The organism is Streptomyces sp. NPDC002328 (assembly GCF_042890065.1).
Classification (GTDB): Bacteria; Actinomycetota; Actinomycetes; order Streptomycetales; family Streptomycetaceae; genus Streptomyces.
Genome location: NZ_JBIARQ010000002.1, coordinates 479,582 through 534,702, shown reverse-complemented (window position 1 = coordinate 534,702; position 55,121 = coordinate 479,582). Strand labels below are relative to the sequence as shown.

The 55,121-nt window shown below is 69.9% G+C and carries 57 protein-coding genes and 4 tRNA genes (1 of these 61 cut by a window edge); 36 read left to right on the top strand and 25 right to left on the bottom strand.

Translation table 11 applies throughout. The annotated features are described in order from the left end of the window. Positions 1–667 carry the 5' portion of a sensor histidine kinase gene (locus ACFYX4_RS08840; RefSeq protein ID WP_389328658.1) on the bottom strand. Its footprint begins 497 nt before the window's first position, so the window shows 667 of its 1,164 coding nt (coding positions 1–667); the start codon lies at positions 665–667; its stop codon lies beyond the left edge, outside the window. Positions 668–936: 269 nt separating this feature from the next. On the opposite strand from ACFYX4_RS08840, the gene ACFYX4_RS08835 reads away from it, so the two are divergent. The 13 genes from ACFYX4_RS08835 (at position 937) to ACFYX4_RS08775 (ending at position 13,258) form a co-directional block, all read left to right on the top strand. Then, positions 937–1,356, top strand: a complete 420-nt coding sequence (locus ACFYX4_RS08835; protein ID WP_389328151.1) for an NADH-quinone oxidoreductase subunit A — start codon at positions 937–939, stop codon at positions 1,354–1,356. Further along, entirely contained in the window at positions 1,347–2,039 is a 693-nt protein-coding gene (locus ACFYX4_RS08830) for an NADH-quinone oxidoreductase subunit B (protein ID WP_389328148.1), read from the top strand. Before ACFYX4_RS08835 ends, ACFYX4_RS08830 begins: the two co-directional genes overlap by 10 nt. Next, entirely contained in the window at positions 2,036–3,628 is a 1,593-nt protein-coding gene (locus ACFYX4_RS08825) for an NADH-quinone oxidoreductase subunit C (RefSeq protein ID WP_389328145.1), read from the top strand. The genes ACFYX4_RS08830 and ACFYX4_RS08825 overlap by 4 nt, the downstream gene beginning before the upstream one ends. Further along, complete coding sequence (locus tag ACFYX4_RS08820) at positions 3,625–4,593, top strand: NADH-quinone oxidoreductase subunit H (protein WP_389328141.1); 969 nt, start codon at positions 3,625–3,627, stop codon at positions 4,591–4,593. Before ACFYX4_RS08825 ends, ACFYX4_RS08820 begins: the two co-directional genes overlap by 4 nt. 2 nt (positions 4,594–4,595) lie before the next feature. Then, complete coding sequence (locus ACFYX4_RS08815; RefSeq protein ID WP_389328138.1) at positions 4,596–5,183, top strand: NuoI/complex I 23 kDa subunit family protein; 588 nt, start codon at positions 4,596–4,598, stop codon at positions 5,181–5,183. Continuing rightward, a complete protein-coding gene (locus tag ACFYX4_RS08810; protein WP_389328135.1) occupies positions 5,180–5,863 on the top strand; it encodes an NADH-quinone oxidoreductase subunit J in 684 nt (227 codons plus the stop codon). The genes ACFYX4_RS08815 and ACFYX4_RS08810 overlap by 4 nt, the downstream gene beginning before the upstream one ends. Further along, positions 5,863–6,306 (top strand): NADH-quinone oxidoreductase subunit NuoK, encoded by a 444-nt coding sequence (gene nuoK, locus ACFYX4_RS08805; RefSeq protein WP_389328132.1) that lies wholly within the window; start codon positions 5,863–5,865, stop codon positions 6,304–6,306. Before ACFYX4_RS08810 ends, nuoK begins: the two co-directional genes overlap by 1 nt. Continuing rightward, positions 6,303–8,297 (top strand): NADH-quinone oxidoreductase subunit L, encoded by a 1,995-nt coding sequence (locus ACFYX4_RS08800; RefSeq protein ID WP_389328129.1) that lies wholly within the window; start codon positions 6,303–6,305, stop codon positions 8,295–8,297. Before nuoK ends, ACFYX4_RS08800 begins: the two co-directional genes overlap by 4 nt. A gap of 6 nt (positions 8,298–8,303) precedes the next feature. Continuing rightward, positions 8,304–9,878, top strand: coding sequence for an NADH-quinone oxidoreductase subunit M (locus tag ACFYX4_RS08795; protein WP_389328127.1), 1,575 nt, complete (start codon positions 8,304–8,306; stop codon positions 9,876–9,878). Further along, a complete protein-coding gene (locus ACFYX4_RS08790; RefSeq protein WP_389328124.1) occupies positions 9,875–11,389 on the top strand; it encodes an NADH-quinone oxidoreductase subunit N in 1,515 nt (504 codons plus the stop codon). The genes ACFYX4_RS08795 and ACFYX4_RS08790 overlap by 4 nt, the downstream gene beginning before the upstream one ends. Before the next feature lie 195 nt (positions 11,390–11,584). After that, a complete protein-coding gene (gene htpX, locus ACFYX4_RS08785; protein WP_389328121.1) occupies positions 11,585–12,448 on the top strand; it encodes a zinc metalloprotease HtpX in 864 nt (287 codons plus the stop codon). Beyond that, positions 12,445–12,837, top strand: a complete 393-nt coding sequence (locus ACFYX4_RS08780; protein ID WP_389328118.1) for a YccF domain-containing protein — start codon at positions 12,445–12,447, stop codon at positions 12,835–12,837. Before htpX ends, ACFYX4_RS08780 begins: the two co-directional genes overlap by 4 nt. Positions 12,838–12,991: 154 nt before the next feature. Further along, on the top strand, positions 12,992–13,258 hold the full coding sequence (locus ACFYX4_RS08775; RefSeq protein WP_389328115.1) for a GlsB/YeaQ/YmgE family stress response membrane protein: 267 nt from the start codon (positions 12,992–12,994) through the stop codon (positions 13,256–13,258). Positions 13,259–13,358: 100 nt separating this feature from the next. Here ACFYX4_RS08775 and ACFYX4_RS08770 read toward each other — a convergent pair whose 3' ends face one another. Further along, on the bottom strand, positions 13,359–13,847 hold the full coding sequence (locus tag ACFYX4_RS08770) for a YajQ family cyclic di-GMP-binding protein (protein ID WP_389328112.1): 489 nt from the start codon (positions 13,845–13,847) through the stop codon (positions 13,359–13,361). Positions 13,848–14,081: 234 nt separating this feature from the next. Between ACFYX4_RS08770 and ACFYX4_RS08765 the strand changes: the two genes are divergently transcribed. From ACFYX4_RS08765 to ACFYX4_RS08755, 3 genes are all read left to right on the top strand, one after another. Continuing rightward, positions 14,082–14,163: transfer RNA gene (locus tag ACFYX4_RS08765), tRNA-Tyr, on the top strand. A 194-nt stretch (positions 14,164–14,357) separates the two neighbouring features. Beyond that, positions 14,358–14,855, top strand: coding sequence for a DUF2975 domain-containing protein (locus tag ACFYX4_RS08760; RefSeq protein WP_389328109.1), 498 nt, complete (start codon positions 14,358–14,360; stop codon positions 14,853–14,855). Continuing rightward, on the top strand, positions 14,855–15,193 hold the full coding sequence (locus ACFYX4_RS08755) for a helix-turn-helix domain-containing protein (RefSeq protein WP_389328106.1): 339 nt from the start codon (positions 14,855–14,857) through the stop codon (positions 15,191–15,193). The genes ACFYX4_RS08760 and ACFYX4_RS08755 overlap by 1 nt, the downstream gene beginning before the upstream one ends. A 496-nt stretch (positions 15,194–15,689) precedes the next feature. On the opposite strand, the gene ACFYX4_RS08750 is transcribed toward ACFYX4_RS08755, so the two are convergent. Next, positions 15,690–15,980 carry a hypothetical protein gene (locus tag ACFYX4_RS08750; protein WP_389328102.1) on the bottom strand — a complete coding sequence of 97 codons (291 nt, stop codon included), beginning with the start codon at positions 15,978–15,980 and terminating at the stop codon, positions 15,690–15,692. 93 nt (positions 15,981–16,073) lie between these two features. Between ACFYX4_RS08750 and ACFYX4_RS08745 the strand changes: the two genes are divergently transcribed. Beyond that, positions 16,074–16,286 (top strand): hypothetical protein, encoded by a 213-nt coding sequence (locus tag ACFYX4_RS08745; protein WP_389328099.1) that lies wholly within the window; start codon positions 16,074–16,076, stop codon positions 16,284–16,286. Positions 16,287–16,313: 27 nt separating this feature from the next. On the opposite strand, the gene ACFYX4_RS08740 is transcribed toward ACFYX4_RS08745, so the two are convergent. Together ACFYX4_RS08740 and ACFYX4_RS08735 are read right to left on the bottom strand one after the other, a co-directional pair. Beyond that, positions 16,314–16,970, bottom strand: coding sequence for an NAD(P)H-binding protein (locus ACFYX4_RS08740; protein ID WP_389328096.1), 657 nt, complete (start codon positions 16,968–16,970; stop codon positions 16,314–16,316). A gap of 134 nt (positions 16,971–17,104) precedes the next feature. After that, positions 17,105–18,421: an amidohydrolase family protein gene (locus ACFYX4_RS08735; protein WP_389328093.1), complete on the bottom strand. Its 1,317-nt coding sequence runs from the start codon at positions 18,419–18,421 to the stop codon at positions 17,105–17,107. A gap of 250 nt (positions 18,422–18,671) precedes the next feature. On the opposite strand from ACFYX4_RS08735, the gene ACFYX4_RS08730 reads away from it, so the two are divergent. The 7 genes from ACFYX4_RS08730 (at position 18,672) to ACFYX4_RS08700 (ending at position 21,826) form a co-directional block, all read left to right on the top strand. Next, positions 18,672–18,744 (top strand) — tRNA-Thr (locus ACFYX4_RS08730). A 47-nt stretch (positions 18,745–18,791) separates the two neighbouring features. After that, positions 18,792–18,864: transfer RNA gene (locus ACFYX4_RS08725), tRNA-Met, on the top strand. Between the two features lie 90 nt (positions 18,865–18,954). After that, positions 18,955–19,119: a 50S ribosomal protein L33 gene (rpmG, locus tag ACFYX4_RS08720; RefSeq protein ID WP_003948671.1), complete on the top strand. Its 165-nt coding sequence runs from the start codon at positions 18,955–18,957 to the stop codon at positions 19,117–19,119. Positions 19,120–19,219: 100 nt separating this feature from the next. Next, on the top strand, positions 19,220–19,672 hold the full coding sequence (locus tag ACFYX4_RS08715; protein WP_389328090.1) for a MaoC family dehydratase N-terminal domain-containing protein: 453 nt from the start codon (positions 19,220–19,222) through the stop codon (positions 19,670–19,672). 1 nt (position 19,673) lies between these two features. After that, positions 19,674–20,102 carry a MaoC family dehydratase gene (locus ACFYX4_RS08710; protein ID WP_389328087.1) on the top strand — a complete coding sequence of 143 codons (429 nt, stop codon included), beginning with the start codon at positions 19,674–19,676 and terminating at the stop codon, positions 20,100–20,102. A gap of 102 nt (positions 20,103–20,204) precedes the next feature. Beyond that, entirely contained in the window at positions 20,205–21,260 is a 1,056-nt protein-coding gene (locus ACFYX4_RS08705; protein WP_389328084.1) for a UDP-N-acetylmuramate dehydrogenase, read from the top strand. Positions 21,261–21,397: 137 nt separating this feature from the next. Beyond that, the gene (locus ACFYX4_RS08700) at positions 21,398–21,826 is read left to right on the top strand and encodes a hypothetical protein (protein WP_389328081.1); all 429 of its coding nucleotides are present in this window, start codon (positions 21,398–21,400) and stop codon (positions 21,824–21,826) included. Here the strand turns inward: ACFYX4_RS08700 and ACFYX4_RS08695 are convergent. The 3 genes from ACFYX4_RS08695 to ACFYX4_RS08685 all read right to left on the bottom strand — a co-directional run bounded on the left by ACFYX4_RS08695 (position 21,823) and on the right by ACFYX4_RS08685 (position 25,718). Continuing rightward, positions 21,823–23,037: an IS110 family transposase gene (locus ACFYX4_RS08695; RefSeq protein ID WP_389328078.1), complete on the bottom strand. Its 1,215-nt coding sequence runs from the start codon at positions 23,035–23,037 to the stop codon at positions 21,823–21,825. The two genes, ACFYX4_RS08700 and ACFYX4_RS08695, sit on opposite strands and share 4 nt — an antisense overlap. A 284-nt stretch (positions 23,038–23,321) precedes the next feature. After that, positions 23,322–24,353: an adenosine deaminase gene (locus tag ACFYX4_RS08690; protein WP_389328075.1), complete on the bottom strand. Its 1,032-nt coding sequence runs from the start codon at positions 24,351–24,353 to the stop codon at positions 23,322–23,324. A gap of 138 nt (positions 24,354–24,491) precedes the next feature. Then, positions 24,492–25,718: a pyridoxal phosphate-dependent aminotransferase gene (locus tag ACFYX4_RS08685; protein ID WP_389328072.1), complete on the bottom strand. Its 1,227-nt coding sequence runs from the start codon at positions 25,716–25,718 to the stop codon at positions 24,492–24,494. A gap of 295 nt (positions 25,719–26,013) precedes the next feature. On the opposite strand from ACFYX4_RS08685, the gene ACFYX4_RS08680 reads away from it, so the two are divergent. The 11 genes from ACFYX4_RS08680 to ACFYX4_RS08630 all read left to right on the top strand — a co-directional run bounded on the left by ACFYX4_RS08680 (position 26,014) and on the right by ACFYX4_RS08630 (position 40,416). Then, positions 26,014–26,086: transfer RNA gene (locus tag ACFYX4_RS08680), tRNA-Trp, on the top strand. A gap of 106 nt (positions 26,087–26,192) precedes the next feature. Continuing rightward, entirely contained in the window at positions 26,193–26,480 is a 288-nt protein-coding gene (gene secE, locus ACFYX4_RS08675; RefSeq protein ID WP_389328069.1) for a preprotein translocase subunit SecE, read from the top strand. Positions 26,481–26,559: 79 nt separating this feature from the next. Beyond that, positions 26,560–27,456 (top strand): transcription termination/antitermination protein NusG, encoded by an 897-nt coding sequence (gene nusG, locus ACFYX4_RS08670; RefSeq protein WP_389328066.1) that lies wholly within the window; start codon positions 26,560–26,562, stop codon positions 27,454–27,456. A 163-nt stretch (positions 27,457–27,619) separates the two neighbouring features. Beyond that, positions 27,620–28,054 (top strand): 50S ribosomal protein L11, encoded by a 435-nt coding sequence (gene rplK, locus ACFYX4_RS08665; protein ID WP_003998857.1) that lies wholly within the window; start codon positions 27,620–27,622, stop codon positions 28,052–28,054. Positions 28,055–28,160: 106 nt separating this feature from the next. Beyond that, on the top strand, positions 28,161–28,886 hold the full coding sequence (gene rplA, locus ACFYX4_RS08660; protein WP_389328063.1) for a 50S ribosomal protein L1: 726 nt from the start codon (positions 28,161–28,163) through the stop codon (positions 28,884–28,886). Positions 28,887–29,038: 152 nt separating this feature from the next. Then, the gene (locus tag ACFYX4_RS08655; RefSeq protein WP_389328060.1) at positions 29,039–29,950 is read left to right on the top strand and encodes a hypothetical protein; all 912 of its coding nucleotides are present in this window, start codon (positions 29,039–29,041) and stop codon (positions 29,948–29,950) included. Positions 29,951–30,065: 115 nt separating this feature from the next. Next, a complete protein-coding gene (locus tag ACFYX4_RS08650) occupies positions 30,066–31,022 on the top strand; it encodes a hypothetical protein (protein ID WP_389328057.1) in 957 nt (318 codons plus the stop codon). Between the two features lie 298 nt (positions 31,023–31,320). Next, entirely contained in the window at positions 31,321–31,851 is a 531-nt protein-coding gene (rplJ, locus tag ACFYX4_RS08645) for a 50S ribosomal protein L10 (protein ID WP_389328054.1), read from the top strand. A 139-nt stretch (positions 31,852–31,990) separates the two neighbouring features. Further along, positions 31,991–32,374 carry a 50S ribosomal protein L7/L12 gene (gene rplL / locus ACFYX4_RS08640; RefSeq protein ID WP_389328051.1) on the top strand — a complete coding sequence of 128 codons (384 nt, stop codon included), beginning with the start codon at positions 31,991–31,993 and terminating at the stop codon, positions 32,372–32,374. A 541-nt stretch (positions 32,375–32,915) separates the two neighbouring features. After that, positions 32,916–36,401 carry a DNA-directed RNA polymerase subunit beta gene (rpoB, locus tag ACFYX4_RS08635; RefSeq protein ID WP_389328048.1) on the top strand — a complete coding sequence of 1,162 codons (3,486 nt, stop codon included), beginning with the start codon at positions 32,916–32,918 and terminating at the stop codon, positions 36,399–36,401. Between the two features lie 97 nt (positions 36,402–36,498). After that, on the top strand, positions 36,499–40,416 hold the full coding sequence (locus tag ACFYX4_RS08630; protein ID WP_389328045.1) for a DNA-directed RNA polymerase subunit beta': 3,918 nt from the start codon (positions 36,499–36,501) through the stop codon (positions 40,414–40,416). Between the two features lie 62 nt (positions 40,417–40,478). On the opposite strand, the gene ACFYX4_RS08625 is transcribed toward ACFYX4_RS08630, so the two are convergent. The 15 genes from ACFYX4_RS08625 to ACFYX4_RS08555 form a co-directional block, all read right to left on the bottom strand. Further along, positions 40,479–40,739 (bottom strand): hypothetical protein, encoded by a 261-nt coding sequence (locus ACFYX4_RS08625; protein WP_389328042.1) that lies wholly within the window; start codon positions 40,737–40,739, stop codon positions 40,479–40,481. Further along, on the bottom strand, positions 40,736–40,972 hold the full coding sequence (locus ACFYX4_RS08620; RefSeq protein WP_389328040.1) for a hypothetical protein: 237 nt from the start codon (positions 40,970–40,972) through the stop codon (positions 40,736–40,738). Before ACFYX4_RS08620 ends, ACFYX4_RS08625 begins: the two co-directional genes overlap by 4 nt. Before the next feature lie 34 nt (positions 40,973–41,006). Beyond that, positions 41,007–41,888, bottom strand: a complete 882-nt coding sequence (locus tag ACFYX4_RS08615; RefSeq protein WP_389328037.1) for a peptidoglycan-binding protein — start codon at positions 41,886–41,888, stop codon at positions 41,007–41,009. Positions 41,889–42,000: 112 nt separating this feature from the next. After that, entirely contained in the window at positions 42,001–42,435 is a 435-nt protein-coding gene (locus ACFYX4_RS08610; protein ID WP_389328034.1) for an ATP-binding protein, read from the bottom strand. Between the two features lie 23 nt (positions 42,436–42,458). Next, a complete protein-coding gene (locus ACFYX4_RS08605; protein WP_389328031.1) occupies positions 42,459–43,172 on the bottom strand; it encodes a hypothetical protein in 714 nt (237 codons plus the stop codon). After that, the gene (locus tag ACFYX4_RS08600) at positions 43,172–44,302 is read right to left on the bottom strand and encodes a hypothetical protein (RefSeq protein ID WP_389328028.1); all 1,131 of its coding nucleotides are present in this window, start codon (positions 44,300–44,302) and stop codon (positions 43,172–43,174) included. The genes ACFYX4_RS08605 and ACFYX4_RS08600 overlap by 1 nt, the downstream gene beginning before the upstream one ends. Then, a complete protein-coding gene (locus ACFYX4_RS08595) occupies positions 44,299–45,396 on the bottom strand; it encodes a hypothetical protein (protein ID WP_389328025.1) in 1,098 nt (365 codons plus the stop codon). Before ACFYX4_RS08595 ends, ACFYX4_RS08600 begins: the two co-directional genes overlap by 4 nt. A gap of 25 nt (positions 45,397–45,421) precedes the next feature. Next, the gene (locus ACFYX4_RS08590; RefSeq protein ID WP_389328022.1) at positions 45,422–46,612 is read right to left on the bottom strand and encodes a hypothetical protein; all 1,191 of its coding nucleotides are present in this window, start codon (positions 46,610–46,612) and stop codon (positions 45,422–45,424) included. Positions 46,613–46,636: 24 nt separating this feature from the next. After that, positions 46,637–47,851 (bottom strand): hypothetical protein, encoded by a 1,215-nt coding sequence (locus ACFYX4_RS08585; protein WP_389328020.1) that lies wholly within the window; start codon positions 47,849–47,851, stop codon positions 46,637–46,639. A gap of 58 nt (positions 47,852–47,909) precedes the next feature. Continuing rightward, entirely contained in the window at positions 47,910–48,827 is a 918-nt protein-coding gene (locus ACFYX4_RS08580) for a phage distal tail protein (protein ID WP_389328017.1), read from the bottom strand. 18 nt (positions 48,828–48,845) lie between these two features. Further along, a complete protein-coding gene (locus ACFYX4_RS08575; protein ID WP_389328014.1) occupies positions 48,846–50,129 on the bottom strand; it encodes a tape-measure protein in 1,284 nt (427 codons plus the stop codon). Further along, on the bottom strand, positions 50,126–51,322 hold the full coding sequence (locus ACFYX4_RS08570; RefSeq protein WP_389328011.1) for a phage tail protein: 1,197 nt from the start codon (positions 51,320–51,322) through the stop codon (positions 50,126–50,128). Before ACFYX4_RS08570 ends, ACFYX4_RS08575 begins: the two co-directional genes overlap by 4 nt. 87 nt (positions 51,323–51,409) lie before the next feature. Beyond that, entirely contained in the window at positions 51,410–52,126 is a 717-nt protein-coding gene (locus ACFYX4_RS08565; protein WP_389328008.1) for a hypothetical protein, read from the bottom strand. 72 nt (positions 52,127–52,198) lie between these two features. Beyond that, positions 52,199–52,627, bottom strand: a complete 429-nt coding sequence (locus tag ACFYX4_RS08560) for a DUF3592 domain-containing protein (protein WP_389328005.1) — start codon at positions 52,625–52,627, stop codon at positions 52,199–52,201. A gap of 125 nt (positions 52,628–52,752) precedes the next feature. Then, positions 52,753–52,965, bottom strand: a complete 213-nt coding sequence (locus tag ACFYX4_RS08555; RefSeq protein WP_389328002.1) for a hypothetical protein — start codon at positions 52,963–52,965, stop codon at positions 52,753–52,755. A 345-nt stretch (positions 52,966–53,310) separates the two neighbouring features. Between ACFYX4_RS08555 and ACFYX4_RS08550 the strand changes: the two genes are divergently transcribed. Beyond that, on the top strand, positions 53,311–54,147 hold the full coding sequence (locus ACFYX4_RS08550; protein ID WP_389327999.1) for a hypothetical protein: 837 nt from the start codon (positions 53,311–53,313) through the stop codon (positions 54,145–54,147). A 34-nt stretch (positions 54,148–54,181) separates the two neighbouring features. Here the strand turns inward: ACFYX4_RS08550 and ACFYX4_RS08545 are convergent, their stop codons facing one another. Then, a complete protein-coding gene (locus tag ACFYX4_RS08545; protein WP_389328655.1) occupies positions 54,182–54,583 on the bottom strand; it encodes a hypothetical protein in 402 nt (133 codons plus the stop codon). Positions 54,584–54,648: 65 nt separating this feature from the next. Beyond that, positions 54,649–54,939 (bottom strand): hypothetical protein, encoded by a 291-nt coding sequence (locus ACFYX4_RS08540; protein WP_389327996.1) that lies wholly within the window; start codon positions 54,937–54,939, stop codon positions 54,649–54,651. Positions 54,940–55,121: the final 182 nt, after the last annotated feature.

Genomic DNA, 55,121 nt, shown 5'->3' with positions numbered 1-55,121 from the left:
TCGCCAGACCGAGCCCCATCGCCAGGTTGACGAGCCGGGCCTGCGCACCGTCGTGCAGATCCCGCTCGATGCGCCGCAGATCGGCGGCGGCCGTGTCGACCACGACCCCCCGGTCCGACTCCAACTCGGCGATCCGCCGCTCCAGTTCGTCGGACGGCGACAGCAGCGCCCGCACCATCGCCCGGTCCGCGTTGGTCAACCCGCGCGCCACATACGGCAGCACCGGCCACAGCACGAACAACGACACCAGGACCACCGTGAACGTGGCGATGCCCCACGGCAGCCGGATGAAGTCGTACAGCAGCGTCCGCCAGGCCACCGGGTCCTTCAGCGTCAGCCACATGCCCTGGAAGAAGTTGCCCGACCGCCGCAGGGGCAGCGGGCTCGGCTCGTCGATCCGCAGCCCGAGCAGCAGCCGCGCCCGCCCCCGCTCGAACCGGCCGATCAGCCGCGCGCCCAGCAGCCCGAGCGCCAGCAACGGCATCCCCACCGCCGTCAGCGTCAACGCGGCGCCGACGAACAGCGCGGTGATCCCGTAGGTGAACCCGACGATCGACATCGGCAGGTTCGCCAGGAGATGCGCGATCTCCTTCCAGGTCTGCGCGTCATAGGCGAAACGGGGCGGCGGCAGACGGTCCTCGTTCCCCGCCGTCCCCCGGGAGGGCATGGTGCTCCGCCCGGTCACGGCGACGGCCACGGCAGGTCTGTACGCCGCCGCGGGGGCGGGCTTGGAGGCGGACTTGGATGCGGTCATACGGGTCAGCGTGCCGCGCGGCGCGCCGCCGCGCCATGGAGTTCGCCGCCTGAGCCACCTGGGGAAAACCCCACCCCCATTGCCCCGGGCGTGACGGGCTGCTTACCGTGCCTTTATCAGGCCCTAGACTCCCGTGCGTACAGATCGTCGAACAGGCCGAGACGGGGAGCGAGGGACGGACGGTGCCGCAGACGTCGCACGAAACGCTGACGGGTCCGACGGTCGTGATCGCGTCGGACTACTTCGACTCCTACGCGGTCGTCGGACTGCTCGCCGCCGTCGGCGTGCTGTTCGTCGCCGTCGCCTTCGGCGCGGGCCGCCTGCTGCGCCCGGTGGTCCCCACCCCCGAGAAGCTCCTGACGTACGAGTGCGGCGTCGACCCCGTCGGCGAGGGCTGGGCCCACACCCAGGTCCGCTACTACGTCTACGCCTTCCTCTACGTCATCTTCGCCGTCGACTCGATCTTCCTCTTCCCCTGGGCGACGGTCTTCGCCGCCCCCGGCTACGGCGCGACCACGCTCGTGGAGATGTTCCTCTTCCTCGGCTTCCTCGCCGTCGGCCTGCTGTACGCATACAAGAAGGGCGTCCTGGCATGGACGTGACCCCTGACGTGACCGCCGGCGCGACTCCCGACGCCACCCCCGACGCGCCCGCCCCGGAACCCGTACTGCTTCCGGAGCCGAAGCGCCTGGGCACCCTCGCCCGCCTCGCGCCCGAGCCGATGAAGGTGGTCCTGAACTGGGGCCGCCGCTACTCCCTCTGGGTGTTCAACTTCGGCCTCGCCTGCTGCGCGATCGAGTTCATCGCCGCGTCGATGGCCCGCCACGACTTCATCCGCCTGGGCGTGATCCCCTTCGCGCCCGGCCCGCGCCAGGCCGACCTGATGATCGTCTCCGGCACGGTCACCGACAAGATGGCCCCCGCCGTGAAGCGCCTCTACGAGCAGATGCCGGAGCCCAAGTACGTCATCTCCTTCGGCGCGTGCAGCAACTGCGGCGGCCCCTACTGGGACTCGTACTCCGTCACCAAGGGCGTCGACCAGATCATCCCCGTGGACGTCTACGTCCCCGGCTGCCCGCCCCGCCCCGAGGCGCTGCTCCAGGGGATCCTGAAGCTCCAGGAGAAGATCGCGCGCGAGTCGCTCAGCGAGCGGTACGCCCCCGACGCCTCCCGCCCGTCGCCGGCCGCGCTCCAGAGCGGCCTGGTACGACCGCCCGCTCCCGGGGCCGCCGGGACCGCCGGGACCGCCGGGGCCTCCGCGGCTCCCGAGGGGGACGCGCGATGACCGCCCCCGGCTGGCTGCCCGCCCCCGCCGAGGAACTCTTCGGCGACGGGGCCACGGCCGAGGAGTCCTACGACGTCCTCACCGTCGACGTCCCCCCGGCCGCCTGGCTCACCGCCCTGGAGACCGCCCGCGACCGCCTCGGCTGCACCTACTTCGACTGGCTCAGCGCCGTCGACGAACCCGGCGCCGGCTTCCACGTCTCGGCCCACGTCGTCGCGCTCTCCCCGGTCCGCCGGCTCCTCGTCCGCACCACCGTCCCGCACGAAGCCCCCGCCCTCCCCACCGCCGTCGGCGTCTACGCGGGCGCGGCCTGGCACGAACGCGAGACGCACGAGATGTTCGGCGTCCGCTTCGAGGACCACCCGGCCCTCGACCACCTCCTCCTGCCGGAGAACTTCGAAGGCCACCCCCTCCGCAAGGACTTCGTCCTCGCCGCCCGAGTCGCCAAGGCCTGGCCCGGCGCCAAGGAACCCGGCGAATCCGAACACGGCGGCCCCAAACGCCGCCAGATGCTCCCTCCCGGCGTCCCCGACCCCAACGACTGGGGCCCCCTCAAGGGCCAACTCCCCCCAGCCCCCACCCGCCCGACCCGCGCCCCAGCAGCCCGCACACCGGGCGACCGCCCGACCCGAACGGCGGGGGACCGCCCGGTACGAGCGGCGGGGGAGCGGGCCGCAGCCGCGGGGGAACGCCCGGTGCGAGCCGCGGGGGAGCAGGCCGCAGCCGCGGGGGACCGCCCGGTACGAGCCGCGGGCGAGCGTCCCGTGCGAGCCGCGGGGGAGCGTTCCGCAGCCTCGGCCGAGCGTCCGGTGCGAGCTGCCGGCGAGCACCCGGCGGGCCCGGCCGACGCACCCTCCGCCCAGGCGGCGGGGGAGCCCCCGGCACAGCCGGCAGCCGCCGAACGCCCCGCACGGCCGACGGGCGAACGCCCGGCACGCCGCATGCGCACGGCAGCCGAGGGCTCGGCCAGCCAGACCCCGAGCCAACCCCCGCCCACCACACCGGAGACGGCGACGCCCGCGGACACCCCGCCGACCGCACCGACGACACCCAGCACCCCCCGAAGCCCGACCGGCCCCCGCCGCTCCCGAAGCGCGTCCGGAGGCTCGGCCTCCCAACGAGCGGAAGACCCGACCACCCCGGGCACGTCACCAGAACAGAACGACGCTGCCGGGTCTGCGGAAGCTGCCGAACCCGCCGCACCCCAGCCCCAGGTCCAGCCTCCGGCCCCGACACGAGGCCCCCGCCGCGCACGCAGTGCCTCACAAGGCTCGGCCAGCCAACGGGAGGCAACCCCGGATGCCGCCGCCCCGGATGCCGCCGCCCCGGATGCCGCCGCCCCGGATGCCGTCGGTGAGACGGCCCGCCCAGCCCGGGCCCCCCGCAGCTCCGACGCCCCGTGGCACCACGCCCGACCGGCCTTCGACGACTCCGAGCCCCGGAGCAAGCGGACGGAACCCGACCGACCGGAGCCGGAACGCCCGCCGTCGCCGGCCGACGACACCCCCGCCGACACCGAAGCCGACCCCGCCACCGACGAGGAAGGCACCCCCGACAGGCCCGACACCCCCCGAGGAGGCCCGCAGTGAGTGACGTTCTCGATGTCGCTCTGCGGCTCCTGGTCGTCTTCGTCGTTTTTCTCACCTTCCCGTTGATCATCGGTCAGACCGAGCACAAGGTCATGGCCCATATGCAGGGCCGCCTGGGGCCGATGTACGCCGGCGGCTTCCACGGCTGGGCCCAGCTCATCGCGGACGGTGTGAAGTTCGCGCAGAAGGAGGACGTCGTTCCGGCGGGCGCGGACCGGCGGATCTTCCAGCTCGCCCCCGCCGTGGCCCTGCTGCCGTATCTCCTCGTTCTCCTCGCCATCCCCATCGGCCCGGGCGAGGGCGCGGTCGGCGAGGTCATCGACGCCGGCGTCTTCTTCGTGCTCGCGGTGATGGGCGTGGGCGTCCTCGGCTCGCTCATGGCCGGCTGGGCCTCCGCCAACAAGTTCTCCCTCCTCGGCGGTCTCCGCACCGCCGCACAGCTCCTCGCCTACGAACTCCCCATGCTCCTCACCGCCGCCTCGGTCGCGATGGCCGCCGGGACGGTCTCGCTCCCCGGCATCCTCGACGCCTTCGAGTGGTGGTGGCTGCCCTGGCAGATCGTCGGCGCGGTCGTCTTCTTCGTCGCCGGCCTCGCCGAACTCCAGCGGCCTCCCTTCGACATGCCCGTCGCCGACTCCGAGATCATCTTCGGCGCGTACACCGAGTACACCGGCCTCCGTTTCGCGTTGTTCCTCCTTGCCGAGTACGCCGGCATCGTCGTCCTGTGCGGCCTGACCACCGTCCTCTTCCTGGGCGGCTGGCACGGCCCCTGGGGCGCCGACGGCCTCGGCTGGGTCTGGACCCTGCTGAAGACCGCCGCCCTCGCCTTCATCGTGATCTGGCTCCGCGTCACCTACCCCCGGCTCCGCGAGGACCAGCTCCAGAAGCTCTCCTGGACCCTCCTCGTCCCCCTCTCCCTCGCTCAGATCGCTCTCACCGGCATCGTCAAGGTGGTGATCCAGTAACCATGGCCCCCATCCCCGGGAGCGGCCTCGCCAAGGGCCTGGCCGTCACCCTCCGCACGATGACGCGGAAGACCGTCACCGAGCAGTACCCGGACACCCAGCCCGATCTCCCGCCCCGCACCCGCGGAGTGATCGGCCTGTTCGAGGAGAACTGCACGGTCTGCATGCTCTGCGCCCGTGAGTGCCCCGACTGGTGCATCTACATCGACTCCCACAAGGAGACCGTCCCGGCGGCGGCCCCCGGCGGCCGCGAACGCAGCCGCAACGTCCTCGACCGCTTCGCCATCGACTTCTCCCTGTGCATGTACTGCGGTATCTGCATCGAGGTCTGTCCTTTCGACGCCCTGTTCTGGTCCCCGGCGTTCGAGTACGCCGAGACCGACATCCACGACCTCACCCACGAGCGGGACAAGCTCCGCGAGTGGATGTGGACGGTCCCGGCCCCGCCCGCCCTCGACCCCGGAGCGGAGGAGCCCAAGGAGATCGCCGCCGCCCGCAAGAGCGCCGAGAAGCTGGCAGCCGCCCGGGCCGCCGAAGAAGCGCAAGCCGCCCAGGACGGACCGGACAAGCCCCCGGAGGGAGAGGCATGACCCTCACTCAGGCCCCGCAGGGCTTCCTCTCCCCGACCGGCGTCGAGATCGCGTTCCTCCTCGTCGGTCTGGTCACCTTCGGCGCGGCCCTCATCACCGTCACCACCCGTCAACTGGTCCACGCCGCCCTGTGGCTGGTGGTCGCCCTCGGCGGCCTCGCCGTCGAATACCTCCTGCTCACCGCCGAGTTCATCGCCTGGGTGCAGGTCCTCATCTACGTCGGTTCCGTCGTCGTCCTCCTTCTGTTCGGTCTGATGCTCACGCGTGCTCCCATCGGCCGCTCACCGGACGCCGACTCCGGCAACCGGTGGGCCGCCCTCGCCGTCGCCGTCGTCGCCGCGGCGGCCCTCGTCTGGGTGGTCGTCGACGCCTTCCGCACCACCTGGATCGACCTCGACGGCCCGGCCGCCGGCTCCACCGCGGTCACCGGCGCGAGCCTCTTCCAGCACTGGGTCCTTCCCTTCGAGGCACTCTCCGTCCTTCTCCTCGCCGCACTGGTCGGCGCGATCGTCCTGTCCCGCAAGGCGAAGGCGGAGTCGAGCTCTCCCCCTGTGAACTCGCGAACGGTCACCGAGAGTTCCCGAAGCGTCACAGAAAGTTCTGGAAGTCGGTCCGGGCCGTCCAGGTCGTCCAAGCCGTCCGAGTCATCCGAGTCGTCCGAGCAGGAAGGCGTCCGCTGATGCACCTCGCCTATCCCGCCGTCCTCTCCGCCCTCCTCTTCTGCACGGGCCTGTACGGCGTACTCGCCCGCCGCAACGCGATCCTGGTCCTGATGTCGGTCGAGCTGATGCTCAACGCCGTCAACCTCAACCTCGTCGCCTTCGACGTCTGGCTCAGCAGGACCGCCGCGGAGACCCTGCACTCCGGCCAGGCCCTGACCCTGTTCACCATCGCCATCGCCGCCGCCGAGATCGGCATCGGCCTGGCCATCGTCCTCGCCGTCCACCGCAACCGCGGCACCGCGGACATCGACAAACTCCGCGACACCGCCGAGGGCCACGAGAGCCCCGGCCTCCACGACGGCACCGACGACGGCACCGACCACGGCATCGACGGCCCCGACAACGGCGCCCGCACGGCACGGCAGGCCGGCCGGGCCGGGAAGGCTGAGGCCTCCGCGTGACCACCACCACCCTCGCCGTCCTCGTCCCGCTCCTGCCGTTCCTCGGCGCGGCCGCCGGTCTGCTCCTGGGCCGCACCGCCCCCGGCTTCGTCCGCCCGCTCGCGGTCCTGCCGACCCTCACCTCCCTCGTCCTGGCCGTCGTGGTCGCCCTGCGCCAGGGCGGGGACGCGGCCGTCGACGCGGCCACCGAGCTCACCCCCACCGGCTCGGTCCCGATCGAACTCGCCCTGCACATCGACGGCTTCGCCGCGCTCGTCGCCCTCGTGGTCGGCCTCGTCGCCACCTGCGTGCAGATCTACTCGACCGGCTACCTGCGCGAGGACCCGCGCTACCCCTCCTACGCCGCCCTCGTCTCCCTGTTCACCTCCGCGATGTTCCTGGTCGTCTACTCCGGCGACCTGATCGTCCTGCTGGTCGGCTGGGAAGTCATGGGCATCTGCTCCTACTTCCTGGTCGGCCACTACTGGGAGACCCCCGAGGCCCGCGCCGCCTCCATCAAGGCCTTCCTCGTCACCAAACTCGGCGACGTTCCCTTCCTCCTCGGCCTGTTCGCCCTCGCCACCGACGCCGGCTCCTTCCGCATCACGAAGGTCCTCGGCGCCGTCGCCCACGACGGACTCGACCACCCGACGACCGTCGCCCTGCTCCTCCTCGCGGGCGTGGCCGGCAAGTCGGCGCAGTTCCCGCTGCACACCTGGCTCCCCGACGCGATGGCGGGCCCGACACCCGTCTCCGCGCTGATCCACGCCGCGACGATGGTCGCCGCCGGCGTCTACTTCGTCGCCCGCCTCCTCCCCGTCTTCGAGGCCTCCCAGGCCGCGATGGTCGTCCTCGCCGTCATGGCCGGCGTCACCATGGCCGGCTCGGGTCTCGCCGCACTCGCCCAGGACGACATCAAGCGCGTCCTCGCCTACTCGACGATCGGCCAGCTCGGCTACATGACCGGCGCCCTCGCCGTCGGCGACCGCGGCGCCGCCGTCTTCCACCTCCTCTCGCACGGCGCGTTCAAGGCGCTGCTGTTCCTCGCCGCCGGCGTGATCATCCACGCCGCCGGCACCAACTCAATGGCCGCCATGTCCCGCATGGGCCATCTGCGCGACCGCGTCCCCGACGCGTTCTGGACGATGACCGTGGCGCTCCTCGCGCTCGCCGCGATCCCGCCGTTCAGCGGCTTCTTCTCCAAGGAGTCCGTCCTCGGCGCCGCCGAGCACGTCTCCACCGGCCACACCGAGCACGCCCCCGCCGCCGCGGGCTGGATCGTCCTCGTCGCCGGACTGCTCACCGCCCTCCTCACCGCCGCCTACGCGGCCCGCCTGTGGCTGCTGACCTTCTGGGGCCGGGGCGCCGAGGCCCCCGACCACGGCCGGCAGCCCCTGTCGATGACGGTTGTGCTGTGGGTGCTCGCCGTCCCCTCCCTCGCCCTCGGCGGGCTCGCCTACCGCACGCTGCCCGACTGGTTCGACGGCGGCGACCTCGCCCCGACCCTCGCCACCTCCGTCCTCGGCACGGGGCTGGCGCTGATCGGGCTCCTGACCGTCTACGCCGCCTGGCGCCACACCACCGCCGTCGCCGCGCGCGTGCCCCTGGGTGCGGTCGCCGCCCACCCCGGGGGCGACGCCGCACAGGTCGAGGCCGAGGCCATCGCGAGCCACGCGCCCGCGTACGGCGACGTGGCCTCAGCTCCCGACCCGGCCGACCCGGGACGGCTCCTGCTCGGCCCGCTGCACCGCCACGCCGCCGTCGGCTTCCACCTGGACGCCGTCTACCGGGCCCTGTTCGTACGCCCGGTGCAGGCCGCGGCGAGCCTCGTGCGGTTCCTCGACCGCGAGGTCGTCGACACCTACGTACGCGGCGCGGGCACCCTGCCCCGCTGGCTCGGCGCCGCCGTACGGCGCGCCCAGACCGGCAACGTCCAGACCTATGTGAGCGCCCTGCTCGCCGGCACCGTCGTCCTGGCGGTCGCCGCCCTCCTCGTCGCGACGGGAGCGTGAGCAGGAGTGATCGATATCAGCGAGTCCGTGATGCAGTTCCTTCTGGCGTTGATCGTGGTCGGCCCGCTCCTCGGGGCGGCCGCCGCTCTCCTGCCCGCCCCGCCCGGACTGAAGGGGAAGTCACCCGAGCAGGCCGTCCTGCGGCACGGCGTCACCGTGACCGGCGCGATCCTCGCCGCCGCGATCGCCCTCGCGGTCGGCTTCGACCACGACCAGCCCTCGAAGATGCAGGCCACGACCGACATCAGCTGGATCCCCGCACTCGACGTGCGCATCCACCTCGGCATCGACGGCATCTCCCTCCCCCTCCTGGTCCTGACCGCGCTGCTGACCTTCCTCTGCGCGCTCTACTCGTACTTCAACCCGCCCAAGGGCCCCAGCCCGAAGGCCTTCGTCGCGCTCCTGCTCGTCCTGGAGGCCGGCACCCTCGCCACCTTCGCCGTCCTCGACCTGCTCCTGTTCTTCCTCGCCTTCGAGACGGTCCTGATCCCGATGTACTTCCTCATCGCCCGCTGGGGCGGCGAGGACCGGACCCGGGCGGCCTGGAAGTTCATCCTGTACACGCTGCTCGGATCCGTGGTCATGCTGCTCGGCCTGCTCCTGATCGGCGTCACGGCGGGCACATTCGACATGGTGGCACTCGCCACTGACAACGGCCGGTCGCTGACCACATCCGTGCAGGTCATCGCCGTTCTTTCGATCGGGATCGGGCTCGCGGTCAAGACCCCGATGTGGCCCCTGCACAGCTGGCTTCCGGACGCCCACACCGCCGCCCCGACCGTCGGCTCGGTCCTCCTCGCCGGCGTCCTGCTCAAGATGGGAACGTACGGGTTCGTCCGGATTCTCCTGCCGGTCGCGCCCGACGGCTTCCGCACCTTCGCGCCCTACCTCGCCGCCTTCGCCGTCGTCGGCATCATCTACGGCTCACTGGCCTGCCTCGCCCTCGCCAAACGGGGAGCGAAGGGCGACCTCAAGCGCCTCATCGCCTACTCCTCCGTCGGCCACATGGGCTTCGTCCTCCTCGGCATCGCCTCCACCACCCCGACCGGCGTGAACGGCGCCCTGTTCGCCAACATCGCCCACGGCCTCATCACCGGCCTGCTGTTCTTCCTGGTCGGCGCCCTGAAGGACCGCACCGGCACCAGCGACCTCGACACCCTCGCCCAGGAGACCGGCGCCGCGCTCTACGGGAAGGCCCCGCGCCTCGGCGGCCTCCTCGCCTTCGCCGCGGTCGCCTCCCTCGGCCTGCCCGGCCTGGCCGGGTTCTGGGGCGAGATGCTGGCCCTGTTCGGCGCGTTCGACCCCGCCGAGGGCCTCAGCCGCCCCGCCTTCCTCACCTTCACGGCGATCGCCGCGTTCGGCACCCTGCTGACCGCCGCCTACCTGCTCGTCGTCGTCCGCCGCGTCTGCATGGGCACGATCCCGCAGGACGCGCCGCGGCTCGCCGACGTCCGCACGTACGAGTTCGCCGCCTGGACCCCGCTCGTCGTCCTCACCGTCGTCGCGGGCCTGTGGCCCAAGGCACTCCTCGGCCTCACCGACCCGGCCGTGCAGCAGCTCCTCGCAGGAGGCACCCGATGAGCTCCTCGGCCGCGCCGTCCGTCGTCCAGTCCGTCGACTGGCTCGCGATCGCCCCGCCCACCCTGACGGCCGTCGTCGGACTCGTCGTCCTCGTCGCCGACCTGTTCGTCGCCGAGCACCGCAAACCTCTCCTCGGCCGGCTCTCCGTCGCCGGCCTCGCCGCCTCCACCGCCCTGCTCCTGCCCCTCCGGGACGGCGACCGCTCCACCTTCTGCCTCACCGGCGACACACGCGTGTGCAGCTACACGGCCGACCACTTCACCCTCGTCATCCAGTTCCTGGTGCTCGGGGGAGCGCTGCTCGCCGCCCTCCTGTCGGTCACCGCCCTGAAGGACGCGCGCGGGCGGCTCCCCGAGGGCGAGTTCTGGTTCCTGCTGCTCTCCTCCGCCGCCGGCGCCGCCCTCCTGCCCGCCTCCCGCGACCTCGCCACCCTCGTCGTCGCCCTGGAGGTCGCCTCCCTGCCCGCGTTCGCCCTCGTCGGCATCCGGCACGGCGACCGCAGGTCCTCCGAGGCCGCCCTCAAGTTCTTCCTGTCGTCCGTCACCGCGACCGCCGTCAGCCTCCTGGGCATCAGCTTCGTCTACGCCACCACCGGCACGATGCACCTCACCCAGGTGGCCGAGCGCATCCAGGACGTCGACGGGCAACTCCACACCCTCGCCCAGGCCGGAGTCGTCCTCACCCTCATCGGCTTCGCCTTCAAGACGGCCGCCGTACCCTTCCACTTCTGGGTCCCCGACACCTATGTCGGCGCGCCCCTCCCCATCGCGGCCTACCTCTCGGTCGTCGGCAAGGCCGTCGGCTTCTCCGGCCTCATCCTCGTCACCGTCGTCGCCTTCCCCTCGTACGCCGACGTGTGGGGCCCCTCGCTGGCCGTGCTCGCCGCCCTCACCATGACCGCCGGCAACGTCGGCGCCCTCCGCCAGCAGGCCACGCGCGCGTACAGCGCCGTACGCCTGCTCGCCTGGTCCTCCGTCGGCCAGGCCGGCTACCTCCTCGTCCCGATCGCCGCCGCCGCGTACTCCGACGACCCCGAGCACTCCATCGGCTCCACCGTCGCCTACGCGCTGATGTACGCCGCCGTGAACCTCGGAGCCTTCGCGGTGGCCGCCCTCGTCGGCCGTACGCGCCCGCAGAACCGCGTCGCCGACTACCGGGGCCTCCACGCGAAGAACCCCCTCGCCGCGCTCCTCCTGGCCTTCTTCCTGCTCTGCCTGGCCGGGCTGCCGCCGGGCATCATCGGTCTCTTCGCGAAGGTCACCGTGTTCTCCGCCGCCGTGGACGCGGGCCTCGGCTGGCTGGCGGTCGTCATGGCCGTCAACGTGGTGATCGCCCTGTACTACTACCTCCAGTGGACGGCCCTGCTGTTCCGCGCCCCCGAGGGCGAGCCCGTCCGGCACCGGGTCCCCGCGCCCCTCACGGCCGCCCTCGCCCTCACCGCCGTCCTCGGCGTCGCCCTCTCCGGAGCACCTCAGCTGGTCCTGCGCTTCGCCGACACCGCCCTCTTCTGATCCCTCACCCGGACGGCCCACGCCGGCCGCCGGAAGCGCAAGGGAACCCGGGCCCCTCGTCTGGCGTTGACCAAAACGGGAGGTTCCACTGGACGTGGCACCACGACACCAGTGGCATCGCAGATCAGGCAGCACACCAGGCAGCAAGATCAGCAAGCGAAGGGTTCCCCTGCCGCACGACTTGGAGGGCGTACCGTGCACCGCCGGCACAACGGGCTAAGGACCGCAGTACTCCTCGGGGGGCTGTCGGCACTCATCATCGTCTTCGGCAGCTTCTTCGGGCGCACGGGGCTCGTCGTCGCCGTGCTCGTCGCGCTCGGCACCAACGCGTACGCGTACTGGAACAGCGACAAGCTGGCCCTGCGCGCGATGCGGGCCCGCCCGGTCAGCGAGTTCGAGGCCCCGGCCCTCTACCGCATGGTCCGCGACCTCTCCACCCAGGCCCGCCAGCCCATGCCCCGGCTGTACATCTCCCCGACGGAGGCGCCCAACGCCTTCGCCACCGGCCGCAACCCGCGCAACGCGGCCGTGTGCTGCACGGAGGGCATCCTGCGCCTCCTCGACGAACGCGAACTGCGAGGCGTCATCGGCCACGAGCTGAGCCACGTCTACAACCGGGACATCCTCATCTCCTCGGTCGCCGGCGCCCTCGCCTCCGTGATCATGTTCCTGGTCCACTTCGCCTGGCTGATCCCGATCGGCCGCTCCAACGACGACGACGGCCCCGGCATCCTCGGCATGCTCCTGATCATGCTGCTCGGCCCGCTCGCGGCCGGCCTCATCCAGCTCGCCATCAGCCGTTCCCGCGAGTACGAGGCCGACGCCTCCGGCGCCCAGCTCACCGGCGACCCGCTGGCCCTCGCCGGCGCGCTGCGCAAGCTCGAACTCGGCACCAAGCAGCTCCCGTTGCCCCCCGAACCCCGCATCGAGACCGCGAGCCACATGATGATCGCGAACCCGTTCCGCGCGGGCCAAGGGCTCTCCAAGATGTTCTCGACGCACCCGCCGATGGCGGAGCGCATCGCCCGTCTCGAGAAGATGGCAGGTCACCAGCAGTGAAGACCATCCTCAACGTCATATGGCTCGTCCTCAGCGGCTTCTGGCTGTTCCTCGGCTACATGTTCGCCGGTCTGCTGCTGTGCATCACGATCATCGGAATCCCCTTCGGCCTGGCGGCGTTCCGCATCGGCGTCTACGCCCTCTGGCCCTTCGGCTACACCACGATCGAGCGCCGCGACGCGGGCGCCCCCTCCTGCGTCGGCAACGTGCTCTGGCTGGTCCTCGCCGGCTGGTGGCTCACCCTCACCCACATCGTGACCGGCATCGCCCTGTGCGTCACGATCATCGGAATCCCCTTCGGCATCGCCAACTTCAAGCTGATCCCGGTCTCCCTGCTGCCGCTCGGCCGCGAGATCGTCAGCACGGACGAGCCGTTCGCCGCGCGCTGAACCCGCCCGCCCCGGGGAACCATCGGCCGCTGCCCGATCGTCGTCCAGTCAACACGGCACGAACACGGGCACCAGGCACGAAAAGCCCCGTCCCCCGATCGAGATCACAGTGCCGGGACAGTGAGGGCACAGCGCGAAAGGGCAGGTTCAGGGCATGAGCATCATCAGCTGGATCATTCTGGGGCTGCTGGCCGGAGTCATCGCCAAGGTGCTGCTGCCGGGCCGCGACCCGGGCGGCTTCATCGGCACGACCGTCATCGGCGTCGCCGGCGCCTTCATCGGGGGCTGGATATCGGCCCGCTGGCTCGACCACCCCATCACCAAGGACTTCTACGACGGCGCCACCTGGGCCGCGGCGATCGGCGGATCGCTGGTGCTGCTCATCGTCTACCGCATCCTGTTCGGCCACTCACGCGACTGAGCGCGGCACGCGCTCGGAAACATGCGGACGGGAACACGCGGACGGGAACACGCGGACGGGCGGGCACCCGTGGCGCCCGCCCGTCCCCGCCGGCGGGTGCCTAGCGGTAGTTCACGAACTGAAGCGCGAAGTCGAAGTCCTGCCCCTTCAGCAGGGAGATGACGGCCTGAAGGTCGTCGCGGCTCTTGGAGCTGACGCGCAGTTCGTCACCCTGGACCTGGGCCTTCACTCCCTTGGGGCCCTCGTCGCGGATGAGCTTCGCGACCTTCTTCGCGTTCTCCTGGGTGATGCCCTCCTGGATCGACGCGAAGATCTTGTACTCCTTGCCGGAGAGCTGCGGCTCGCCCGCGTCCAGCGCCTTCAGTGAGATCCCGCGCTTGATCAGCTTCGACTGGAAGACGTCGAGGACGGCGTTCACCCGGTCCTCGGAGTTCGCCTCCATGAGGATCTTTTCTCCGGACCACGAGATCGAGGCGCCGACGCCCTTGAAGTCGTAGCGCTGGGAGATCTCCTTGGCGGCCTGGTTGAGGGCGTTGTCGACCTCCTGCCGCTCGACCTTCGAGACGATGTCGAAACTGGAGTCGGCCATGTCCTGTGGCTCCTTGTATCGGGGTGCGTATCGAGTGCGTTCGGGTGCGTGCCGGCGTCCGTGGGGCTGCCGCCGAGCCCGGCGTCAGACGCGGGCCGCATCCGGACAAGCCTAGCCACCCGGCCCGGTCCGGGCGGCGCGGAATCGAGTGGCGGAGCACCCCTCCGCATCAGGTATCGTTTACGTCGTTGCCAGGGAGCACCGCCGAAAAGCGGTTCGAGCGGCAGCAAACCCGGCGGTGTGCCCGAGCGGCCAAAGGGAGCAGACTGTAAATCTGCCGGCTTCGCCTTCCCAGGTTCGAATCCTGGCGCCGCCACGCTTGTGGGAACGGCCCCCGATCAGTTGATCTGATCGGGGGCCGTTCTCGTTGTGTCCGCAGGCGTCGGCGTCGTTCCGGAGCCTGCGGGGTCCCGTTGATTTCGTGATCAAGGTCACGGTGGGTGGTCTACTTGCTCGCGCCTATCGAATTTCGATAGATTTCCATCGGGGGGCGATCGAAGGAGGGTGGCGATGGGGAAACTGACCGTGCTCGCGCTGCGGGCTGTGCTCGTGGTGCTGCTCGTCGGGTCGGTGTTCGTGCAGGCGGTGATGGTGCCGCTGCTGGCCGGGGATCTGAAGGGGGTCGACGCGGACCTCGCCTATCCGCCCGCCGCCTACCTCGTCACCGTCGTGCTGGTCATCGTGGCCGCCCAGGTCGTCCTCGTCTGCGTATGGCGGCTGGTGACGATGGTCCGGTGCGGCACCGTGTTCTCGCTCGCCGCCTTCCGGTACGTGCACATCGTGATGGGCGCCTTCGTGGCGGCCGCCCTGCTGATGTTCACGCTCGGCGTGCTGCTGGCGCCCGGCGAGGCCGTCGCGCCGGGGGTCGTCCTGCTGATCGGCGGGGTCGTCGTGGCGCTGCTCGGGGTCGCCCTGCTCGTGCTCGTGCTGCGGATGCTGCTCGCCCAGGCCGTGGCCCGTGACGTCGAGGCGACGCAGATGCAGGCCGAGCTGGAACAGGTGATCTGATGCCGATCGTCGTCGACATCGACGTGATGCTGGCCAGGCGGAAGATGTCCGTGGGCGAACTCGCGGAACGTGTCGGGATCACCCCCGCCAACCTCGCCGTGCTCAAGAACGGCCGCGCCAAGGCGGTCCGCTTCACCACCCTCGCCGCGCTCTGCGAGGTGCTCGCATGCCAGCCGGGGGACCTGCTGCGCTGGGAGGCCGACACGGCCGACACGGCCGACACGGGCGACACGGGCGCGGAGGCCGACGCCGGCGACATGGGCGGCACGGGTGAGGCGGGCGGTACGCGCGGGGCGGCCGAGGTGACGGAGGGGGACGCCGTCGGTGTGGACGGGTGAGGGCGGAGGCGTCTCCCGGCTTCGGCCGACCGCCCGTCCGCCCTTCCGGGCCTTCCGGGCCTTCCGCCGACCGTCCTTCCGCTGGCCGTCCGTCCGCCGGTCCGTCCGTCCGCCGGTCCGCCGACCGCCGGCCCGCCCGGCCGTCCGCCCGCACGGCCGTCCGGGCCGTCCGCCGTCCGGGCCGTCCGCCGTCCGGGCCGTCCGCCCGCCCGGTGCGTCCGCCCGACCGGCCGCCGGTCCGGTCCGCCCGCCCGTCCGGGCCGACGTCCGGCCGTCCGGCCGCGGGTCCGCCCGACCGGCCGGCCGCCAGCCAGTCCCCGTTGACCGGCCGTCAGCCGGTCCGCCGACCGGCCGCACACCGGTCCGCCGGTCCAGCCGTCAGCCAGTCCGCCGACCGGCCGCACACCGGTCCGCCGGCCCAGCCGTCAGCCGGTCCGCCGGTCCAGCCGGTCCGCCGGTCCAGCCGTCAGCCGGCCCTCCCCCACCCGTCGTCCCCCTACTCCTCCCCCGACCCCGCCCGCTGTGGCGACTTTGCTGCTGTTCTTACCTGGGTCTCCACGTCCGCTCGTGGTCTGCCCTCCTCCTTGGCCAGGTCGGTGATCGCGGAGCGGACGTCCCGGGCGAGGTCGCGCCAGGCGCGCCAGGCGGTTTCGTAGGTGTCGCTCTGGATCTCCGACCAGGCTGCCGCCGTGGGCGCGCCGTAGGTGTCCCGTAGGTGCAGGACCCTCGCGTGGGCCTCGTCGGCCGCGCGCTGCTTCTCCACGAGTTCCTCGAAGCTATGTGCCATATGTACGGATGCTAGGGAGGAGCGCCGGGTTCCGCGCGACGAGCGACATGCCGGGCCGGGTGCCCGCCCGATCGGCTGGGGCACACTGACGGCATGTCCAGCCGCCGCAGAACCTGCCCCGAGTGCCGTCGAGAGATCGCCGTCGTCGCCGGACGGTTCGCCCGGCACGACCCGCCGGGCGCGCGGGGGAGCGGGCAGCTCACTTCCTGTCCCGGTTCGCGCCGGGCGGCGCAACTGGGCGCGGCCCAGCCCTCCTTGGACGGGTACGTCGTCCCCGACGTACCCGACCAGCTGCCCCTGTTCTGACGGTTCTGACGCCGCGCAGCGGCTCGTTCAGTTGCCCGCGACCGACTTCACCGCCACCGACACCGGCGTCGACCCGCCGATCAGCTCCAGCGTCAGGCCCGCCGTCGCCGGGGTCTCCAGCAACTCCGCCAGCACGGCGGCCACATCGTCGCGCGGGACCGAGCCGCGGCCCGTCCGCGCCTCCAGGCGGACGAGCCCCTTGCCCGCGTCGTCCGTCAGCGAACCGGGGCGCAGGACCGTCCAGTCGAGGGCGTCCAGGCCCTGCACGTACGCGTCCGCCTCGCCCTTGGCGCGCAGGTAGACGTCGAACACCTCGTCGCCCCGGTGGCCGGGATCCGCGCCGTAGGGCGACACGACCACGAACCGGCGTACGCCCGCCCGCACCGCCGCGTCCGCGAACAGCACCGCCGCGCCCCTGTCCACGGTGTCCTTGCGTGACGTCCCGCTGCCCGGTCCCGCGCCCGCCGCGAACACCGCCGCGTCCGCGCCCCGCAGCCGCTCCGCGACCTCCTCGACCGACGCCGACTCCAGGTCCAGCAGGACCGGTTCGGCGCCTGCGGTCCGCAGGTCGTCTCCCTGTTCGGCCTTGCGGATGATTCCCGCGACCTCGTGTCCGCGCGCGGCGAGCACCCGCTCCAGCCGCAGCGCGATCTGACCATGACCTCCAGCAATGACAATGCGCATGCTTCCGACCGTACGCCCGCCCCACCCCCACCGCCGCACGGGCGAACCCCCATACGATTCCTCCACCGCCGCCGCTCGTACGCACAGGCCTCGACCACCCCCGACCCCTGCTCCCGACCCCGACCCCGACCGTCCTACGACTGCTCCCCCCGCCCCTGCCGCGGCAACCCCAACTCCACAGCGGGGCCCTCGGCCGAAGCGCAGTACTCCCGGACCGCGCTCGTGCGCGCCACCACGCGCCCCCCATGGATCACGATCCGGCTGTACGCCAGGGACAGCGCGCTCGCCAGCCGTTCGCCGCGGATCGCCAGCAGATCGGCGGGGAAGCCCGCCTCGACGCGCACCTCGGGCAGCCCGAGGGCGGCACGCGCGGACGTGCTCACCGTGTCGTAGGCGTCCTCGGGGCGCAGACCGTGACGGGAGGCGAGACGGTAGGCCGCCTCCAGCGGGTCGCCGCGGCCGACGGGGTTCGAGACGTCCCGCAGGGCCCCGCTGCCGGCCGCCACCCGGACGCCGGCCGCGCGCAGCAGCCGTACGGGCGCGGTGCCCCGGCGTTCCACCGCCCCGCAGCCGCCCTGCGGCAGGCAGACCACCGTCACGCCCGCCGCGGCCAATTGGTCGGCGGTGCGGGCTGCGGCCTCGGCGGGGAGGGCGGAGAGGCCGGCGCACGGGCCGAGGGAGACGCCGGGGCGCAGCCCGCCGGCCATCGCCGCGAGGCGGGCGAGCCGAGCCGGGTCGGCGGCGTCGGTGTGCAGGTCCACGGGGCAGCCGTGCTCTGAGGCCAGCGCCAGGACGGTCTCCGCGTAGCCCGTCGGGTCGGGGTCGAGGTCCGGGCAGCCGCCCACCACGGAGGCGCCCATCTTCACCGCGTCCCGCAGTATCGCGAGCCCGTCCGCCCCGGCCAGCCCGGTCAGCATCCGGGGCATCGCCACCGTCGTCAGCTCGGCGAGTCCGCGCAGCGAACGCCCGGCCTCCAGGACGGCGGCCAGCGCGCCGAGGCCCTGCACGTCGCCCACGCGTACGTGTGCGCGCAGCGCGGTCGTGCCGTGTCCGAGGTGCAGCAGCACCGCCTCGGTGGCCCGGCGGCGGACGTCGTGGGCGGCGTAGGAGACGGGGCCGTCGGTGTCGGCGGACAGCGCCGTGTCGGCGTGGAGGTGGGGTTCGGCGGGGGCGGGGAGGAGGAGATAGCCGCTGAGGTCCACCCGGGCCCCGCGCGCGGGGCCGGCCGCGAGGCTGCCCGCCGTGCCGACCGCCTCGATGCGCCCGCGGCCCAGCCGTACGTCCACGGCGCGGCCGTCCGTCAGGCGCGCGCCGCACAGCAGGAGCGCGGCCGGCTCCGGCTGCCCTCCCGAGGATCCCCCCGAGCCCGAGGACCCGCCCGACGGCCCTGACGGCGACGAGAAGGAGGGCGGCTGGGGAGGGGGCGGCGGCTGCGGCTGGCTGTCGGGCATCGCGCTCCTGGTGCTCGGCGGTGCGGAGGGCTCGGGCGCCCCGGAGGCTCGGGGCAAGATCACGCAGAGTGAGTCGAGCCTAGGGCGGAGCTCCGGCACCGGCGGGGAGGAGCGCAATAGTCGTACCGGTGTGGTCCGGGGGCGGAAGGGGCCGTGGAGATCGCCGGGACGCTGGGGAAACGGCCTGTGGCGGGGTACACGAAACGGATTTGGGTGAACGGCTGCGGACCGTGTAATGTCTTCATCGCTCGCCCCAATAGCTCAGTCGGCAGAGCGTCTCCATGGTAAGGAGAAGGTCTACGGTTCGATTCCGTATTGGGGCTCTGGTGTGAGAGGTCCCCCGTCGCGAGGCGGGGTCCGATCGCATCAAAGCGGTGTAGCTCAGTCGGTAGAGCAAGCGGCTCATAATCGCTGTGTCACCGGTTCAAGTCCGGTCACCGCTACTGACAGTAGCCGATTGCGGGGTCGGTCCTTCGATCGGCTACTCTTTCTTGCGTTAAATCATCCCTATCCGTTCGTCAAGGAGCACTCACGTGGCTGCCACCGACGTCCGCCCGAAGATCACGCTGGCCTGCGTGGAGTGCAAGGAGCGGAACTACATCACCAAGAAGAACCGGCGTAACAACCCGGACCGACTGGAGATGAAGAAGCACTGCCCGCGTTGCAACGCGCACACCGCGCACCGCGAGACGCGATAAATCAGGCTCGTACGCGAGGCCGTCCCCGAGTGATCGGGGGCGGCCTCGCGTCGTTGAGAGACGCGTACCGTTCAGTAGAGCAACCAGGAGGTGCCGAGCCATGGCGCTCGACCAGTCCTTCGTGGGGCGGACCTACCCGCCCACCGAGCCCTACGAGGTGGGGCGGGAGAAGATCCGTGAGTTCGCCGAGTCGGTGGGGGACGCCAACCCCGCGTACACCGACCCGGAGGCCGCCAAGGCGCTCGGTCACCCCGATGTGATCGCTCCGCCGACCTTCGTGTTCTCCATCACCTTCAAGGCCGCCGGCGAGGTAGTCCAGGACCCGCAACTCGGCCTGGACTACAACCGCGTCGTGCACGGCGACCAGAAGTTCGCCTACCGGCGGCCCGTCCGCGCCGGCGACCGGCTCACCGTCACCTCGACCATCGAGGGCATCAAGTCCATGGCGGGCAACGACATCCTGGACATCCGCGGAGAGGTCCACGACGAGGCCGGCGAACACGTCGTGACCGCCTGGACCAAGCTCGTGGCCCGCGCGGCCGAGGAGGCCTGACATGACGGCGAAGATCGCCTACGACGACGTCGAGGTCGGCGCGGAACTCCCGGCGCAGACCTTCGGCGTCACCCGGGCCACCCTCGTCCGGTACGCGGGCGCCTCCGGGGACTTCAACCCCATCCACTGGAACGAGAAGTTCGCCAAGGAGGTGGGCCTGCCGGACGTCATCGCGCACGGCATGTTCACCATGGCCGAGGCGATCCGCGTCGTCACCGACTGGGTCGGCGACCCGGGCGCGGTCGTCGAGTACGGCGTCCGCTTCACCCGGCCCGTCGTCGTCCCCAACGACGACCAGGGCGCGACCATCGAGGTCAGCGGCAAGGTCGCCGCCAAGCTCGACGACAACACGGTCCGCGTCGACCTCACGGCGACCAGCGGCGGGCAGAAGGTCCTGGGCATGTCACGGGCCGTCGTACGACTGGCCTGACCGGCTTCCGCGCCTGAGCTGGTGCTGTAAGGGGCGTCCGCGATTGCGGATGCCCCTTACGCCTGACCGGGGCCCCGTACGCCGTCTCGTAGGCTTGGGCGCGTGCAGGAACTCCACGATGCCCCCCTCGCCCCGCTGACCACCTTCAGGCTGGGCGGCCCCGCCACCCGGCTGGTGACCGCGACGACCGACGCCGAGGTCATCGCCGCCGTCCGCGAGGCCGACGCCGACGGCACGCCGCTGCTCATCGTCGGCGGCGGCTCCAACCTCGTCATCGGCGACAAGGGGTTCGCCGGGACCGCCCTGCGCATCGCCACCCGCGGCTTCGAACTCACCGGCGCGACGCTGGAGCTGGCGGCCGGTGAGGTGTGGACCGACGCCGTCGCCCGCACCGTCGAGGCCGGGCTCGCCGGCGTCGAGTGCCTCGCCGGCATCCCCGGCTCCGCGGGCGCGACCCCCATCCAGAACGTCGGCGCGTACGGCCAGGAGGTCTCCTCCACGATCACCGAGGTGATCGCCTACGACCGCCACGCGCGCGAGACGGTCGCCCTCGGCAACGCCGAATGCGCCTTCTCCTACCGGCACAGCCGCTTCAAGGCCGACCCCGACCGGTACGTCGTGCTGCGCGTCCGCTTCGAGCTGGAGGACGCGGGCGGGCTGTCGGCGCCCCTCAAGTACGCCGAGACGGCCCGCGCGCTGGGGGTGGCGCCCGGTGAGCGGGTGCCGCTCGCCGACGCCCGGGAGACGGTGCTCAAGCTGCGGGCCGGCAAGGGGATGGTGCTCGACCCCGAGGACCATGACACCTGGTCCGCCGGGTCCTTCTTCACCAACCCGATCCTCGGCGACGCCGACTTCGCCGTGTTCCTCGCGCGCGTGAAGGAGCGGCTCGGTGACGGCGTCGAGCCGCCCGCCTATCCGGCGGGGGAGGGGCACACCAAGACCTCCGCGGCGTGGCTCATCGACAAGGCGGGCTTCACCAAGGGGTACGGGAGTGGGGCGGCGCGCATCTCCACGAAGCACACGCTCGCCCTCACCAACCGTGGCTCCGCCACGACGGAGGATCTGCTCGCGCTGGCCCGTGAGGTGGTGGCCGGGGTCCGGGACGCGTTCGGCGTCACCCTGGTCAACGAGCCGGTGACGGTCGGCGTGAGCCTCTAGGACGCGGCCCGGCGCTACAGGGTGCCGCTGCGCCCACCCTCCCCCACTCTCGGCTTCGCTCGAGCGGGGGGGGGTGCCCCTATGTCTTTGGTCAAGCTGGTCGGGTGTGAGTTCGGGGCGTCTGGAACGATGTGTCCGTGCATGCTGATGATCAGGTTGGTGAGGGTGTCCCCGCGGAACTCGCGGTGTTCCTGCGGGGTGCTGTCGACGGCCGCCCGGTGAAGATCGGTGCTTCCGTGTGTGGGTGCGGTGGCCGGGTGTTCTTCGTGCTGGTCAATGCGTCCGGAGCGGAACGGGAGTGCTCTGGCTGCGGCAGCCGTGCATTCATCGCGGATAGCGAGGAGTACTGGAACGAGGAGTCCTGGGAGGACGACGAACCCGGTGCGGCCGGCTGCCCCTGCGGGAGCGAGGAGTTCGAGGCCGCGGTCGCGTTCTCGCTCGGCGACGACGGATCGGTCCGCTGGGTAACCGTGGGCCTGCGGTGCGTCAAGGATGTATTCTGTGGTGTCTATGCCGACTGGAAGATCGACTACGGCCCCACGGATCACCTCCTGACCATGGTCTAGGTCTGCGGAGCGATCGTCCGAACAGGCTGTGGTTCGTAGAAGGTTCCGTCCCGGAGCATCGCGAAGAGGACATCTGCCCGGCGTCGCGCGAGGCAGAGCAGGGCTTGGGTGTGGTGCTTTCCCTGAGCGATCTTCTTTTCGTAGTAGGCCCGCGATGCCGGGTCTCCCAAGGACGCGAACGCGGAGAGGAAGAAAGCCCGTTTGAGCTGCTTGTTTCCTCGTCTGGAGGGCTGTTCGCCGCGGATCGACGACCCCGAGCTGCGGGTCGCGGGGGCGAGCCCGGCGTAGGCGGCGAGGTGGCCTGCAGTCGGGAAGGTGCTGCCGTCACCGACCTCGATCAGGATCCTGGCTCCGGTCCTGACGCCGATTCCCGGCATGGACGTCAGGACCTTCGAAAGAGGGTGAGCCTCCAGGAGCTCCTCGATCCGCGCGGCCAGCAGTTTCCGCTGGTCAAGCACGGCCGTCAGCGAGCCGGCCAGGCTCGGGACGATCAGCACGGCCGCCTCGGTGCCCGGAACGGTGACGGTCTGCTCGTCCAGAGCGGTGAAGATGTCCTCGACCAGCCGCTCGGCCATCCTCGGGGCCTTCGGCCGTAACAGCGTGACCAGCCGTCCCCGCCCGGCCTTGCGGATCTGGGCCGGAGAACCGAACCGCTCCAGCACGGCCAAGACGGCCGGGTGCTGCAATCGCGGCCCCAGCACCCGTTCCAGCGACGGATGGATCTGGGTCAGCAGGCCGTGGAGCCGGTTCGCGACCCTGGTGGCCTCGCCGGCCAGGTCGTCGTCGAAGCCGACGATCATCTCCAGCTCGGCGATGGCCTCGTCCTCGCCGTCGATCGCCCGCAGCGTGTGGGGCATTGCCCGGGCGGCGTCCGCGATGATGAACGCGTCCTTCGCGTCCGTCTTCGCCTCACCTGGGTAGAGGTCGGCGATCCGTCGCATCGTCAGCCCGGGAAGGTAGGCCACGGGGCAGCCCATGTCCCGGGCCACGGCCAGCGGCAGGGCGCCGATCGAGGCCGGCTGGTCGACCACGACGAGTACGGTTCCGTGCTTGGCCTGGAGTTTCGCGAAAAGCTCGCGGAGCTTGGGTTCGGTGTTGGGCAACCGCTTGTCGAAGGCCTTCTTCCCGGCCAGGGTGACGGCGGTGGCGTGGTGTTCGCCCTTGCCGACGTCTAGGCCGAGGAAGACGTCGATGTCGCCGGTGTCGATCACGTGCAGGCCCCTCCATCACGCTGTCGTACGGCCTTGCCTCGGCACCGAGCTGCCACATCCACGTTACGGAGAGCTCTTCCGGCCTGGGTGAAGCCGGTGCTCAAGCCCCTCATCAGCGGTCCGTCGATGCCTCCGGGCCCGGTGACACCACCCCCCGGATCATCAACAACAAGGGGGGGAAGTCATGCCGGACCCGAAGGCCGGTGGCCCCGTTGCGGAGCCACGAAGAAGGTAACGGGGGGACCCCATCGCCCCAGCGGCACGACTGCCCGCAGCTATGACCCCTACGGGGCCAACCAGTCGTCCACTCCAGCCAGTAGCTTCGCGCGTACGTCCTCCGGGGCCGCTGAGGCTCGGATGGACTGGCGGGCCAGGTCTGCCAGTTGTTCGTCGGTGAAGGCGTGGTGGTGGCGGGCCAGTTCGTACTGGGCCGCGAGGCGGGAGCCGAACAGCAGGGGGTCGTCCGCGCCCAGGGCCATCGGGACGCCCGCGTCGTACAGCGTGCGCAGCGGCACGTCCTCGGGCTTCTCGTAGACGCCCAGCGCCACGTTCGAGGCGGGGCACACCTCGCAGGTCACCCCCCGCTCCGCCAGCCGCTTCAGCAGCCGCGGGTCCTCCGCCGCCCGCACGCCGTGCCCGATCCGCGAGGCGTGCAGATCGTCCAGGCAGTCCCGCACCGACGCGGGACCCGTCAACTCGCCCCCGTGCGGCGCGGACAGCAGCCCGCCGTCGCGCGCGATGGCGAACGCCCGGTCGAAGTCCCGGGCCATGCCGCGCCGTTCGTCGTTCGACAGCCCGAAACCGACGACGCCCCGGTCCGCGTACCGCACCGCCAGCCGGGCCAGAGTGCGCGCGTCCAGCGGATGCTTCATCCGGTTGGCCGCCACCAGCACCCGCATCCCGAGCCCCGTCTCCCGCGAGGCCGAGTCCACCGCGTCCAGGATGATCTCCAGCGTCGGGATCAGCCCGCCCAGCCGAGGCGCGTACGACGTCGGGTCCACCTGGATCTCCAGCCAGCCCGAGCCGTCCCGCACGTCCTCCTCGGCGGCCTCCCGCACCAGGCGCTGTATGTCCTCGGGCTGCCTGATGCACGAGCGGGCCGCGTCGTACAGGCGCTGGAAGCGGAACCAGCCCCGCTCGTCCGTCGCCCGCAACTGCGGCGGCTCCCCGCTGGTCAGGGCCTCGGCCAGCGTCTCCGGCAGACGTACGCCGTACTTGTCGGCCAGTTCCAGCACCGTCGCGGGCCGCATCGATCCGGTGAAGTGCAGGTGCAGATGGGCTTTCGGCAGCTCAGAGACATCACGTACACGCTCCATCCAGCGATCCTGCCGCACGCCGGCGGCGTCCCGGTAGCGGATTGCCCGAACGTGGTCTTGCTCGCACAAAGCAGCGGGCCGCCTCGCTCAAGAGACGGCCCGCCAGCCCGACCTACTCGCGTGAGTAGGTCAGAATCCTCAGTCCCTGGCCTCCGCCAGCAGCTTCTGGATCCGGCTCACGCCCTCCACGAGGTCCTCGTCGCCCAGCGCGTACGAGAGCCGCAGATAGCCCGGCGTGCCGAAGGCCTCGCCCGGGACGACCGCGACCTCGGCCTCCTCCAGGATGAGCGCCGCGAGCTCGACCGTGTCCTGCGGGCGCTTGCCGCGGATCTCCTTGCCGAGCAGGGCCTTCACCGACGGGTAGGCGTAGAACGCGCCCTCGGGCTCCGGGCAGAGCACGCCGTCGATCTCGTTGAGCATCCGCACGATGGTCTTGCGGCGCCGGTCGAAGGCCTCGCGCATCTTCTCGACGGCCGACAGATCACCGGAGACGGCGGCCAGCGCGGCGACCTGGGCCACGTTGGAGACGTTCGAGGTGGCGTGCGACTGGAGGTTCGTCGCGGCCTTCACGACGTCCTTGGGGCCGATGATCCAGCCGACCCGCCAGCCGGTCATCGCGTACGTCTTGGCGACGCCGTTGACCACGACGCACTTGTCGCGCAGCTCCGGCAGGATCGCCGGCAGCGAGGTGAACGTCGCGTCGCCGTAGACGAGGTGCTCGTAGATCTCGTCCGTCATCACCCACAGGCCGTGCTCCACGGCCCAGCGGCCGATCGCCTCGGCGTCCGCGGCGCTGTAGACCGCGCCGGTCGGGTTGGAGGGGGAGACGAAGAGCACGACCTTCGTCTTCTCGGTGCGCGCCGCCTCCAGCTGCTCCACGCTCACCCGGTAGCCGGTCGTCTCGTCCGCGACGACCTCCACCGGGACGCCGCCGGCCAGCCGGATCGACTCCGGGTAGGTGGTCCAGTACGGCGCCGGGACGATGACCTCGTCGCCCGGGTCGAGGATCGCGGCGAAGGCCTCGTAGATGGCCTGCTTGCCGCCGTTGGTGACGAGGATCTGCGAGGGGTCGACCTCGTAGTTCGAGTCACGCAGGGTCTTCGCGGCGATCGCGGCCTTCAGCTCGGGCAGGCCGCCGGCCGGCGTGTAGCGGTGGTACTTCGGGTTCTTGCAGGCCTCGACGGCCGCCTCGACGATGTAGTCCGGGGTCGGGAAGTCGGGCTCGCCGGCGCCGAAGCCGATCACCGGACGCCCGGCGGCCTTCAGGGCCTTGGCCTTGGCGTCCACGGCGAGGGTGGCGGACTCGGAGATCGCGCCGACTCGGGCGGAGACCCGGCGCTCGGTGGGAGGGGTTGCAGCGCTCATGGGACCCATGTTTTCAGACCGGAAACGGGCCCGGCACGCGGGTTTCACAGACTGAACAGGTACGGGCAAATCCCTGAACATCCGTCCGGATCGCCGCCGGGTCCGGGGCGGTGGCCTGGGTGATCTTCCGGTGCTTTCCCGACGATCTTGCACTCACGGGGTCCCACGGGCCGCTTTCCGTTCGACGGACAGCTCAGGACCACGTACACTCCTACGTCGTTGGCCTTCAACAGCCGTGCCACAACCGGTGCACACCGAGCATCCGGGCGGATGCGGTACGTTGGGGGACACACAAAGGGTCGTAGCTCAATTGGTAGAGCACTGGTCTCCAAAACCAGCGGTTGGGGGTTCAAGTCCCTCCGGCCCTGCTACACACACCTTCGCCAGGTGGTGTGCGCATGTACGTACAGAAATGCACTGCCGTGCGGCTCAGACCGGGCGCGGCACGGCCACGACCCGGGAACAGGTGAGGAAATGGCGGACGCCGTGGGCTCCATCGACACGCCTGATGCCCAGGACGAAGCGCCTGAGGAGCAGAAGAAGACCCGCAAGGGCGGCAAGCGCGCGAAGAAGGGCCCGCTGAAGCGGCTCGCCCTCTTCTACCGCCAGATCGTCGCGGAGCTCCGCAAGGTCGTCTGGCCGACGCGGAACCAGCTGACGACGTACACGACCGTGGTGATCGTCTTCGTCGTGATCATGATCGGCCTGGTGACCGTGATTGACTATGGACTCAGCCACCTCGCCAAGTACGTCTTCGGCTGAGCCAGAAGCGAAGGGCGCCGGGGGATCGGCGCCCCTTTCGCGTGTTCCACCCCTATGTATCCAGGAAGAAGCAGCCACCGTGTCTGACCAGAACCTGAACGACGCCATCGAGCCGGACCAGGCTGACGACGAGCTCGACATCGTCGAGGGCGCGGACGAGGACCTGGACGAGTTCGAGGCTGCCGACGCCGAGGCGGGGGAGCCCGCGGAGGAAGCCGCGCTCCACGTCGAGGACGCGGATGACGCTGCCGAGGCCGACGACGACGCCGAAGCCGACGACACCGAGGACGCCGAGAGCGCCGAGGACGTCGCGGATGACGAGGACGAGGACGAAGCCGAGGAAGAGCCGGCCGAGCCCGTCGACCCCATCGCCGCCCTGCGCGAGGAGCTGCGCACGCTGCCCGGCGAGTGGTACGTGATCCACACCTACGCCGGCTACGAGAACCGCGTGAAGACCAACCTGGAGCAGCGCGCCGTCTCGCTGAACGTCGAGGACTACATCTTCCAGGCCGAGGTGCCGCAGGAAGAGGTCGTCCAGATCAAGAACGGCGACCGCAAGACCATCCGCCAGAACAAGCTCCCCGGCTACGTGCTGGTGCGCATGGACCTGACGAACGAGTCCTGGGGCGTCGTCCGCAACACTCCCGGCGTGACCGGCTTCGTGGGCAACGCCTACGACCCGTACCCGCTGACCCTGGACGAGATCGTCAAGATGCTCGCCCCGGAGGCCGAGGAGAAGGCCGCCCGTGAGGCCGCCGAGGCCGAGGGCAAGCCGGCTCCGCAGCGCAAGGTCGAGGTCCAGGTGCTGGACTTCGAGGTCGGCGACTCGGTCACCGTCACCGACGGCCCGTTCGCCACGCTTCAGGCCACGATCAACGAGATCAACGCCGACTCCAAGAAGGTCAAGGGTCTCGTGGAGATCTTCGGCCGTGAGACTCCGGTCGAGCTGAGCTTCGACCAGATTCAGAAGAACTGAGTCGGTCGTTCCGGTAAGAACAGGTCAGGGTCGGCTCTCAGGGGCTTCCTGACCTGCTCGTTTTTTGGCCGCGCATCTATACCCGCTATCGTTGTGCGGTATGCCTGCGTTCGGGTGGTCCCCCTACGCAGGCATGGACCCGAATGAAAGGACCCGGAGAGCTATGCCTCCCAAGAAGAAGAAGGTCACGGGGCTCATCAAGCTCCAGATCCAGGCCGGCGCGGCCAACCCGGCTCCGCCGGTCGGCCCGGCGCTGGGCCAGCACGGCGTCAACATCATGGAGTTCTGCAAGGCCTACAACGCGGCGACCGAGTCGCAGCGTGGCTGGGTGATCCCGGTGGAGATCACGGTCTACGAGGACCGCTCCTTCACCTTCATCACCAAGACGCCGCCGGCCGCGAAGATGATCCTCAAGGCCGCGGGCATCGAGAAGGGCTCGGGCGAGCCGCACAAGACCAAGGTCGCCAAGATCACCGAGGCGCAGGTCCGCGAGATCGCCCAGACCAAGCTCCCCGACCTGAACGCCAACGACCTGGACGCCGCCGCGAAGATCATCGCCGGCACCGCGCGTTCCATGGGCGTCACGGTCGAGGGCTGATCTCTCAGCCCCGCAGCACCTTCGTAGAACTTCATGCGGCCTCGGCCGCGCGTGGCAGGGCCTGCTCGGCCCGTACCACGACTCCTCAGAACACACAGGAGCAGCAGTGAGCAAGCGCAGCAAGTCTCTCCGCGCTGCGGACGCCAAGATCGACCGGGAGAAGCAGTACGCCCCGCTCGAGGCCGTCCGTCTCGCCAAGGAGACCTCCACGAGCAAGTTCGACGGCACCGTCGAGGTCGCCTTCCGCCTGGGTGTCGACCCTCGCAAGGCCGACCAGATGGTCCGTGGCACCGTGAACCTGCCGCACGGCACCGGCAAGACCGCCCGGGTCCTGGTCTTCGCGACCGGTGACCGTGCTGCGGCCGCGGAGGCCGCGGGCGCCGACATCGTCGGCTCCGACGAACTGATCGACGAGGTCGCGAAGGGCCGTCTGGACTTCGACGCCGTCGTCGCCACCCCGGACCTCATGGGCAAGGTCGGCCGCCTCGGCCGCGTGCTCGGTCCGCGTGGTCTGATGCCGAACCCGAAGACCGGCACCGTCACCCCCGACGTGGCCAAGGCCGTCACCGACATCAAGGGCGGCAAGATCGAGTTCCGTGTCGACAAGCACGCGAACCTGCACTTCATCATCGGCAAGACGTCGTTCGACGACAGCAAGCTGGTGGAGAACTACGGCGCCGCGCTGGAGGAGATCCTCCGTCTGAAGCCGTCCGCCGCCAAGGGTCGCTACATCAAGAAGGCCGCGATCAGCACCACGATCGGCCCCGGCATCCAGATCGACCCGAACCGCACCCGCAACCTCCTCGTCGAGGAGGACCCGGCCGCGGTCTGAACCTGACGGTTCACCCCACTCGCAGTCGGCGACGAGCCCCGCAACCTTCCGAGGTGCGGGGCTCGTCCCTTTTCGCGTACGGGGCTTTCCCCGTACGACTGTCAGTGCCGTGCGTTACCGTGCGGACACTGGATTCGTTGGGGGTGGAACGGATGGGGAAGTCAACGGGCGTGCGCCGGGCGGGCGTCTCGATCGTCGCGATGGGCCTGCTGAGCGGGGTGGCCGCGTGCGGCTCGGGCGGCTCCGGGAGCTCGGCGGAAGGTTCCGGCGGGGACCGGGCCACGGACAAGGGCGGCTCCGTCCTGAGCCCCGTCGCGGCCCTGCTGAGCGCCGAGAAGTCCACCGACCGCGCCGACTCCGCGAAGGTCGAGTCCACGACGACCATGGGCTCGGTGATGTCCATGACGGCCGACGGCTCCCTCGGCTGGGGCGACGGCATCACCGGCACGCTCACCATCACGTACACCGGCGGCTCCATGGCCGACACCATGCGCCAGATGGGCACCACGTCGATGGAGGCCCGCTACCTGCCCGACGCCTACTACGCGCGCATGGGCGACGCCTTCGCCGAGCAGGCCGGCGGCAAGCACTGGATCAGGTACCCGTACGACGCCCTGGAGGACCTCGGGGGCGGGTCCGGCGCGTATCTGAAGGACCAGATGCAGAACACCACGCCGAACCAGTCGGTGAAGCTGCTGCTGGCCTCCGGGGACGTGCGCAGGGTCGGCGAGGAGAAGGTGCGCGGCGAGGACACCACGCACTACTCGGGCAAGGTCGCCGTCGCCGACCTCGCCACCCGCAACTCCAACCTCAGCGAGAGCCAGCTCGCCGACCTGAAGAAGCAGCTGGAGCAGGCCGGCGTCACCACCGAGACCGTCGACATCTGGGTCAATGACGACGATCTGCTGGTCAAGAAGATCGAGAAGGGCGAGACGGCGAACGGGCAGTACACCCAGACCGCCTACTACAGCGACTACGGCACCGAGGTCTCGGTGGAGGCGCCCCCGGCGGGCGACACCGCGGACTTCTCCGAGCTGCTGCGCAAGCAGTCGTCCACGGGTTGACGGCCGAAAACGCGCCCGAAACTCGGAGGACGGCAAAGAGATCGCCGGGATATGGTCCCTGGTGGCTGATTGGACGCGGGGGAGAAACGCGTCCCGATGTCCTGGGGGGACACACATGAACGTACGCCGTAACGTCGTCGGGGCTTCCGCCGCGGCTCTGCTGCTCACCGGCGCGGTGGGCTGTCAGAGCCTGGGGAAGGGGGCCGACCGGTCCGCCGCGCAGGTCCTGACGGCCGCCTACGAGAAGACGACCGAGGCCAAGTCGGCCAAGGTCACGATGACGATGAAGGCGCCGGCCGCCATGAAGGCCGGGGGCGACATGAAGATGTCCGGCGTCATGGGCTGGGACCCCACCGTCATGGACCTCACGATGGAGGGCTCGGCCCTCGCGGCGGAGCCGGGAGCTCCGGAAAAGGTCCGGATGATCATGCGTGACAACGTCATGTACATGGACATGGGGGAGAAGATGTCGTCCGACATGGACGGCAAGCGGTGGATGAAGCTGGACCTGAACGCGATGGCGAAGGCCGCCGGCGACGCCGCCCTGAGCAAGCAGATGGCCTCCGGCCTGGAGAACATGAACCAGGACCCGACCAAGCAGCTGGCCATCCTGCTCGACTCGCCCAGCCTCAAGCACATGGGCAGCGAGAAGATCGGCGGCGTGGAGGCCCAGCACTACAAGGGCACCCTCACCGTCAAGGAGATGATGGAGTCCAACGGCTCGCTGGACGTCCTCGACCCCAAGGAGCGGGACGAGCTGCTGAAGCAGCTGGAGAAGTCCGGCATCAAGGGCTACGACACCGACGTCTGGGTCAACGACGAGGATCTGCCGGTGCGGATGGACGTCGGCATGGACACCCCGCAGGGCACGGTCGACATCTCCATGACCATGTCCGACTACGGGGCGAAGGCCGAGGTCAAGGCTCCGCCGGCGGCCGAGACCTTCGACCTGCTGGAGATGTTCAAGGACCTCGGGGAGAGCCTGAGCGACCCCGCGCTCGACAAGGAGCTGTCCGAGCTGGACGGGTCGGACCTGGACCTCTCCGGGCTGGAGACCGCGCCCGCCGCCTGACCCCTTCCCGACCGTGCGGGGAGCGGATTTGCCTGACGGCGATCCGTTCCCGTACGCTTCCTGAGAAGCCAAAGACCGCTGGTCGTTGCCGTGCGCTCGAGAGAGGGCGCGGTGGCCGAAGGATCCGCTGATTATGCGGGCGACCCGCGCAGGTGACTGTGGAAGTGCTCCCGGATCGACATCCGTCCTCGACGGATCCTGTCCGGTCGAGCTACGCCCCGTGCGCCTGCGCCGGGGCGTTTCGTCTGTTCAAGCCCCTTCTGAGCGGTCCTCATCACCCGGAAGGAGGCCGACGCTCATGGCAAGGCCCGACAAGGCTGCCGCGGTAGCCGAGCTGACGGAGCAGTTCCGCAGCTCGAACGCCGCTGTGCTGACCGAGTACCGGGGTCTCACCGTGGCGCAGCTCAAGAACCTGCGCCGTTCGCTCGGTGAGAACGCCCAGTACGCCGTGGTGAAGAACACGCTGACCAAGATTGCGGCCAACGAGGCCGGGATCACGACGCTGGACGACCTGTTCAACGGTCCGACGGCGGTCGCCTTCGTCACCGGTGACCCGGTGGAGTCGGCGAAGGGTCTTCGTGACTTCGCCAAGGACAACCCGAACCTCGTCATCAAGGGCGGTGTCCTTGACGGCAAGGCGCTGTCCGCCGACGAGATCAAGAAGCTTGCGGACCTCGAGTCCCGCGAGGTTCTGCTCTCCAAGCTGGCGGGTGCCTTCAAGGGCAAGCAGTCCCAGGCTGCGCAGCTCTTCCAGGCGCTTCCGTCGAAGCTCGTCCGCACCGTGGACGCCCTTCGCGCCAAGCAAGAAGAGCAGGGCGGTGCCGAGTAGCTCGGCTCGCGAAATGACCGCTGCTGCCTGAGGCAGCGGTCGTAGCGGGCCGAACGTCTACGCAGTCACGCCGAATGGCGTACGCCCGCCATACATGTACATCCGGCACCAGCCGATTTGAGTGGAAGGATCGCCCACCATGGCGAAGCTCAGCCAGGAAGACCTGCTCGCGCAGTTCGAGGAGATGACCCTCATCGAGCTCTCCGAGTTCGTGAAGGCGTTCGAGGACAAGTTCGACGTCACCGCCGCCGCCGCGGTCGCCGTCGCGGGTCCGGCCGGTCCGGCCGCCCCGGCCGAGGCCGTCGAGGAGCAGGACGAGTTCGACGTCGTCCTCACCGGCGCCGGCGACAAGAAGATCCAGGTCATCAAGGTCGTGCGCGAGCTGACCTCCCTGGGTCTGAAGGAGGCCAAGGACCTCGTGGACGGTGCCCCGAAGCCCGTCCTGGAGAAGGTCGCCAAGGACGCCGCGGAGAAGGCCGCCGAGGCCCTCAAGGGCGCCGGCGCCTCCGTCGAGGTCAAGTAAGCGAACAGCCCCGTCCGGGGCTGTAACGCTCACGTACCGAGGAGCGATCATCCATCCGGGTGGTCGCTCTTCGGCGTTCCCGGGGTCCGGCCACGGTTGCCTTGCACCTGAGTTCGCGAGGGGTATGGTGATCTTCGTCGTGTCTCCGGGTACCCCCGGTTCGGGCAAGGGGGCCTTGACGAACCGCACGCAGCGCGCAATTCTCAGGACGCGTCGTCACAAGGATCCGAATCCGAGGCATGGATCGACGACGAAGAGGGCAGTATGACCGTGCGTTGAGGCAAGCAGACCGAGGGCGTTGAGAACTACGAGGGTCTCGAAGAACCCGCACTGGACATCAGTGTGCCAACTGGCTACACTGACCCTTTGCGCTGCCTGTTAGCTGTCCCCTGCCCGTCACCAGGGGCATGCCCTCGCCCGAGCATCGACGACTGGATCCGCCTGACCTGGCCCTTCGGCCGATCGAGCGCCATCTGTCTCCATGTGTGGGAGAGGGGCCGGCACGCGCGTAGTGAGTCCGAGCCCTCGGAAGGACCCCCTCTTGGCCGCCTCGCGCAACGCCTCGACCGCGAATACGAACAACGGCGCCAGCACCGCCCCGCTGCGCATTTCCTTTGCAAAGATCAAGGAGCCTCTCGAGGTTCCGAACCTGCTCGCGCTGCAGACCGAGAGCTTCGACTGGCTGCTCGGCAACACCGCTTGGCAGAGTCGGGTCGAGGAGGCTCTGGAGAACGGTCAGGACGTCCCCACCAAGTCCGGGCTCGAGGAGATCTTCGAGGAGATCTCCCCGATCGAGGACTTCTCCGGGTCGATGTCGCTGACCTTCCGTGACCACCGTTTCGAGCCGCCGAAGAACTCCATCGACGAGTGCAAGGACCGCGACTTCACCTACGCCGCGCCGCTCTTCGTCACCGCCGAGTTCACCAACAACGAGACCGGCGAGATCAAGTCCCAGACGGTCTTCATGGGCGACTTCCCGCTCATGACCCACAAGGGCACCTTCGTCATCAACGGCACCGAGCGTGTCGTGGTGTCGCAGCTGGTCCGTTCGCCCGGCGTCTACTTCGACTCCTCCATCGACAAGACGTCCGACAAGGACATCTTCTCCGCCAAGATCATCCCCTCCCGGGGCGCCTGGCTGGAGATGGAGATCGACAAGCGCGACATGGTCGGTGTCCGCATCGACCGCAAGCGCAAGCAGTCCGTTACCGTCCTCCTCAAGGCCCTCGGCTGGACCACCGAGCAGATCCTGGAGGAGTTCGGCGAGTACGAGTCCATGCGCGCCACCCTGGAGAAGGACCACACCCAGGGCCAGGACGACGCGCTGCTCGACATCTACCGCAAGCTGCGTCCGGGCGAGCCCCCCACGCGTGAGGCCGCGCAGACGCTGCTCGAGAACCTCTACTTCAACCCCAAGCGCTACGACCTCGCCAAGGTCGGCCGTTACAAGGTCAACAAGAAGCTGGCCGCGGACGCGCCCCTCGACGCCGGTGTGCTCACCGTCGAGGACGTCATCGCGACCATCAAGTACCTGGTCAAGCTGCACGCCGGCGAGACCGAGACGGTCGGCGACAGCGGTCAGACGATCGTCGTCGAGACCGACGACATCGACCACTTCGGCAACCGTCGTCTGCGCAGCGTCGGCGAGCTCATCCAGAACCAGGTCCGCACCGGCCTGGCCCGTATGGAGCGCGTCGTCCGCGAGCGCATGACGACCCAGGACGTCGAGGCGATCACGCCGCAGACCCTGATCAACATCCGGCCGGTCGTCGCCTCCATCAAGGAGTTCTTCGGCACCAGCCAGCTGTCGCAGTTCATGGACCAGAACAACCCGCTGTCGGGTCTCACCCACAAGCGCCGTCTGTCGGCTCTTGGCCCGGGTGGTCTCTCCCGTGAGCGGGCCGGCTTCGAGGTCCGTGACGTGCACCCGTCTCACTACGGCCGTATGTGCCCGATCGAGACGCCCGAAGGCCCGAACATCGGTCTGATCGGTTCGCTCGCCTCCTACGGGCGCGTCAACGCGTTCGGTTTCGTGGAGACGCCGTACCGCAAGGTCGTCGAAGGCGTCGTCACCGACGAGGTCGACTACCTGACGGCCGACGAGGAGGACCGCTTCGTCATCGCGCAGGCCAACGCCACGCTCGACGACGACCTGCGCTTCACCGAGAACCGCGTCCTGGTCCGCCGCCGTGGCGGCGAGGTCGACTACGTCCCCGGTGACGACGTGGACTACATGGACGTCTCGCCGCGCCAGATGGTGTCGGTCGCGACCGCCATGATCCCCTTCCTGGAGCACGACGACGCCAACCGTGCCCTCATGGGCGCGAACATGATGCGTCAGGCCGTGCCGCTCATCAAGAGCGAGTCCCCGCTCGTCGGCACCGGCATGGAGTACCGCTCCGCCGTCGACGCCGGCGACGTGGTCAAGGCCGAGAAGGCGGGTGTGGTCCAGGAGGTCTCCGCGGACTACATCACCACGACCAACGACGACGGCACGTACATCACGTACCGCCTGGCCAAGTTCGCCCGCTCCAACCAGGGCACCTCGGTCAACCAGAAGGTCATCGTCAACGAGGGCGACCGGATCATCGAGGGCCAGGTCCTGGCCGACGGTCCGGCCACCGAGAACGGCGAGATGGCGCTGGGCAAGAACCTGCTCGTGGCGTTCATGCCGTGGGAGGGTCACAACTACGAGGACGCGATCATCCTGTCGCAGCGCCTCGTGCAGGACGACGTCCTCTCCTCGATCCACATCGAGGAGCACGAGGTCGACGCCCGTGACACCAAGCTCGGCCCCGAGGAGATCACCCGGGACATCCCGAACGTCTCCGAGGAGGTCCTCGCCGACCTCGACGAGCGCGGCATCATCCGCATCGGCGCCGAGGTCGTCGCCGGCGACATCCTGGTCGGCAAGGTCACGCCCAAGGGCGAGACCGAGCTGACCCCGGAGGAGCGCCTGCTGCGCGCGATCTTCGGTGAGAAGGCCCGTGAGGTCCGTGACACCTCGCTGAAGGTCCCGCACGGCGAGATCGGCAAGGTCATCGGCGTCCGCGTCTTCGACCGCGAGGAGGGCGACGAGCTTCCCCCCGGTGTGAACCAGCTGGTGCGCGTGTACGTGGCGCAGAAGCGCAAGATCACCGACGGTGACAAGCTCGCCGGCCGTCACGGCAACAAGGGCGTCATCTCCAAGATCCTGCCGATCGAGGACATGCCGTTCCTGGAGGACGGCACCCCGGTCGACATCATCCTCAACCCGCTCGGCGTCCCGTCCCGAATGAACCCGGGACAGGTGCTGGAGATCCACCTCGGCTGGCTCGCCAGCCGCGGCTGGGACGTCTCCGGTCTCGCCGACGAGTGGGCGCAGCGGCTCCAGGCCATCGGCGCCGACAGCGTCCAGCCCGGCACCAACGTCGCCACCCCGGTCTTCGACGGCGCGCGTGAGGACGAGCTGGCGGGTCTGCTCCAGCACACCATCCCCAACCGCGACGGCGAGCGCATGGTGCTCCCGTCCGGCAAGGCGCGGCTGTTCGACGGCCGTAGCGGTGAGCCGTTCCCGGACCCGATCTCGGTCGGCTACATGTACATCCTGAAGCTGCACCACCTGGTCGACGACAAGCTGCACGCCCGCTCGACCGGTCCGTACTCGATGATCACCCAGCAGCCGCTGGGTGGTAAGGCGCAGTTCGGTGGCCAGCGCTTCGGCGAGATGGAGGTGTGGGCGCTGGAGGCTTACGGCGCCGCGTACGCCCTCCAGGAGCTCCTGACCATCAAGTCCGACGACGTCACCGGCCGCGTGAAGGTCTACGAGGCCATCGTCAAGGGCGAGAACATCCCCGAGCCCGGCATCCCCGAGTCCTTCAAGGTGCTCATCAAGGAGATGCAGTCTCTCTGCCTGAACGTGGAGGTGCTGTCCAGCGACGGTATGTCCATCGAGATGCGTGACACCGACGAAGACGTCTTCCGCGCTGCGGAGGAGCTCGGCATCGACCTGTCCCGGCGCGAGCCGAGCAGCGTCGAAGAGGTCTGACGGGAGTTCGGCAGGCCTTGAGCGATCAAGGCCTGCCGGCCCCGGGACCCCCGTTTCAGACCCCAAGACTTACAACCCTGAGAGGGATTGACGCATAGTGCTCGACGTCAACTTCTTCGACGAGCTCCGGATCGGCCTGGCCACCGCGGACGACATCCGTCAGTGGAGCCACGGCGAGGTCAAGAAGCCCGAGACCATCAACTACCGCACCCTCAAGCCCGAGAAGGACGGACTCTTCTGCGAGAAGATCTTCGGTCCGACCCGGGACTGGGAGTGCTACTGCGGCAAGTACAAGCGCGTCCGCTTCAAGGGCATCATCTGTGAGCGCTGCGGCGTCGAGGTGACCCGCGCCAAGGTGCGCCGTGAGCGGATGGGCCACATCGAGCTGGCCGCCCCCGTCACCCACATCTGGTACTTCAAGGGCGTTCCGTCGCGGCTGGGCTACCTGCTCGACCTCGCCCCGAAGGACCTGGAGAAGGTCATCTACTTCGCGGCGTACATGATCACGTACGTCGACGAGGAGCGCCGCACCCGCGACCTGCCCTCGCTGGAGGCGCACGTCTCCGTCGAGCGCCAGCAGATCGAGAACCGCCGGGACGCCGACCTGGAGGCCCGCGCCAAGAAGCTCGAGACCGACCTGGCCGAGCTCGAGGCCGAGGGCGCCAAGGCCGACGTGCGCCGCAAGGTGCGCGAAGGCGCCGAGCGCGAGATGAAGCAGCTGCGCGACCGCGCCCAGCGCGAGATCGACCGGCTCGACGAGGTGTGGACCCGCTTCAAGAACCTCAAGGTCCAGGACCTGGAGGGCGACGAGCTCCTCTACCGCGAGCTGCGTGACCGCTTCGGCACGTACTTCGACGGCTCGATGGGCGCCGCGGCGCTCCAGAAGCGCCTGGAGTCCTTCGACCTGGACGAGGAGGCCGAGCGCCTCCGCGAGATCATCCGTACCGGCAAGGGCCAGAAGAAGACCCGTGCGCTCAAGCGCCTGAAGGTCGTCTCCGCGTTCCTCCAGACCAGCAACAGCCCCAAGGGCATGGTGCTGGACTGCGTGCCGGTCATCCCGCCGGACCTGCGTCCGATGGTGCAGCTGGACGGTGGCCGCTTCGCGACCTCCGACCTGAACGACCTGTACCGCCGTGTGATCAACCGCAACAACCGCCTGAAGCGGCTTCTCGACCTCGGCGCGCCCGAGATCATCGTGAACAACGAGAAGCGCATGCTCCAGGAAGCCGTCGACGCGCTGTTCGACAACGGTCGTCGTGGCCGGCCGGTCACCGGTCCGGGCAACCGCCCGCTGAAGTCCCTCAGCGACATGCTGAAGGGCAAGCAGGGTCGTTTCCGTCAGAACCTGCTCGGCAAGCGAGTCGACTACTCGGCGCGTTCCGTGATCGTCGTCGGCCCGCAGCTGAAGCTGCACCAGTGCGGTCTGCCGAAGGCGATGGCGCTGGAGCTCTTCAAGCCGTTCGTGATGAAGCGCCTGGTCGACCTGAACCACGCGCAGAACATCAAGAGCGCCAAGCGGATGGTCGAGCGCGGCCGCACCGTGGTGTACGACGTCCTCGAAGAGGTCATCGCCGAGCACCCGGTGCTGCTGAACCGTGCGCCCACCCTGCACCGCCTCGGCATCCAGGCCTTCGAGCCGCAGCTGGTCGAGGGCAAGGCCATCCAGATCCACCCGCTCGTCTGCACCGCGTTCAACGCGGACTTCGACGGTGACCAGATGGCCGTGCACCTGCCGCTGTCCGCGGAGGCGCAGGCCGAGGCCCGCATCCTGATGCTGTCCTCGAACAACATCCTCAAGCCCGCCGACGGCCGTCCGGTGACGATGCCGACCCAGGACATGGTCCTCGGTCTGTTCTTCCTCACCACCGACGGCGAGATGCGGGACGTGAAGGGCGAGGACCGCTCCTTCTCCTCCGTCGCCGAGGCGATCATGGCCTTCGACGCGGGCGAGCTGTCGCTCCAGTCGAAGATCGACGTCCGCTTCCCGGTGGGCACCATCCCGCCGCGCGGCTGGACGGCCCCGGTCGCGGAGGAGGGCGAGGAGCGCGTCGGCGGCGAAGGCGAGTGGCAGCAGGGCGACAGCTTCCGGCTGAAGACCACGCTGGGCCGCGCGCTCTTCAACGAGCTGCTGCCCGAGGACTACCCGTTCGTCGACTACGAGGTCGGCAAGAAGCAGCTCTCCGAGATCGTCAACGACCTCGCCGAGCGCTACCCCAAGGTCATCGTGGCGGCGACGCTCGACAACCTGAAGGCGTCCGGCTTCTACTGGGCCACCCGTTCCGGCGTCACCGTCGCCATCTCCGACGTCGTCGTCCCCGAGGCGAAGAAGGAGATCGTCCGCGGTTACGAGGCGCAGGACGAGAAGGTCCAGAAGCAGTACGAGCGCGGTCTGATCACCAAGGACGAGCGCACGCAGGAACTCATCGCGATCTGGACCAAGGCGACCAACGAGGTGGCCGAGGCGATGAACGAGAACTTCCCGAAGACCAACCCGATCTTCATGATGGTGAACTCGGGTGCACGAGGCAACATGATGCAGATGCGTCAGATCGCCGGTATGCGTGGTCTCGTGTCGAACGCCAAGAACGAGACGATCCCGCGTCCGATCAAGGCCTCGTTCCGTGAGGGCCTGTCCGTGCTGGAGTACTTCATCTCCACCCACGGCGCCCGTAAGGGTCTGGCGGACACCGCCCTGCGTACCGCCGACTCGGGTTACCTCACCCGTCGTCTGGTGGACGTCTCGCAGGACGTCATCATCCGCGAGGAGGACTGCGGCACCGAGCGCGGTCTGAAGCTGCGGATCGCCTCGAAGGACGAGAACGGCGTTCTGCGCAAGGCCGGGGACGTCGAGACCAGCGTCTACGCCCGCATGCTCGCCGAGGACGTCGTCATCGACGGCAAGGTGATCGCGCCGGCCAACGTGGACCTGGGCGACGTGCTCATCGACCAGCTGGTGCGCCACGGGGTCGAGCAGGTCAAGACCCGCTCGATCCTGACCTGTGAGTCCACCGTCGGCACCTGCGCCATGTGCTACGGCCGCTCGCTGGCCACCGGCAAGCTGGTCGACATCGGTGAGGCGGTCGGCATCATCGCCGCCCAGTCCATCGGTGAGCCCGGCACCCAGCTGACGATGCGTACCTTCCACACCGGTGGTGTGGCCGGTGACGACATCACGCAGGGTCTGCCGCGTGTCGTCGAGCTCTTCGAGGCCCGTACCCCGAAGGGTGTCGCCCCGATCTCCGAGGCCCAGGGCCGCGTGCGGATCGAGGAGACCGAGAAGACCAAGAAGATCGTCATCACGCCGGACGACGGCAGCGACGAGACGGCGTTCCCGATCTCGAAGCGCGCCCGTCTGAAGGTCAGCGAGGGCGAGCACGTCGAGGTGGGCCAGCAGCTCACCGTGGGTACCCAGAACCCGCACGACGTGCTGCGCATCCTCGGCCAGCGCGCCGTCCAGGTGCACCTGGTCGGCGAGGTCCAGAAGGTCTACAACTCGCAGGGCGTGTCGATCCACGACAAGCACATCGAGATCATCATCCGGCAGATGCTGCGCCGGGTGACGATCATCGAGTCCGGCGACGCGGAGCTGCTGCCGGGCGAGCTCGTCGAGCGCGGCAAGTTCGAGACCGAGAACCGTCGTGTGGTGCAGGAGGGCGGTCACCCGGCCTCCGGTCGTCCGCAGCTCATGGGTATCACCAAGGCCTCGCTGGCCACGGAGTCCTGGCTGTCGGCGGCGTCCTTCCAGGAGACGACCAGGGTCCTCACGGACGCGGCGATCAACGCCAAGTCCGACTCCCTGATCGGCCTCAAGGAGAACGTCATCATCGGTAAGCTCATCCCGGCCGGTACGGGTCTGTCCCGCTACCGCAACATCCGGGTCGAGCCGACCGAGGAGGCCAAGGCCGCCATGTACTCGGCCGTCGGCTACGACGACATCGACTACTCGCCGTTCGGCACGGGCTCCGGCCAGGCCGTCCCGCTGGAGGACTACGACTACGGTCCGTACAACCAGTAAGGCGTACGTCTGACGCACTGAAGGGCGGTCACCCCCTGGGGGGTGGCCGCCCTTCGGCGTGTTCAGCGGCCGGTCAGCTCCCACAGCGCGACGGCGCCCGTCGCCATGGCGGCGAGGGCGCCGATGCTGGCCACCGGCCAGCGGGAGCGTTCCAGCGCGTCCAGGCGCTGCTCGTGGTCGGCCAGCTGTTTGTCGGTCTGGTCGCTGCGCTGGACCAGCAGCGCGAGCTGGCCGTCGGCACGGGCGAAGCCCGCCTCCACGGTGCCGCGCAGCCGTTCCAGTTCCACGGCGACGGCGGCCGGGTCGGAGAGGGGTTCGTTCACGCGTCGCTCTTTTCGCCGTGCGGGATCTCCGTACGCAGCCACGCGGGCATCAGGGCCTGTACGGCCGGCAGGGCCATGACGCGGGTCACGGCACCGGCCACGGCCAGGGCCCCCGCGACCCGGGGCAGGGTCTCGGGGACGCCCACGGTGTCGACGACCGCCGGCAGCAGGACGCACAGGCCGACGGCGGTTTGCAGGACGGTGCGGAGGGCCCGCTTCGTGGCCAGGGACATGGGGGGTACCTCGCGGTTTCGTGTAGCGCGGTAATCAGGAGCTGTACGGGACCTTCAGAGCCGCCCAGGACTTCGCCCCCGGCCAGCCGTCGGCGGCAGCCCCGGTGTAGCCGAGCTTGCGCTGCCACAGGGCGTACGACCTGAGGTCGGCCTCGGTCCACTGGGGGCCGGGTCCGTCCTGGTACGCCGAACAGCCGACCGCCACAAGGCGCCTGCCCATCGCGGTGACGATCGCCGACCGGGGCTTCTTCCGGAACCACTCGGCGCCCGGGAACGGCTGGTACGCGGGATCGGCGGAACCGGCGCCCGGGATGGTCGGCACCTGGCTCAGCCGGGCGGCGACGCGGGCCCGCAGGTCGGACATGGCGAAGCCCCGCGGGTCGATCTTGGCGCTGGTCCACTCCTTGTGGCCGATGACCGAGCGGGCGCTCCAGCCGTGTGCCCTGCACAGGGCGGCCGAGGCCCGGACGATGGCTTCCAGCTGGGCCTCGGGCCACGGGTCCTTGCCGTCGCCGAGGTTGACGCACTCGAAGCCGTAGAAGTGGGCGTTGCCGTCCTTGGTGCGCTGGTTCGGGGCGGGCAGGGTGGCGCGCTCGGAGGCGACAGCGGCCAGAACGTCGGGGTCTCCCACACCGGCGTGGTTGGCGCGGCCGTTGCCGACGAGGTGGACCGTGCCGTCCTTGGCGATGACGCCGTGACAGAGCGGTCCGGGCAGGGCGGAGTGCCCGTCGAAGCACAGTCTCACGGTGGCGTTGGTGCCAGTGGTGACGGTGTGGTGGATGACGACGCCGTTGACCGGGCCCCAACTGCCCTTGTGATTACGGTTGTTGGTGCGCCAGTCGACGTGCTCCAGGACGGTGACGCCTTCGGCCCGCAGGGCGGACAAGAGGGCGTTGGCGGAGAGGGGGTTGGCCATGGGCTGTGCCTCCTGGGTGTCGCGGACATGAGAAAACCCCGGCCGGTGGGCGGCTCGGGGCGTTGGGGTGTTTCCTTTAGACGGGCGGAGGGGCGGTCGGTCGGTCAGTAAGTCAGATGGTGGACTCGGTGTCGGTGTCCGGGTCGGTCTCACCCCCGGTGCTTGGGTCGCCGTCTCCCTCGAGCTCGTCCGTCGCCCACGCGGCGCACAGCGCCACGTACGCTGCCGCGTTGGCTCGGAAGTCCTCCAGTGCCGCGGCGACCGCCCGCTGGACGGCCGTTTGGTCAGGGACGACCGGGGCTGTACCGACGGGCATGACCGTCACCCGGCCGGTGCCGCGCAGGACCGCGCCGCTGTCACCGGTCTCGCTGAACTGCGCGGTCACGGTGACGGGGGAGTAGGTGCCGGTCACCGAGTCGGGGGCGATGATGCTGTTGAAGCTGGTGTCGGAAACGTTGACGTAGACCGTGTGATCCGCCTCGGTGAGGGTGGCGCGGCCGGCGTAGTCGATCGCGAGACCCCAGGGCTGGTCGGTGTCGATGTCCATGGATGCGCTGCCTTCCTCGGATGTCAGCTCTGGCGGCCGTACATGAGCACGGGATTGGCGTAGACGGTGCCGGTCGTGGCCTTCGCCTGGATCTCGACCTTGAGCAGGGTGCCGTGGACCGAGGCGAAGTCGTTGCTGACCAGTCCGCTGTGGTCGAAGTCGGTGCCGGCGGTGACGGCGGTGCCCCACGCGGCACCGTTGACGAGCACCTGGACGTTGCCGGCACCGCCGGAGCTGACCCGGGTGTTGACGAGGAGTCGCATCCTCGGCTGCCAGACGATGTTGTACGACATCGCGATCGTCGTCCAAGCGGTCGCCGCGGTCTGCGGCCAGCGGGTGATCGTGCTGTCCTGCGGGGGCAACATGGTCAGCCAGGGTCGGGCGAGACCGCCATTGGGGGCGTCGTCCGAGAAGACCTCCCGGCCGCCGTTGTCGAAGATCCGCAGCGGCTGGAGCGAGGTGCTGGACCCGTCGCCGTTGTGCAGGCTCATCGCGAGTGAACCGGTCTGGCGGCGGATCGCCATGCCGTACTCGTCGCCGCTCCACGAGCCGACCGCGAACACGGCCGGACCGCCGTCCGGCGGCCGCACGACCAGGTAGCCGCCGTCGGTGATCTCCACCCCGCCGCCGGAGACCTTGTTCAGCGCCGGCCGGCTGTTGACGGCCGTCGACAGCTGCTGGATCCGGCGTTCCATCTGGGTCAGTCGGTCGATGATGTCTTCGGGCAGCTGCGGCATCAGACCTCCTCGAGGTAGAGCTCGGCGGTGTCGGGCCGGCCACGCTGGGCCGGGCTGACCTTGACGCCGATGACACGGAAGCGGGCGTCGAGGCCCTCGGTCCACCACTCGTCGGTGACGCGGATGCGGACGGTGCGGCCGAGCAGCGCGGGCGGCACCAGGTCGTCGAGCCGGATGGTGATCTCCGGGATGACCACCGCCCCGGTGGCCGCGGCCAGTTCGGCGCCGGCCAGCGAGTTCAGCACGATCTGGTCGGTGATCTCGTTGTGGTCGGAGGTCAGGTCGATGCGCGGGTAGCCGGCCCCGATCAGCTCCGTGGCGACCGCGATCCTGGATGCCAACGGCCTGGACTCTTCGGTCTGGTTGGTGTTGGTGGAGGCACCGCGGGCGCGGGCCGTGGTGCCGCCGCGGGTGGCGTCGCGCGGGAAGGAGTACGACAGGATGGTGCCCGGCCGGTCCAGCACCAGGTCGCTCGTGCCGATCTCGATCTTCGGGCTGCCCAGGCGGAGCCGGCGCAGGCGCGCCCCGGTGGCGGGGTCGCGATAGACGGCGATGTGGTGTTCGAAGCCGTCCTCCAGGGCGGCGAGCGCGTCGATCGCCTCCAGGTGGACGGTCTCGTCGCCGTCCCGGTAGGTGACCGTCCGCTTCACTGCGGAGTGCTCGTCGCCGTAGGTGACGCCGATGCCGCCGCCGGGCAGCGCGGTCTGCAGGTCGGTCCACAGGCCCCGGACGATGTCCAGCTGGTACTTGTCGCGGAACTCCAGCTTGTAGGACGGGTCGTAGGACGGCGTGGCCGCCCGGATACGGCGGCGGCCCGCGTACGACTCGAAGGTCGCCGCCTGGATGCCGAGGGTCAGGACGCCTCGGTCGTCGCTCTGCAGGGTGGACGTCCAGATGATGCCGCCCCACCACAGGTCGTCGCCACGCTGGAGGTACACCGAGGTGCGGCCCTCCTCGATGCGGCGGACCCGGGCGGCCATGGCGGCGTCGGGCACGGGGATCGTGCCCGAGAGGGAGCCGGCCTTGCCGATGTAGTCGTCGACGGTGACGTCGCGCATCGGCAGGATGTCGATGGTGCGGTCGGTGAGCAGGTCGCAGAAGATCGCCCGGTAGGGGGAGGTGACGCTCATGAGGCCGCCTCGTAGGTGGCGGTGCCGAGGACGGCGTTCCCGTTCGCCCAGGTCCAGGGAGTGAGGGAGTCCACGAGACCGGTATTGGCGAGCGCGGCTCCGCTGGAACGGCCTGAGGAGATCATCATTTCGAACGTGGTCGTGGTCGGGATCTGCACGCGCGCGATGACCCGGCTGGTGTTGTCCACACCGAGTTCGGCGAACCCGACGACGGACTGGACCGTCGCGGCCGGCAAGGGCAGCGAGAACCGCCAGTTGTCGGACGGAGTGGGGCTGCTGCCGAAGTTGGTGGTGCTGCCGAAGACGAGGGCGAAGTTGCAGTGCACGCTTCTGCCGTACTTCGTGTACCGGCAACTCACCATGGCGTTGCCGTACGACGGTGTGGCGCTGCCGCTGCTGGTCGTCCAGACCGGGGTCCAGCTCTGCCAGGTCGGCAGGACCGGGTAATCGGCCCAGGCTGTGCCGTTCCAGCGCTGGAGCTGGCCGTTCAGGTCCCGGTACTGGCCGGGGTAGGCGCCGTTGGCGGTGTCGGTGGTGACGGGCAGGATGCCGCCTGCCGATACCGTGGCCGTGCGGCGTCCGGTGAGTGATGTGGTCCAGGGGATGCCGCCGGTTCCCGCGCTCGCGCCCGCAGGGACCCGCACCTCGTACAGCGGGAGCGACAGGCCGGGCGCGGGGGGAATGCTCGGCAGGGCGGCGGCCGTACCCTCGACGATCTCGACGGCGGCCTCGTAGCGGCCCTCGCCGTCGTGGTCGTGGTCGTGGATACGCAGGACGACCAGGTCGATGCGGTCGTACTGGGAGTTTCCGTCGGTGAACGTGAGGGGCAGGTACTCGGTCAGTGCGACCGGATAGGCGCCCCGGACGTCCGTGCTCTGCACGACGGCCCGGCCGGGGCTGACCGTGGCGCTCATGGTGCCGGTGGTGCCGGTCAGTGTGAAGCCGGAGATGCGGTACTGGCCGTCGGAGGAGCCCGGCAGGACGCCGGAGCGGGTGGCGACGGGCGAGGTCGGGGTGAGGGCGCCCAGCGATACGAGCCGGGTGTCCTCGCGGGACTGGCCGTCGGGGGACAGCCAGCCGGAGCGTACGGGCATGTTCAGCTCCTTGTCGTGAGGTGGATCAGAACGCCGGCTCGACGCGCATGAAGAGGTTGTTGAACCAGCAGGTCACCGCGGCGTCGCTGGAGCGGTGCATAGCGGTCATCGTGTAGAGCGCGCCAGGCGTGAGGCCGTACATCCGCCACATGGTCGCGACCGAGCCGGCGACCGCACCGCCGTAGACGGCCGCGTAGTCCTCGTGCGGCGGGAAGGTCACCGTGCCGTTCTGGCTGATCTGCGGGGCCATGAACGCGGTGGCGGTGCTGCTGCCCGTCGTCGTCATACGGGCGCCGAAGTGCAGCAGCACCGCGCCGGTGCTCGGGCCGTGGAAGTTCAGCGTCAGGGCGGTGACCGCCGTGCCACTGAGGGCGGCCGTCCACACCGTGGACGTGGTGGAGCCGGAGTCGATGGACGACGTGAAGAACGCCGGCGTCACGGCCGGCAGCCACACGGAGCCGTTCCACCGCTGGAGGACGCCGCTGGACGACTCGCGGTACTGGCCGGTGTGATTCCCGGTCGCGACCGCGCCGGCGGGCGCGATACCGCCGATGCCCTTCGGGTACGGCACCCAGGCGGAGCCGTTCCAGCGCTGGAGCGTGTCGTTGATGTCCCGGTACTGGCCGGGGTAGCCGCCGGGTGCCGTGTCGTCGGAGCGGGTCGGCAGAATGCCGCCGACGGCAACGGTGGTGGGGCGCCGGTCGACGCGGGCGTTGTCCCAGTCGATGCCTCCCGTGCCGGCACTCGTGCCCGCCGCGACGGCGACGGTGAACAGCACCAGGGAGGCGTCCGGGGCCACGGGCGCCCCGGGCAGGGCCTTCGGCTCGCCCTGGATGATCTCGACGGCGGCCTCGTTGCGGCTGGAGGCGTCGTGGTCGTGGTCGTACACCCGCAGGACGACCAGGTCGATCCTGCCGTACTGGGGGTTGCCGTCGGCGAAGGTGAGCACGACCGGTTCGGTGACGGCGACCGGGTAGGCGCCGCGGGAGACCGTCGACTGGATCACCGCGCGGCCCACGCCCACTGTGGCGGACATGGTGCCGGCCGTGCCGGCCAGCCACAGGCCGGTGACCCGGTACTGGCCGTCCTCGGAACCGGGCAGCACACCGGAGCGTCCCTTGACGTCGGTGACCGGGGTGACGGCGCCGACCTGGGTGACCCGGGTGTCCCCCCGGGTCTGGCCGTCCGGGGACAGCCAGGCGGAGCGTGCGTTCATGTCGAGTCCTTCCGGTGAGTCGGGTCAGGAGGCGGATTCGTAGCTGCCGTGGATCGACAGCACGTCGTTGGCCGCCCAAGCGAACGGGAAACCCTTGTCCCAGTAGGCGTTGCCCTGCTTCAGGGAGTCGCGCAGGTTGCGCACGGTGCCGCCGCCCGTGGTCGACAGCTGGCCGCTGCCCGGGTACTGGAGGCCCGCGGAGGCGTCGAAGCCGAGCACGTTCAGCACACGGCCGTCCAGCTTCCAGGTCGAGGAGACCGGCGGGACCGGCAGCGAGAAGTTCCAGTTGCCGTTGGTGGCCTGGGCCGCCAGGTTGGTCGTGGATCCCATCTTGAGATAGATCCGGACGTGGACGAGCGTGCCGGTCTTCACGTACGAGCCGGCCAGGGTGCCGTTGCCGATGGCCGGCGCGGTCCCGGTGTCGGCGCCCCACTTGGGGGTGTAGTCGGTCCAGGCAGGCACCGGCTGGTACGACACCCACGTCGAGCCGTTCCAGCGCTGGAGCTGCCCGGTGGAGCTGTCCCGGTACTGGCCGGTATAGCTGGCCGTGGTCACCGTGCCGGCGGGGGCGATCCCGCCCAGCGCGCTCGGGTACGACACCCAGGCGGAGCCGTCCCAGCGCTGTAGCGCGCCGCCGGAGTCCCGGTACTGGCCCGGGTAGGCGCCGTTGCCGGTGTCACCGACCACCGGCAGGATGCCGCCGACCGCGACGGTGGGCGTCCGCAGGTCCAGGGCGTCGGCGTTCCAGTTGATACCGCCATTGCCGGCGCTGATCCCGGCCCGGACCCGGACCCGGTAGATCGGCAGCACGATGTCCGGCAGCGCGGGCATCACCGGGTCGGCGGCCGGGACGCCCCGGACGATCTCGATGGCGGCCTTGGTCTCACCGGACTCGTCGTACAGGTCGTCGTAGATCCGCAGGACGACCATGTCGTAGCGGTCCTGGGCCTGGCCGTCGGCGAACGTGAGGGCGAACGGCTCGGCGAGGGTGACCGGGTAGACGCCCTGGGTGGCGTCGGCCTGGATGACGGCCCGCCCCTCGTGGAGGGTCGCTTTCATGGAGCCCGCGTTGCCCTCCAGCCAGAAGCCGGAGAGGCGGTACTGGCCGTCGTAGGAGCCGGGCAGAATGCCGGAGCGGGCCTGGAGCGGGTTGGCCGGGGTGGTCGCGCCGATCTGGGTGAGACGGGTGTCCTCGCGGGTCTGGCCGGTCTCGGCCACCCATGAGCTGCGCAGGTTCACTGGGGGTTCTCCTCGGGGTTGTGTCGGCCGGCGGGAGCAGCGGGGTGGTCGGGGAAGGTCACCACTCCGCGTCGCGCCAGCGGACGGTCATCCGGGCACCGGTGGCGTAGGCGTCGGGGCGGAACGCCAGTTGAGCGCGGCCCGGTTCGAAGGCGAACAGTTCCTCGGGACTGCTGTCGGCGTCGGCGGTGTTGCGGCGCGAGGCGGTGCCGTTGAGGGTGACCGTGCCGGCAGCGGTGTCGACGACCAGTTCGTCGCTGCCGGCGAGGGTGATCCGGTAGCGCAGCCGACGGCCGGAGGCGCGGTCGGTCACCGCCGGGTTGGAGCACGGTCCGGTGAAAGCGATCACCGGATGGGTGGGGGCGGAGCCGGTGTTGTCGGCGTTCACGTCACCGGTGGAGGCCGTCTGGCCCCAGTACAGAGGCCAGGTCAGCGGCCACGTCAGTCCGCTCTCCGGCTGCGGGGCGCCGGTGACGGCGGTCTGCTCGGTGATCGAGTAGCGGCGCGGGTCGGTGGCGTGCCACTGCACGGACGCCCGGGAAACGCCCTGTGTGGTGTACGTCCGGTCCGCGGCCAGCACCCGCTGGCTCACCCGGGCCCGCACCGACAGGGTCTCGCCGTGCAGCCGTACCGCCAGCCAGCGCTCCGAGTCGCCCAGCAGAAGAGCCTGTCGGAGGGCGCGCATCGCGCCGAGCGAGGACTCGGTGCCATGGCCCGCCGGCACGGTCCACACCGTGGCGCCGACCTTGCGGGGCTTGGCGTAGCGGGCGCCCGGCCAGGCGCCGTGCGCGGTCGGGTGGTCGGCGTCGGAGGCGTCGTACTCCGGCAGGTCCTCCCATCCGGTGAGGCCGCCGCGGTCGATCTCGTACGGGGTGCCGGGGCCCAGCAGCAGTCCGGCCCACTGCATCTGCCCGTCGCGGGTGATGAGTGAGCCGGGGGGAACGTCCTCGGTGTATGCGGTTGTCGTCTCGGCCATCGGGCCGTCACCTCACTGTCATGGGCAGGCGTGGGCGGATGCGAGGAAGAGCAGGTCTTCGGCGGTGGAGCGGGCACCGGCGCCCCGGGTCTCGTGGAACTCCTTGACGTGGTACGGGCGTCGGGAGGCGACCCGGAGCCTGCGGGCGAGGGCCCGCTGCCGCTCCAGCTCGGTCAGCGGCAGCACCCGGCCCGCCCGGCGGGAGGTTCCGGGGACGGCGATGCCGCCCTCGGCGAGCATGGGGATCTTGTCGATATCGACGCCGAACTTCTTGCCGAGCAGGCTGAAGCTGAGGCCGTTGAGCTTGTCGATCACCCAGTTGGCGAAGGCGATGAGCCCCTGGATCGGCCCCTTGACCACGCCTGCGACGGTCTGGGCGCCGGTGGTGACGAACTGGCCGAGCGCGTTCAGCGTGCGGGAGGTGGCCTCCTTGACCCGGGTGAACATCCGCGGGATGTCCTTGCTGATCCAGTCCAGGGCCGGCTTGACCGCGCTCTTGAACCCCCGCCAGACCGACGAAACCTTGCCGCTGAGTGCCCGGGTGTCCCCGGTGGTGAGCGCCTTGAGCACGGCGAACCCGGTGCCGACGAGCGCTCCGATGACGGTGAGCGCGGTGGTGATGAGGCCGAGGTAGCCGGTGACGTACGTGTTCACCGCGCTCGCGATGCCCTTGAGCAGCGGGGTCATGACGGTCAGATAGCCCTCGACGTACTTCAGTACGAGGGTGGCGAGCTGCTCCATCAGGCGTTGCCCCGCCTCGGAGTTGAGGGCCAGGTCGATCAGCCATCCGGCGACGGGGAGGAGCAGGCCGGTGACGAATCCGATGGGGTTGGCGCGAGTGAGGGCATTGATGATCAACATGACGCCGGCGCCTATGGTCATGGCGGTGCCGAAGGCGCCGAGGAGGTCGCCGAGGGGGCCGGCGACGCTGAGCAGACCGGCGACGAGGGCGACGACACCGCCCGCCGCGGACAGGAGCTTGCGCAGGGAACGGGTGGAGCCTTTGGCCTTGTCGCCGACGGACTTCACGCCGGTCGCGGCGGCGGTGGCCGTCCGGCCGGCCCTGGCCACCGAACGGGCGGCGGCGTCGGCGCTCGCCTTGGTCCGCTGTACGGCGCCGGTGCTCCTGTCGGCGGCGGAGCGGACGCCGTCGACACCCGTGGTGGACCTCTTGACCCTGTCGGTCAGGGAGCGCAGTGCGTTGCCGCCCCCGGCGACGCCGGCCTGGAAGGAACGGAGGGCGGAGGCGACGCCGGCGAACAGGTCGGGGGGCCCGGCCGCGGCCGGCAGTGCGGCACTCATCCGCGTGCCTTCGCCAGGAACATCAGGGCGTCGGCGGTCCGCTGGGGGCTCGTGTCCTCGGCCGCGTAGTAGTGCTCGATGTGCAGCGCGCCACCGATCGACCCGCCCGCTCCGGCGAAGGCCGGGCCCTGGACGGCGGCCCGTTTCAACAGCCGGTCGAGCTTGCTCAGCGGCAGCACGGCCTCCGCCTCACCGGCCTCGGCGAGGATCGCCGGGACACCGCCGGAGCGGGGCATGACGACACCGCCGGCGGCGAGCATCGGGATCCTCGGCAGGCTGACGCCGAAGGTCTTGCCGCCGACACCGGGGACCCAGCCGGGGATCGAGACCTTGATGCCGTTGAGGGCGCCGATCGCGCGGTTGATGATGCCGATGACGCCGTTGATCGGGCCCTTCACCGCGCTCTTGATGCCGTCGAAGGCCCGGCCCGCGATGCCCTTGAGGCCGCCCCAGATGCTGGACAGCTTGTCCTTGACGGCACGGAAGGCGTTCGGGACGGCGGACTTGACCCAGTTGACGACGGGCGAGATGACGGACTTGATGCCCTTCCAGACGCTGGAGACGACCGTCTTGATCGCGTTCAGTGCGGTGGTGATGACCTTCTTCCAGATGGCGACGTAGGTCTTGATGACGGTGGCGACGGCTTTGACGACCGCCGAGATGGCCGTCTTGATGCCGTTCCAGACCGACTTGATCAGCTTGGCGGCGTTCTTCATGATCGGCCCGATGGCCTTCATGACGGTGCTGATCACGGACTTGATGACGCCGAAGGCGGTCTGCAGGACCTTCTGCATGGTCTTCGACTTGGTCGCCATCTCGACGACCTTCTGGATGAGCGGCATGAGCAGGTCCATGAGCATGCCGAAGAAGTTGCCCTTCATCGACTTGTTCATCCTGTCCTGGCCCTTGGCCGCCTTGCTCGCCCCGGACTCGTACTTGCCGAGGTTCTTGCCGGCGGTGGAGCCGGTCTTGCCGACCTTGGAGATGGACTTCTCGGCCTGGTCGGAGGCAGTCTTGAGGTTTTTCAGCTCCTTTCCGGAGCTCTGGGCGGCCGTCTGGAGAGCCTTGATTTGACCGGCACCCCTCTGACCGGAGTTACCTATTTCTCTGGCGGCGGTCCCCGCATGCGAGGCCTTCTCCTTGAAGTCCTGGAGCGATGCGGATGCCTTCTTCATCGAACCGACGAGTGACAAGGCGAACCTTCCTTACACGAAGTTCTCTCGGGTCGAGGGCTGCTATGGCGTTACTCCGGATCCACTCGTCCCCGACGCGGGCGAGCATCAGACGCCGCTGAGAGAATTGATGAGTTCGTCCACGGCGTTCCGGAGGTTCTTCACGTCCTTCGCCACCGGACCTATAATCGGGCTCTGCGCGTCGACGCCCTTGTGTCGCGAGGAGAGGCCGGTTCGGTCGTCCCTGGCCGCACGGGCGCTGTCGCGGGCGTCTTTGAGCGCTTTTTGGATCTTTTTTATCGCGTCCTCGTTCTCCTTGACCCTGGGCGGCAACCCTTCGATGAGCTTCTTCAGGTCGTCTTCGGCCTTTTTCTTGTCCGCAGCTTCTTTGGCTACCCTTGCCCTCTCCGTGGCTCGTTGCTTGAATATCGAGTCGCGGAGTGCTGTTACCGGCTTTACCAGGAAGCGGCCGACCGCCTTGGCCAGGGGATGCTTCTCGTCTATTTTCTTCCATAGCGTGAGGTCGATCTTGATGAGTTGTATGTCGATTTTGACGAGGGTGGCCGAAAGGGCAAGTGCTGTCGTGGTGAAGGCGAGCCCCATGTAGAGATCTCGGAGCGGCTTGACGTTATCCTCCAGTTTGGTGGCCCGCCCCCTGAGAGAGGCGACCTGACCCTCAAGGTCCTTCAGGCGCGTGGCCACATCTGGAGTTGCCGGCAAGGTGCCGAGAGATTTCTTGATGGCGTCAACGGAACCGTCAAGAGTCTTGAAGTCGCCTTCCAGGACTCCGAGATCTTGATCTATTTCCGGAACGGTTCTGGCCATGTTGCCTCGCAATCATTTGGCCGATGGCATGAAAAAACCCCGGCCGGACCGGGGTGAAGGGGGGTGAGACTCTCAACCGCCCGAGCTCTTGACCGCTGCAAGGGCCGCACCGACCAGCGCGGCGACGGACGTGACGGCGTAGGCCAGGGAGTCTCCCAACGTGCGGTCGGTCGTCTCGATTGACGTCAAGGAGATGCGCCGGGGGGTGGCCGGATCGTAGGTGACGTCCGTCGAGTCCCCTCGGTGCAGGCCGAAGGGAAGGCGACGGACTGGAGTCGTCGACTCGCACTCGACCTGGGTGCCGTCGGGCAGGGTGAACGCAACAGTGAGGAAGTACCACTCGTCGCCGTCGTCATCCGTGTCGACCCGGTAGTCGACCAGCCGGCCGGTCGTCCGTACCCCGTGAAGACGCAGGCGGTATATGCGATGAGCGGCCATCGCGCAGAAGGCGGAGATCGTGCACATGATCACCGCGACGAGAGCGCCCACTGCCATGGCCATGTGCGGATCCTATGCGGCGTGACGGCCCCAGTGGGCGATCCTGGGAGGGACGACCGGGCATGCGTCCCTTCACTCGTAACGCCTCGGTGGCGCAGGAGAACGCGGGGGGCTGGGCGAATCCGCAACTAGGGCAGGTCCTGGGGCCGGCGCATTCGACGCGCCTCCGTCAGCGCGTCCGACCAGCCCGCCGCGTAGGCACGCGACTCCCGGGCGAGCAGTTCTTCATACACCTGGTCGAGCAGGGCCTCGCGGTCGGGAGCCGTGGCGTGCAGGAGGCGGGCGAGGCGGGTGTAGGTGTCGATCGGCTGCTTCGGGGAGTTGCTCGTGCCAGTCGCCATATCGGCCTGCTTTCCGGTCTGTCCGCTGGGCTGTGGTACAGGTGGCGCCTCTGAGGCGTACGAAACGTCCGTTCGAACTAGTGTACGAGTAATCCTGTGGTGTCGTTCCGTGTTTGTCGAGGACTCTCCGTCGCGCTGCGGTCCGGACCTGCGGCGATACGGGGTGCGGTGGCGGTTGTGACAGGTGAGTGGAGTAGGATCCGGCCGGGCACTCCCGTCGGTGAACGAAGTGAACAGTCAAGCTCAGCCGGAGATCTGATGGCCCGCCATGATCGCCGGGCGACGACGGGGCGGCCGCCCTCGCGCGGGGGTGCGATGCGGCAGGGACGAGAGCAAGGCCGACGGGTGGACGGGGACGACGGTGACGCGCGGAACGATCATGTGATCGACTGGCTGGACCAGGCGCCTGACCTGCCACATCTCATCGCCCGTGTTTCCGAACTCGTCCTCCGTCTCGGCCATGACCCGAGCGACCTCGTGGTCATGCCGCGCGCCGAACTCGACCGGCGGGAAATGGCCGCCTACAGCGCCGGCTGGGCCGATGTCGTCGCTGAACAACTCCCCGCGATCCGGAGCGCGTACGAGGATCGGCTCACCGCCGCCTATCTCCAGGGCCAGGAGGACGCCCGCGCGGGCCGCCGCCCGCGCCAGGCCCGTCGGCCCGAGAGTGAGCAGGGTGGTGAGGTCATCCCGCTGCCGTACGCCCAACTCCTGCGGCCTCCCCCGGAGGTGACGCGCGTGGAGGAGCGTGGTCTGCGGGAGCGGTCGGTAGCGGACGGGACACCGGTGCCCGCCCCCTCGCCGAGCGTGCTGTCGGAGGACGATGACACCGGCCATGGTGACGGCTCCACGGGCGACTTCCTGCTTTCCGCCCGCGAGGTGCGCGAGAAGCTCCCGCCGGCCTCGGACCGGCGTCCGGTGGTCCGTCGCAACGGCCGGCCCAGCGTGCCACCGCTGGACCGGCCCGGTGAGACCGGAACGGGGTCCGGGCGGGAGCGAGGACGGCGGACGGAACCCGGTGACCGGTCGACGCCGGAGGCGGCCGACCCAGCCGGAGCAGGTTCCCCGGGCGAGGAGCGGCGCCGGCTGTCTGACCGGGCCCGTGCCCTCGCCGATGAACTGGAGGGCCGGGCCGGTGGACGGCGCCGGGACGAGCAGCCCGGAGCGCCGGGGTCCCGCTGAATCTCGGGCCTCCCGGGCGTGCCGGGCCGTTGACTCAGGTGAAGAACCGGGCCAGTTGGGCGGCGGACGGTGCAGCGCGGCGGCCGTCGCCTTCCTCGGCGGACCGGAACCCCGGAGGGGCGTCCGCGTCCGGCGCTGCACTTGTGGACGATGTGATCGCGTCCGCGTCCCGTTCGTTCGTCTCGCCGCCCGGCCGGGGCACCGGCGCCGGAGGCTCCGGCTGGTCCCCGTCCTCGGCGGTGTTGACGCAGGCGAACATCCAGTTGGCGGCCGCCAGATGGTCCACGGCGGCGGCCAGCAGGTGATCCGTCACCGACCACTCGGCGGCCTCGCCATGCAGGTCCCGGTTGAGGGCGCTGTCGCGCGGGAGATGCTCGATGAGCACCGCGAGCCGGCGTGCGGAGAGGCGGTCGCGGTGCCAGTCGAGCAGGTCGATTCCGTAGTAGCGGAGCAGGTCCGCTTCGAGGGCCTCGGCGTGTTCGTCGACGAACCCGACGAGGCTCAGCCTTCCCCCAGGCCGAGCCCGGTCTCCTTGCCGTAGGCCTCCAGGATGGCGGCGATGTCCTGCATGGTGATCTCGTGCCGCTCGAAGCGGGCGAACTGCTGCTCGCCCATGAGCAGGCGCAGCAGCCCGTCGACGTCGTTGTCGTCCAGCTCGCGCAGGGCGCGGGCGGTGGCGCGGGTCAGCTCGGTGGGCAGGGTGAAGGACTCGCCGTCGAGCTCGAACGACCAGGTGCGGCCGAGGGCTTCCAGGCGCTGGGCGCGGGCGGCGTTGACGTCGAAACGGGCCATGGTGATGAGTGCTCCTTTGAGTCCGGGAAGCTCGGAGAGGATGAGGTGTGGTGCGGGCCCCGGGGGGGGGGGGGGGGGGGGGGGGGGGGGGGGGGGGGGGGGGCCGGGGGGCGCGGGGGGGGGGGGGGGGGGGGGGGGGGGGGGGGGGCACCGCGGGGGGGCACGGGGCGGGGGACGGGACA

Coding starts and splice junctions, on each gene's coding strand:
- rplK (WP_003998857.1), top strand. CDS start 27,620: ATGCCTCCCAAGAAGAAGAAGGTCACGGGGCTCATCAAGCTCCAGATC.
- ACFYX4_RS08690 (WP_389328075.1), bottom strand. CDS start 24,353: ATGGAGCGTGTACGTGATGTCTCTGAGCTGCCGAAAGCCCATCTGCAC.
- ACFYX4_RS08760 (WP_389328109.1), top strand. CDS start 14,358: ATGGGGAAACTGACCGTGCTCGCGCTGCGGGCTGTGCTCGTGGTGCTG.
- ACFYX4_RS08655 (WP_389328060.1), top strand. CDS start 29,039: ATGGGGAAGTCAACGGGCGTGCGCCGGGCGGGCGTCTCGATCGTCGCG.
- secE (WP_389328069.1), top strand. CDS start 26,193: ATGGCGGACGCCGTGGGCTCCATCGACACGCCTGATGCCCAGGACGAA.
- ACFYX4_RS08595 (WP_389328025.1), bottom strand. CDS start 45,396: ATGCCCGTACGCTCCGGCTGGCTGTCCCCCGACGGCCAGTCCCGCGAG.
- ACFYX4_RS08790 (WP_389328124.1), top strand. CDS start 9,875: ATGAGCTCCTCGGCCGCGCCGTCCGTCGTCCAGTCCGTCGACTGGCTC.
- ACFYX4_RS08620 (WP_389328040.1), bottom strand. CDS start 40,972: ATGTCCCTGGCCACGAAGCGGGCCCTCCGCACCGTCCTGCAAACCGCC.
- ACFYX4_RS08555 (WP_389328002.1), bottom strand. CDS start 52,965: ATGGCGACTGGCACGAGCAACTCCCCGAAGCAGCCGATCGACACCTAC.
- ACFYX4_RS08770 (WP_389328112.1), bottom strand. CDS start 13,847: ATGGCCGACTCCAGTTTCGACATCGTCTCGAAGGTCGAGCGGCAGGAG.
- ACFYX4_RS08745 (WP_389328099.1), top strand. CDS start 16,074: ATGTCCAGCCGCCGCAGAACCTGCCCCGAGTGCCGTCGAGAGATCGCC.
- ACFYX4_RS08580 (WP_389328017.1), bottom strand. CDS start 48,827: ATGGCCGAGACGACAACCGCATACACCGAGGACGTTCCCCCCGGCTCA.
- rplL (WP_389328051.1), top strand. CDS start 31,991: ATGGCGAAGCTCAGCCAGGAAGACCTGCTCGCGCAGTTCGAGGAGATG.
- ACFYX4_RS08710 (WP_389328087.1), top strand. CDS start 19,674: ATGACGGCGAAGATCGCCTACGACGACGTCGAGGTCGGCGCGGAACTC.
- ACFYX4_RS08560 (WP_389328005.1), bottom strand. CDS start 52,627: ATGGCCATGGCAGTGGGCGCTCTCGTCGCGGTGATCATGTGCACGATC.
- ACFYX4_RS08750 (WP_389328102.1), bottom strand. CDS start 15,980: ATGGCACATAGCTTCGAGGAACTCGTGGAGAAGCAGCGCGCGGCCGAC.
- ACFYX4_RS08540 (WP_389327996.1), bottom strand. CDS start 54,939: ATGGCCCGTTTCGACGTCAACGCCGCCCGCGCCCAGCGCCTGGAAGCC.
- ACFYX4_RS08615 (WP_389328037.1), bottom strand. CDS start 41,888: ATGGCCAACCCCCTCTCCGCCAACGCCCTCTTGTCCGCCCTGCGGGCC.
- ACFYX4_RS08600 (WP_389328028.1), bottom strand. CDS start 44,302: ATGAGCGTCACCTCCCCCTACCGGGCGATCTTCTGCGACCTGCTCACC.
- ACFYX4_RS08565 (WP_389328008.1), bottom strand. CDS start 52,126: ATGGCCAGAACCGTTCCGGAAATAGATCAAGATCTCGGAGTCCTGGAA.
- rplJ (WP_389328054.1), top strand. CDS start 31,321: ATGGCAAGGCCCGACAAGGCTGCCGCGGTAGCCGAGCTGACGGAGCAG.
- ACFYX4_RS08715 (WP_389328090.1), top strand. CDS start 19,220: ATGGCGCTCGACCAGTCCTTCGTGGGGCGGACCTACCCGCCCACCGAG.
- nuoK (WP_389328132.1), top strand. CDS start 5,863: ATGCACCTCGCCTATCCCGCCGTCCTCTCCGCCCTCCTCTTCTGCACG.
- ACFYX4_RS08815 (WP_389328138.1), top strand. CDS start 4,596: ATGGCCCCCATCCCCGGGAGCGGCCTCGCCAAGGGCCTGGCCGTCACC.
- ACFYX4_RS08650 (WP_389328057.1), top strand. CDS start 30,066: ATGAACGTACGCCGTAACGTCGTCGGGGCTTCCGCCGCGGCTCTGCTG.
- ACFYX4_RS08610 (WP_389328034.1), bottom strand. CDS start 42,435: ATGGACATCGACACCGACCAGCCCTGGGGTCTCGCGATCGACTACGCC.
- ACFYX4_RS08810 (WP_389328135.1), top strand. CDS start 5,180: ATGACCCTCACTCAGGCCCCGCAGGGCTTCCTCTCCCCGACCGGCGTC.
- ACFYX4_RS08825 (WP_389328145.1), top strand. CDS start 2,036: ATGACCGCCCCCGGCTGGCTGCCCGCCCCCGCCGAGGAACTCTTCGGC.
- ACFYX4_RS08735 (WP_389328093.1), bottom strand. CDS start 18,421: ATGCCCGACAGCCAGCCGCAGCCGCCGCCCCCTCCCCAGCCGCCCTCC.
- ACFYX4_RS08575 (WP_389328014.1), bottom strand. CDS start 50,129: ATGAGTGCCGCACTGCCGGCCGCGGCCGGGCCCCCCGACCTGTTCGCC.
- ACFYX4_RS08775 (WP_389328115.1), top strand. CDS start 12,992: ATGAGCATCATCAGCTGGATCATTCTGGGGCTGCTGGCCGGAGTCATC.
- ACFYX4_RS08605 (WP_389328031.1), bottom strand. CDS start 43,172: ATGCCGCAGCTGCCCGAAGACATCATCGACCGACTGACCCAGATGGAA.
- ACFYX4_RS08590 (WP_389328022.1), bottom strand. CDS start 46,612: ATGAACGCACGCTCCGCCTGGCTGTCCCCGGACGGCCAGACCCGGGGG.
- ACFYX4_RS08755 (WP_389328106.1), top strand. CDS start 14,855: ATGCCGATCGTCGTCGACATCGACGTGATGCTGGCCAGGCGGAAGATG.
- ACFYX4_RS08830 (WP_389328148.1), top strand. CDS start 1,347: ATGGACGTGACCCCTGACGTGACCGCCGGCGCGACTCCCGACGCCACC.
- ACFYX4_RS08740 (WP_389328096.1), bottom strand. CDS start 16,970: ATGCGCATTGTCATTGCTGGAGGTCATGGTCAGATCGCGCTGCGGCTG.
- ACFYX4_RS08685 (WP_389328072.1), bottom strand. CDS start 25,718: ATGAGCGCTGCAACCCCTCCCACCGAGCGCCGGGTCTCCGCCCGAGTC.